The 56133-nt window shown below is 65.2% G+C and carries 52 protein-coding genes; 17 read left to right on the forward strand and 35 right to left on the reverse strand.

The genetic code is table 11. The features are described 5' to 3' along the window. Positions 1-5: 5 nt before the first annotated feature. Positions 6-878 carry a carbon-nitrogen hydrolase family protein gene (locus PSUB009319_RS16640; RefSeq protein WP_124383305.1) on the reverse strand — a complete coding sequence of 291 codons (873 nt, stop codon included), beginning with the start codon at positions 876-878 and terminating at the stop codon, positions 6-8. 5 nt (positions 879-883) lie between these two features. Then, on the reverse strand, positions 884-5194 hold the full coding sequence (locus PSUB009319_RS16645; RefSeq protein ID WP_124383306.1) for a YhdP family protein: 4311 nt from the start codon (positions 5192-5194) through the stop codon (positions 884-886). A gap of 186 nt (positions 5195-5380) precedes the next feature. Here PSUB009319_RS16645 and glnE point away from each other — a divergent pair, with 186 nt between their 5' ends. Together glnE and rrtA are read left to right on the forward strand one after the other, a co-directional pair. Continuing rightward, positions 5381-8248, forward strand: a complete 2868-nt coding sequence (gene glnE, locus PSUB009319_RS16650; protein WP_124383307.1) for a bifunctional [glutamate--ammonia ligase]-adenylyl-L-tyrosine phosphorylase/[glutamate--ammonia-ligase] adenylyltransferase — start codon at positions 5381-5383, stop codon at positions 8246-8248. Further along, positions 8245-8865: a rhombosortase gene (gene rrtA, locus PSUB009319_RS16655; RefSeq protein ID WP_124383308.1), complete on the forward strand. Its 621-nt coding sequence runs from the start codon at positions 8245-8247 to the stop codon at positions 8863-8865. The genes glnE and rrtA overlap by 4 nt, the downstream gene beginning before the upstream one ends. An 81-nt stretch (positions 8866-8946) precedes the next feature. Here the strand turns inward: rrtA and mprA (PSUB009319_RS16660) are convergent, their stop codons facing one another. The 5 genes from mprA (PSUB009319_RS16660) to PSUB009319_RS16680 all read right to left on the reverse strand — a co-directional run bounded on the left by mprA (PSUB009319_RS16660) (position 8947) and on the right by PSUB009319_RS16680 (position 16247). Next, entirely contained in the window at positions 8947-10914 is a 1968-nt protein-coding gene (mprA, locus tag PSUB009319_RS16660) for an MprA protease, GlyGly-CTERM protein-sorting domain-containing form (RefSeq protein ID WP_124383309.1), read from the reverse strand. Positions 10915-11113: 199 nt separating this feature from the next. Further along, entirely contained in the window at positions 11114-12754 is a 1641-nt protein-coding gene (gene mprA / locus PSUB009319_RS16665; protein ID WP_124383310.1) for an MprA protease, GlyGly-CTERM protein-sorting domain-containing form, read from the reverse strand. Between the two features lie 266 nt (positions 12755-13020). Further along, a complete protein-coding gene (locus PSUB009319_RS16670; protein WP_124383390.1) occupies positions 13021-13467 on the reverse strand; it encodes a hypothetical protein in 447 nt (148 codons plus the stop codon). Positions 13468-13584: 117 nt separating this feature from the next. Further along, a complete protein-coding gene (gene recN / locus PSUB009319_RS16675; protein ID WP_124383311.1) occupies positions 13585-15291 on the reverse strand; it encodes a DNA repair protein RecN in 1707 nt (568 codons plus the stop codon). 17 nt (positions 15292-15308) lie between these two features. Then, positions 15309-16247 carry an NAD kinase gene (locus PSUB009319_RS16680; protein WP_124383312.1) on the reverse strand — a complete coding sequence of 313 codons (939 nt, stop codon included), beginning with the start codon at positions 16245-16247 and terminating at the stop codon, positions 15309-15311. Positions 16248-16358: 111 nt separating this feature from the next. Between PSUB009319_RS16680 and hrcA the strand changes: the two genes are divergently transcribed. Beyond that, positions 16359-17417, forward strand: a complete 1059-nt coding sequence (gene hrcA, locus PSUB009319_RS16685) for a heat-inducible transcriptional repressor HrcA (RefSeq protein ID WP_124383313.1) — start codon at positions 16359-16361, stop codon at positions 17415-17417. 9 nt (positions 17418-17426) lie between these two features. Here hrcA and hutC read toward each other — a convergent pair whose 3' ends face one another. Further along, on the reverse strand, positions 17427-18140 hold the full coding sequence (gene hutC / locus PSUB009319_RS16690) for a histidine utilization repressor (RefSeq protein WP_124383314.1): 714 nt from the start codon (positions 18138-18140) through the stop codon (positions 17427-17429). Positions 18141-18306: 166 nt separating this feature from the next. On the opposite strand from hutC, the gene hutU reads away from it, so the two are divergent. The 6 genes from hutU to PSUB009319_RS16720 are packed head-to-tail and all read left to right on the forward strand — an operon-like array spanning position 18307 to position 25375. Next, positions 18307-20025 carry a urocanate hydratase gene (gene hutU / locus PSUB009319_RS16695; RefSeq protein WP_124383315.1) on the forward strand — a complete coding sequence of 573 codons (1719 nt, stop codon included), beginning with the start codon at positions 18307-18309 and terminating at the stop codon, positions 20023-20025. Between the two features lie 26 nt (positions 20026-20051). Continuing rightward, positions 20052-21608, forward strand: coding sequence for a histidine ammonia-lyase (gene hutH / locus PSUB009319_RS16700; RefSeq protein ID WP_124383316.1), 1557 nt, complete (start codon positions 20052-20054; stop codon positions 21606-21608). Positions 21609-21610: 2 nt separating this feature from the next. Beyond that, positions 21611-22588 (forward strand): formimidoylglutamase, encoded by a 978-nt coding sequence (gene hutG / locus PSUB009319_RS16705; RefSeq protein ID WP_124383391.1) that lies wholly within the window; start codon positions 21611-21613, stop codon positions 22586-22588. Beyond that, a complete protein-coding gene (hutI, locus tag PSUB009319_RS16710) occupies positions 22581-23807 on the forward strand; it encodes an imidazolonepropionase (protein WP_124383317.1) in 1227 nt (408 codons plus the stop codon). The genes hutG and hutI overlap by 8 nt, the downstream gene beginning before the upstream one ends. A gap of 57 nt (positions 23808-23864) precedes the next feature. Beyond that, positions 23865-24980: a ferrochelatase gene (gene hemH, locus PSUB009319_RS16715; RefSeq protein ID WP_124383318.1), complete on the forward strand. Its 1116-nt coding sequence runs from the start codon at positions 23865-23867 to the stop codon at positions 24978-24980. Next, on the forward strand, positions 24977-25375 hold the full coding sequence (locus PSUB009319_RS16720) for an RNA-binding S4 domain-containing protein (RefSeq protein ID WP_124383319.1): 399 nt from the start codon (positions 24977-24979) through the stop codon (positions 25373-25375). The genes hemH and PSUB009319_RS16720 overlap by 4 nt, the downstream gene beginning before the upstream one ends. 21 nt (positions 25376-25396) lie before the next feature. On the opposite strand, the gene PSUB009319_RS16725 is transcribed toward PSUB009319_RS16720, so the two are convergent. After that, positions 25397-25591 (reverse strand): hypothetical protein, encoded by a 195-nt coding sequence (locus PSUB009319_RS16725; RefSeq protein WP_124383320.1) that lies wholly within the window; start codon positions 25589-25591, stop codon positions 25397-25399. A gap of 262 nt (positions 25592-25853) precedes the next feature. On the opposite strand from PSUB009319_RS16725, the gene grpE reads away from it, so the two are divergent. From grpE to rnk, 3 genes are all read left to right on the forward strand, one after another. Beyond that, the gene (gene grpE, locus PSUB009319_RS16735; protein ID WP_124383322.1) at positions 25854-26501 is read left to right on the forward strand and encodes a nucleotide exchange factor GrpE; all 648 of its coding nucleotides are present in this window, start codon (positions 25854-25856) and stop codon (positions 26499-26501) included. Positions 26502-26513: 12 nt separating this feature from the next. Beyond that, positions 26514-26939, forward strand: a complete 426-nt coding sequence (locus PSUB009319_RS16740) for a co-chaperone YbbN (protein WP_124383323.1) — start codon at positions 26514-26516, stop codon at positions 26937-26939. A 331-nt stretch (positions 26940-27270) separates the two neighbouring features. After that, on the forward strand, positions 27271-27678 hold the full coding sequence (gene rnk / locus PSUB009319_RS16750) for a nucleoside diphosphate kinase regulator (RefSeq protein ID WP_124383324.1): 408 nt from the start codon (positions 27271-27273) through the stop codon (positions 27676-27678). A 70-nt stretch (positions 27679-27748) separates the two neighbouring features. Here the strand turns inward: rnk and PSUB009319_RS16755 are convergent, their stop codons facing one another. Continuing rightward, complete coding sequence (locus PSUB009319_RS16755) at positions 27749-29044, reverse strand: phospholipase A (protein ID WP_124383325.1); 1296 nt, start codon at positions 29042-29044, stop codon at positions 27749-27751. On the opposite strand from PSUB009319_RS16755, the gene PSUB009319_RS16760 reads away from it, so the two are divergent. From PSUB009319_RS16760 to PSUB009319_RS16775, 4 genes are all read left to right on the forward strand, one after another. Continuing rightward, the gene (locus PSUB009319_RS16760; protein WP_124383326.1) at positions 29043-29285 is read left to right on the forward strand and encodes a hypothetical protein; all 243 of its coding nucleotides are present in this window, start codon (positions 29043-29045) and stop codon (positions 29283-29285) included. The two genes, PSUB009319_RS16755 and PSUB009319_RS16760, sit on opposite strands and share 2 nt — an antisense overlap. A gap of 23 nt (positions 29286-29308) precedes the next feature. Continuing rightward, on the forward strand, positions 29309-31273 hold the full coding sequence (gene dnaK / locus PSUB009319_RS16765; RefSeq protein WP_124383327.1) for a molecular chaperone DnaK: 1965 nt from the start codon (positions 29309-29311) through the stop codon (positions 31271-31273). 134 nt (positions 31274-31407) lie between these two features. Continuing rightward, entirely contained in the window at positions 31408-32559 is a 1152-nt protein-coding gene (dnaJ, locus tag PSUB009319_RS16770; protein ID WP_124383328.1) for a molecular chaperone DnaJ, read from the forward strand. Positions 32560-32725: 166 nt separating this feature from the next. Then, a complete protein-coding gene (locus PSUB009319_RS16775) occupies positions 32726-34624 on the forward strand; it encodes a bifunctional chorismate-binding protein/class IV aminotransferase (protein ID WP_124383329.1) in 1899 nt (632 codons plus the stop codon). Here the strand turns inward: PSUB009319_RS16775 and PSUB009319_RS16780 are convergent. From PSUB009319_RS16780 to PSUB009319_RS16820, 9 genes are all read right to left on the reverse strand, one after another. After that, a complete protein-coding gene (locus PSUB009319_RS16780; protein ID WP_374704208.1) occupies positions 34568-35242 on the reverse strand; it encodes an ATP-binding cassette domain-containing protein in 675 nt (224 codons plus the stop codon). The genes PSUB009319_RS16775 and PSUB009319_RS16780 overlap by 57 nt on opposite strands. Positions 35243-35262: 20 nt before the next feature. Continuing rightward, the gene (locus tag PSUB009319_RS16785; RefSeq protein WP_124383331.1) at positions 35263-35970 is read right to left on the reverse strand and encodes an ABC transporter permease; all 708 of its coding nucleotides are present in this window, start codon (positions 35968-35970) and stop codon (positions 35263-35265) included. Between the two features lie 11 nt (positions 35971-35981). Next, positions 35982-36800 (reverse strand): 3-methyl-2-oxobutanoate hydroxymethyltransferase, encoded by an 819-nt coding sequence (gene panB / locus PSUB009319_RS16790; RefSeq protein WP_124383332.1) that lies wholly within the window; start codon positions 36798-36800, stop codon positions 35982-35984. Between the two features lie 61 nt (positions 36801-36861). Beyond that, on the reverse strand, positions 36862-37506 hold the full coding sequence (locus PSUB009319_RS16795; RefSeq protein WP_124383333.1) for a deoxynucleoside kinase: 645 nt from the start codon (positions 37504-37506) through the stop codon (positions 36862-36864). A 29-nt stretch (positions 37507-37535) separates the two neighbouring features. After that, positions 37536-38051 carry a 2-amino-4-hydroxy-6-hydroxymethyldihydropteridine diphosphokinase gene (gene folK, locus PSUB009319_RS16800; RefSeq protein ID WP_124383334.1) on the reverse strand — a complete coding sequence of 172 codons (516 nt, stop codon included), beginning with the start codon at positions 38049-38051 and terminating at the stop codon, positions 37536-37538. Then, a complete protein-coding gene (gene pcnB, locus PSUB009319_RS16805; protein WP_124383335.1) occupies positions 38048-39619 on the reverse strand; it encodes a polynucleotide adenylyltransferase PcnB in 1572 nt (523 codons plus the stop codon). The genes folK and pcnB overlap by 4 nt, the downstream gene beginning before the upstream one ends. A gap of 12 nt (positions 39620-39631) precedes the next feature. After that, positions 39632-40306 carry an HAD family phosphatase gene (locus PSUB009319_RS16810; RefSeq protein ID WP_124383336.1) on the reverse strand — a complete coding sequence of 225 codons (675 nt, stop codon included), beginning with the start codon at positions 40304-40306 and terminating at the stop codon, positions 39632-39634. Between the two features lie 52 nt (positions 40307-40358). Continuing rightward, complete coding sequence (hda, locus tag PSUB009319_RS16815; protein ID WP_124383337.1) at positions 40359-41060, reverse strand: DnaA regulatory inactivator Hda; 702 nt, start codon at positions 41058-41060, stop codon at positions 40359-40361. A gap of 55 nt (positions 41061-41115) precedes the next feature. Beyond that, on the reverse strand, positions 41116-42186 hold the full coding sequence (locus tag PSUB009319_RS16820; RefSeq protein ID WP_124383338.1) for an AI-2E family transporter: 1071 nt from the start codon (positions 42184-42186) through the stop codon (positions 41116-41118). A 165-nt stretch (positions 42187-42351) separates the two neighbouring features. Here PSUB009319_RS16820 and purM point away from each other — a divergent pair, with 165 nt between their 5' ends. Further along, the gene (gene purM / locus PSUB009319_RS16825; RefSeq protein ID WP_124383339.1) at positions 42352-43401 is read left to right on the forward strand and encodes a phosphoribosylformylglycinamidine cyclo-ligase; all 1050 of its coding nucleotides are present in this window, start codon (positions 42352-42354) and stop codon (positions 43399-43401) included. 80 nt (positions 43402-43481) lie between these two features. On the opposite strand, the gene PSUB009319_RS16830 is transcribed toward purM, so the two are convergent. From PSUB009319_RS16830 to PSUB009319_RS16900, 16 genes are all read right to left on the reverse strand, one after another. Further along, positions 43482-43919 (reverse strand): lipoprotein, encoded by a 438-nt coding sequence (locus tag PSUB009319_RS16830; RefSeq protein WP_124383340.1) that lies wholly within the window; start codon positions 43917-43919, stop codon positions 43482-43484. Positions 43920-43957: 38 nt separating this feature from the next. Next, positions 43958-44221, reverse strand: a complete 264-nt coding sequence (locus tag PSUB009319_RS16835; RefSeq protein ID WP_124383341.1) for an Ada metal-binding domain-containing protein — start codon at positions 44219-44221, stop codon at positions 43958-43960. 25 nt (positions 44222-44246) lie between these two features. After that, positions 44247-45332, reverse strand: a complete 1086-nt coding sequence (gene ada / locus PSUB009319_RS16840; protein WP_124383342.1) for a bifunctional DNA-binding transcriptional regulator/O6-methylguanine-DNA methyltransferase Ada — start codon at positions 45330-45332, stop codon at positions 44247-44249. A 95-nt stretch (positions 45333-45427) separates the two neighbouring features. Continuing rightward, positions 45428-46345, reverse strand: coding sequence for a c-type cytochrome biogenesis protein CcmI (ccmI, locus tag PSUB009319_RS16845; protein ID WP_124383343.1), 918 nt, complete (start codon positions 46343-46345; stop codon positions 45428-45430). After that, positions 46342-46818 carry a cytochrome c-type biogenesis protein gene (locus PSUB009319_RS16850; protein WP_124383344.1) on the reverse strand — a complete coding sequence of 159 codons (477 nt, stop codon included), beginning with the start codon at positions 46816-46818 and terminating at the stop codon, positions 46342-46344. The genes ccmI and PSUB009319_RS16850 overlap by 4 nt, the downstream gene beginning before the upstream one ends. Next, positions 46811-47353, reverse strand: a complete 543-nt coding sequence (locus PSUB009319_RS16855) for a DsbE family thiol:disulfide interchange protein (protein WP_124383345.1) — start codon at positions 47351-47353, stop codon at positions 46811-46813. Before PSUB009319_RS16855 ends, PSUB009319_RS16850 begins: the two co-directional genes overlap by 8 nt. After that, positions 47350-49368 carry a heme lyase CcmF/NrfE family subunit gene (locus PSUB009319_RS16860; RefSeq protein ID WP_124383346.1) on the reverse strand — a complete coding sequence of 673 codons (2019 nt, stop codon included), beginning with the start codon at positions 49366-49368 and terminating at the stop codon, positions 47350-47352. Before PSUB009319_RS16860 ends, PSUB009319_RS16855 begins: the two co-directional genes overlap by 4 nt. Further along, positions 49365-49835, reverse strand: coding sequence for a cytochrome c maturation protein CcmE (gene ccmE / locus PSUB009319_RS16865; RefSeq protein WP_124383347.1), 471 nt, complete (start codon positions 49833-49835; stop codon positions 49365-49367). Before ccmE ends, PSUB009319_RS16860 begins: the two co-directional genes overlap by 4 nt. Next, positions 49832-49978: a hypothetical protein gene (locus tag PSUB009319_RS22950; protein WP_185453494.1), complete on the reverse strand. Its 147-nt coding sequence runs from the start codon at positions 49976-49978 to the stop codon at positions 49832-49834. The genes ccmE and PSUB009319_RS22950 overlap by 4 nt, the downstream gene beginning before the upstream one ends. Beyond that, complete coding sequence (ccmC, locus tag PSUB009319_RS16870; RefSeq protein ID WP_124383348.1) at positions 49975-50763, reverse strand: heme ABC transporter permease CcmC; 789 nt, start codon at positions 50761-50763, stop codon at positions 49975-49977. Before ccmC ends, PSUB009319_RS22950 begins: the two co-directional genes overlap by 4 nt. A gap of 4 nt (positions 50764-50767) precedes the next feature. Continuing rightward, the gene (gene ccmB / locus PSUB009319_RS16875) at positions 50768-51436 is read right to left on the reverse strand and encodes a heme exporter protein CcmB (RefSeq protein WP_124383349.1); all 669 of its coding nucleotides are present in this window, start codon (positions 51434-51436) and stop codon (positions 50768-50770) included. Further along, a complete protein-coding gene (gene ccmA / locus PSUB009319_RS16880) occupies positions 51433-52074 on the reverse strand; it encodes a cytochrome c biogenesis heme-transporting ATPase CcmA (protein ID WP_124383350.1) in 642 nt (213 codons plus the stop codon). The genes ccmB and ccmA overlap by 4 nt, the downstream gene beginning before the upstream one ends. Positions 52075-52125: 51 nt before the next feature. After that, positions 52126-52713 carry a cytochrome c3 family protein gene (locus PSUB009319_RS16885; protein ID WP_124383351.1) on the reverse strand — a complete coding sequence of 196 codons (588 nt, stop codon included), beginning with the start codon at positions 52711-52713 and terminating at the stop codon, positions 52126-52128. Between the two features lie 12 nt (positions 52714-52725). Further along, positions 52726-53229, reverse strand: a complete 504-nt coding sequence (locus tag PSUB009319_RS16890) for a nitrate reductase cytochrome c-type subunit (protein WP_124383352.1) — start codon at positions 53227-53229, stop codon at positions 52726-52728. Between the two features lie 40 nt (positions 53230-53269). Next, positions 53270-55786, reverse strand: a complete 2517-nt coding sequence (napA, locus tag PSUB009319_RS16895) for a periplasmic nitrate reductase subunit alpha (RefSeq protein ID WP_124383353.1) — start codon at positions 55784-55786, stop codon at positions 53270-53272. After that, positions 55758-56099 carry a chaperone NapD gene (locus PSUB009319_RS16900; RefSeq protein ID WP_124383354.1) on the reverse strand — a complete coding sequence of 114 codons (342 nt, stop codon included), beginning with the start codon at positions 56097-56099 and terminating at the stop codon, positions 55758-55760. Before PSUB009319_RS16900 ends, napA begins: the two co-directional genes overlap by 29 nt. Positions 56100-56133 lie beyond the last annotated feature (34 nt).

The raw sequence follows: 56133 nt of genomic DNA on the forward strand, positions 1-56133 counted from the left end.
TTGGCTTACATCACGCGGTGCTTGAGCGCCGGTAGATCCTGGCGCACTTGTGCGATGCGGGCTGGGTCCATGTCTCCGATGGCAACGCCTTCGCCTTCGGGTACAGAGGCGATGATCTCGCCCCACGGATCGACCAGCATGGAATGGCCCCATGTGCGGCGGCCGTTTTCATGGCGCCCGCCCTGCGCGGCGGCGAGCACGTAACATTGGTTTTCGATCGCACGGGCGCGCAGCAGGATTTCCCAGTGCGCGGCGCCCGTCACGTAGGTGAAGGCCGCCGGCATCAGAATCAAGTTCAGGTTGCCTTGCGATGACAGTGCCCGGTACAGCTCCGGAAAGCGCAGGTCGTAGCACACCGACATGCCCACGCGCCCGCACGGCGCATCGAAGGCGACCGGCGTGGCGCCGGGCTCAATGGTGCGGGCTTCGTCGTAGCGCTCTTCGCCGCGTACGAAGTTGAACAGGTGGATCTTGTCGTAGCGGGCGACGCGCAGGCCAGCCGGGTTGAACGCGAGCGATGTATTGCGCACGCGTTGCGCATCTTCACACCACATGGGCAGCGTGCCGCCCACAAGCCACAGCTTATGGCGGCGCGCAGCATCGGCCAGGAAGGACTGGATGGGGCCATCCTCGTCATCCTCGCGGATGGCGACTTTGTCGCTGTCTTTGCGGCCCATCATGCAGAAGTACTCGGGCAGCAACGCGAGTTGCGCACCCTGCGCGGCGGCTTCGGCGAGTAGCGCGTCGGCGCGCGCCAGGTTGGCATCCACGTCGATGGCCGTCACGGTCTGGATGGCGGCGACGCGGAAAGGTGCCTCGAAAGGCGCACCGGCAGTAGACGTGGCAGACGTGAGCGTCGTGGCGGTCGTGGAAGTCATGGGGCCTATTTTGCCGAGGTTTGCGATTGGCTGCCCGAATTGCTGTTGGACGCGACTTTCTCGATCTTAGGATCGGCCCAGCTTCCGGTCACGTGGTATTGCGTGCTGAATGCCTTTGATAGCTGGTCGCCCAGCACCAACTGCGCGGCCAGCGTCCCCAGCCCGATGGCCGGATTGATAAAGGCCGCTGCCAGCGACGCCGACGTGGCATCCACCTTGGGCGTGACCTTCACGCGCAGGTCCTGCGTTTCGTCGAGGATGTTGGCCGAGCCCTGCATCGCCACCTGAAACTGCGGCCCCTTGACGGAGAAATCGTCCGTGCGCGCGACACCGCTGGCGATGGTGCCGGTGGCGGCCACGTTCTCGAACGGCGTGCCGCGGCCCGTGGCGCTGCGCAGATCGGTGGCGAAATGCAGCAGTCCTTGCAGGCTCAGCACGCCGGCCAGTTTGGCCAGGCCCGGATCGACGGGCAGGAACTGGCCCCGCTCCAGGTTCAGCGCCATGCGGCCGTTGAGCGTGGGGTAGTCGATCGACATGGGCGAGCCGCGCCACACCACGCGGCCTTCGAGTTTGCCGCGGGCGCCGTCGATCACCTTGGCGAAGCCCATCTTCTGAAGCAGGTCACCGGTGTCGCGCAGGTCAAGACTGAAGTCGAGCAGCGTGCGGCGCTCCGGATCATCGCCGCCACCGCGCAGGCGGCGCGGGATGCGCCACGTGCCGTGCGCGGTGAGTGTGGCGGCGGGCTGCTCGATCTTGAGCGTTTCGAGCGTCCACACCGGCGCGCCGTCGGTGATCTGGCTGCGCGCCTTGATCTCCAGCTTGCCGAGCGCCTTGCCGCGCAAATCGAACTTGTCGGCGATGAGGTCCAGCGACGGGATTTCCTGCGAGCTGCGCGCCAGCGATTCGGTCAGTGCGGTTTCTTCCTGCGCATCGGGAATGCTCATGCGCGACAGGCGCATCGTCAGTTCGCCGAAGGGCACGGCCGCGCTTTCCGCATGCCAGCGCGTGCTGCCCGCAATTTCGCGCGAGTCGATGGTCGATTGCCAGTTCGGGCCGTCGCGCGTGGCATCGATGCGCACGGCGTTGAAATCGCGGCCCAGGATGCGCAGCGTCTGCGCGCGCGCGCTCAGGTGGCTGGGCAGATACGCGCTGTGGCTGTCGGAGGCGTTGGCAGCATTGGCAGCATTGGCCGCGTGTTCAGTGGCGATCTGGCTGGCGCTTTTGTCTGCCGCCGGCGCAGCAAACACATGGCGCCACGCGTCGATATCCAACTGATCCAGCGTCAGGTTGGCCTGCACGCCTTCCTGCGGTTGTGGAACCGGCTGCCGCACGCCGATGCCGCCGCGCAGCACCTCAATGCCGTTGCCCGTGCTACGTTGTTCGTAGCGCGCGTTGACGATATTGCCGACTTGCAACACCACTTCGTCGACGGCGTTGTTCGACGCCAGCGGCTGCATCTCGAAGCGCACCGGCAGCGGCTGCCCGGCGGCCTTGTTGAGCGGCGCTGGCAGGCGCACCGTCATCGGCGTGAGATCGGATTCCACCTGGATGATCGGCCGGTGCTGCTTGACGCTGATAGTGGCGCTGTATGGCGCGTTGCCGTCCAGCGCGTGGGCGATGGCGGCGACGGGGCTGCCTTCCGGCGTGGTTTCGCGCAGGCCTTGCGCCGATGCGGTGCCCGCCACCTGGATGCGGATGGTGCCATCGGGCGCGGTGCCGCCTGTGGGGCGGATTTCGCCGCCGGCAAAGCGCGCGCGCAGATTGTCAAAGCCGATGCCCTTTTGCGTGAAGGTGAGCGCGCCCGTCACATCGGTGAGCGGCGGCGCTTGCGGAACGAGCGTGACGTCGTTACGCAGGAATGTGACGCTGCCCTGGGCGCGCGTCGAATGCATCTCATGCAATGGCAGGTCGAGCTTGAGCGCGAGCGTGGCGTTGCCTTGGGCGCGTGCGTCCTTGGTGAAGTGGCCGATCCATTGGCCGAGGGGGCTGCTTTCAACGTATTGCAGGAAGTTTTGCGTGGTGCCGTCGCCGCGGCCATCGATGGTCAGCAGCGGATTGTGGTCACCCATGTCGGGCAGGCTGCCGCTTACGTCTTGCAGGTTCACGCCCATCACCTTGGCGCGTGCCACCTTGAAGGCCAGCGAGGCCCGATCGAAAATCACCGTGCCGTCGATGTTGGTGAAGGCCGGCCAACCGCCCGGCTGCGTGGGCGCCTGGCCCGGCGGGTTGTGCGCGGCCTCGGCCGGTGCCGCTTGGTATGTCACGTCTTGGATCGGCACTTCCACGCGGAAGGCGCCCTTGTGCGGCGGACGGAACGGAAAGTCGTGCAGGTCGCCCGCCAGCACGAAGCCGACGTTGCTGGCTGTGCCGGCCTGCAACGCGCTGCTCAGGTAGTCGCGCAAATGCTGCCCGATTGACAGTGGCAGATAGCGCGGCACGCGCGGAACGTTGGCGCGATCCAGCGTGCCCTTCAGATCGATGGTGCCCAGGTGGCTGGTGTTCGGCGCGTGGCGGTAGCTGCCCGTGATGCGCGCCGACAGGTCGTCGTTCGAGAACGCGAGGTTGTCGCTCGTGACGACCAGCTCCTGCTTGCGATATGTCCAGTTGACCGTGCCTTGGAGACGATCCAGCGGCACGCGCGCGTCGGCAAAGGTGCCGGGCAGCAACAGGGCGGTGTCGTTGGACTCAATGCGCAGTGTGCCCTTGTCGTCGGAGAACACGGCGTTGCCGGAGATGTTTTCAACACCGGGCACGGCGGGCTCCGGGTGCTGGCCGGGCGGCACGGCGGGCAGTGCGCCGGGGCCGAACGACACTTGGCGCATCGTGGCGCGGCCGGTGAAGTGAACCGGCGCCGGCGCGGATGTTGCCGTTTGGGGCCGCCAGCGGGACACGTCGCGCTGCCAATTGATGTCGAGATCGTCGATGCGGCCGGCCGGCTGCTTGGCACGCAGCGGCTCCAGCACGCCAGCGGGCAGCGGCAGTGCGGTGGCGATGTTGCGCAGGTCAGCCAGATCCAGCGTCGCAGCCTTGACTTGCAGGCTGCGCAGGGCGTCGCGCGCGTCGAGCGCCCAGCCCACGGTGACATTGCGCAAGCCGCGCGGCGTGCCCGCCGGGTTGGCCGGCATCTGGATGCCGGGGCCAGCCAGTTCTGGCACTGAGGATGGTTGCGCCGGCAGGTTCAGCGGTTGCCAGAGCAGTGTGTCGACGCGCAGGATGTGCTCGCCGCGTGCATTGCGCCGGTGCGTGGCCAAGGCCTGGAGGCTGCGCAGTTGCAGTGGTTCCAGATCCTTGCGGATCTGCAGATCGAGCTGCTGCCCCGTCAGTCGTGCCTGGCTGCGCGTGAACACGCCATCGGCAAACTCCACCGAGCCGTCGGACGTAAGCGTGCCGCTCTTGGCGGCGGCCAGCACGGGCACGTAGCGCTGCACGGCGGCCAACTGCAGCGTGTCGACCTGCCAGGAGGCCTGGCCGTGCCAGTGGCGCCACTCGCCGGGGCGGGCCAGCAAGTCGTGGCGGAAATCGGCGTGCAGCTTGATAAGGCCGCTGAACAGCGAGGGCGATGTGCCGCTGGCCTCCAGCCGGTGGCGGGTCGGGCCGCTGCGCAACCGCAGACGCACGTTGCCCAGTGCCACCTCGGGCAGTTTCTGTTGCTCGTCGAGCCAACGGACGGCGCCTTGCTGGAAGTCGATGTCACCCTGGGAGAGCAACTGGTCGAGGAAATTGCTGTCGCCGCCGGTATCGGGCCCCAGCGGCATGCCGGCGATCAACAGGGCGCCTTGCTCGTTGCGTCGTACCAGCACGTCGGCGTGGCTGGCATGCAGCGCGGCAAAGGTGATCTGCATGCGCAGCAACGAGCGCCAGGACAGCCGCGCCTGCACGTCCTGTACCGCGAAGGTGCGGCGGCCGGCGGTGTCGCGCGCGTCGATGCGCTGGGCGCGGAAGGCCGGATGCCAGCCGTCCCAGTAGGTTTCAAGTGAGCCGATGGCGACCGTGGCGTGCAGTGCGCTGGACGCCTCGCGCTCCATCCATTCGCGCGCCACGCTCACGCGCGGCCACAGGACAAAGCGGACCGCGAGCATGCCGACGACGGCCAGGACAAGCAGCGCCGCCGCCGTTTTCCACAGCGTGCGCCACAGCTTGCGCCAGATCGGGGCGCGGAAAATGGCGCCAATGCCCGCGCCGATCCTGCTGAAGAGCCTCACCAACCACGCCCAGACCGTAGGCCGGCCGGCCCCGCGGGTGGACAGGGTGCTGGTGTGTCCACCATTGGACTTCGGCGACTCTGGGGGCTGGGACGGCTGGGACGGGCGAGGCATGATGCGGATTATCCGATATTCAGGAGGCGGCGCCACATTTGCGGGCTGAGCGTCGCGCCTGTTGAGCGGCAAGCACGGGCAAGCACGCCCGATGCCCGTGAAAGTTGGTCATCACGTATTGCCCTGCGCGTGGCAGCACGCATTTCAGCGAGAATGGATGTTTCCGCCAATGCTCGATGGGTTCGCATGACCGATTCCGCTTTGTCCGCTCAGCCATTTCTGCAAGCGCCGGCCCGCATGCCGGATGCACCTGCCGCTGCGCTGCCCTTCGCGCTCGCGTATTCCCGCTACCTCCAGCGCCAGGCGCAGGCGCGCGAAGGCTGGGCCGAACGCGTGCAGACCGGTGCAGCCCGCCCGATGGACGTCGCATGGCTGTCGGCGCGCTTTACCGAGCTGTTCGATACCAAAGCCGTGGAGCCCGAGGCCGCGCTCAAGCGTGCCTTGCGCCTGCTGCGTAACGAGGTGTTTGGTGCGCTGGTCGAGCGCGACTTGTCGGGCGCGGCGACGCTCGACGAGGTGACAGGCACGATGACCGATTTGGCCGAGTTTGCAGTGCGCGCCGCCATTTCCGTGATCGGCCAGGAACTGAGCGGACTGCATGGCCAACCGATTGGGCAATCGTCCGGCGAAGTGCAGGAACTGGTGGTGGTCGGCATGGGCAAGCTGGGCGGGCGCGAGCTGAACGTCTCGTCCGACATTGATCTGATCTTCCTCTACGACGACGACGGCGACACGCAGGGTCAGGGCGGTGACGTGCGCCGCCCGCTGTCCAATCATGAATATTTCACCAAGCTGGGCCGGCGCCTGATCAACGCGCTGGCCGATGTCACGGAGGACGGCCACGTCTTCCGTGTCGACATGCGCCTGCGCCCGAACGGCGATGCCGGACCGCTTGCCTGCAGCCTGGGCATGCTGGAGGAGTACTTCGTCGTACAGGGCCGCGAATGGGAGCGCTACGCCTGGATCAAGGGCCGCGTCATTAGTGATCCGACCAGCCCGCATGCGGCGCGCGTGATCCAGCAACTGGATCGCGTGACTGGGCCGTTCGTGTTCCGGCGTTATCTCGATTACGGCGTGATCTCCGCCATCCGCGCGCTGCATGCGCAGATCCGCAACGAGGCGGCCAAGCGCAGCAATGGCGCCAATCGGCAGCAGGGCGAGCAACGCGATGGCGAAGGCCACGTGCACGCACGCTCGCCCAACATCAAGCTCGGGCGCGGTGGCATCCGGGAGATCGAATTCGTCGCGCAGGTGTTCCAGCTCATTCGGGGCGGGCAGGATTTTGGGTTGCGCGTGCGGCCCACGCTGGAGGTGCTGCGGGCTGCGTCCGAGCGTGGCCTGATCGACGCCGAAGCCGTCGCGCGCCTGACCGAGGCGTATCGTTTCCTGCGCCAGCTCGAACACCGTCTGCAATACATCGAAGATGCGCAGACGCACAACCTGCCAGGCTCGCCGGAAGACCAGTTGCGCGTGGCGCGCATGATGGGCTTTGACGACTACGCTGCGCTGGTCGCCAAGCTTGAGGCGTATCAGGACGAAGTCGCACAGCACTTCGAGCAGACCTTCTCCGACAAGCAGGATAGCCAGCCGCCGTGCGCGGCTGTCTGGCACGCCGATCTGCTTGATGACGAGCACACCGAGACTGCCCGCGCACAACTCGCCGAGCTCGGTTATGCCGACCCGGGCAGCGTGCTGGAGCGCCTGCGTGCGACGCGCAATTCGCCGCGTTATCGGGCGTTGTCCGAGGTGAGCCGCCAGCGTTTCGATCTGCTGATCAATCGCGCGCTCGATCAGGCGTCACGGCAGTCTGATGCCGATGTCACCATCGCCCGCTTTCTTGATTTCTTCGATGCGATCAGCCGGCGCTCGTCGTACCTGTCGCTGCTGAGCGAATACCCGCAGGCAATGGAGCGGGTGGCCCACACGCTGCATGCCTCCCGCTGGGCGGCGGACTACCTCACGCGCCATCCGCAACTGCTCGATGAACTGCTCGACGTTGAAGCGCTGTCTGCCGATCCTGACTGGCCCGCCTTCAAGGCGCGTGTGCGAGACCGCCTGCAAGCAGCGTCCGACCATGTCGAGATGCAGATGGACATCCTGCGCCAGGAACACCATGCGGAAACCTTCCGCGTGCTGCTCCAGGATCTGCAGGGCATGCTGAGCGTCGAGCACATCAGCGACCGGCTTTCCGACCTGGCTGACGCCATGCTCGACCTGACGCTGGAAACCGTGTGGCAGCAGGTCGCCACGCGCCACCGCGAAGTGCCGCGTTTTGCGGTGGTTGCCTACGGGCGGCTGGGCGGCAAGGAACTCGGTTATGCGTCGGACCTTGACATCATCTTCCTCTACGACGATGACGATGAGCGCGCCCCTGATGTCTACGCGTCGTTCGCACGCAAGCTCATCACGTGGCTGACCAGCCATACCGCCGCCGGCATGCTGTTCGACGTCGATACGCGCTTGCGCCCGAACGGCGCGGCGGGTTTGATGGTCACGCATTTTGAAGCCTTCCGCCGCTATCAGATGCGCGAGGGTGACAACGCTGCGTGGGTGTGGGAGCACCAGGCGCTCACGCGTGCGCGCTTTTGCGCCGGCGATGCGGAAATCGGCGAGCGCTTTGAGGCGCTGCGCACCGCCGTGCTGCGCCAGGCGCGCGACTCCGGCCCGCTGCGCGACGAGATCGTGGCGATGCGCGAGCGTGTGGCCGAAGGCCATGCGAACCCGACCGAACTGTTTGATCTGAAGCATGATCGCGGGGGCATGGTCGATATCGAATTCACCGTGCAGTTTCTGGTGCTGCTGCACAGCGCGGCGCATGCCGAACTCACCCGCAACAAGGGCAACATCGCGCTGCTGCACATGGCTGGCCAACTTGGGTTGATTGACGCGGCGACGGCCGGGCAAGTGGCCGATGCCTACCGGGATTTTCGCGCGCGCCAGCACAAGTTGCGGCTCGATGGGCAATCCGCCGCGCGCGTGCCGGTCGACACCTGCGCGCATGAGGCCGCTCACGTGCGTGCGTTGTGGGCGCAAGTGTTCGGGCCCGCGCAATGAAGTGGCATCGGCACGCGCTGCATACCTGGGGCGCATGCGCCGGTGTGACCGCGCTGTCGGCAGCGTTTTCGTTTGTGCCGTGGTTGTATGCAGTCGGGCTGTATCAACGCGATGCGGTGCGCGCGGGGCAGTGGTGGCGCATCGTCACCGCCATGTGGGTACATCTGGACACATGGCATTGGCTGGCCGATGCGATGGCGGCAGCGGGGCTGATCCTGCTGCTCGCGCGCGTGTTGCGGCCGCAGGCCATCGTCGGGGCGCTGGTGGTGTGCGGGGTACTGGCGCAGATCGCGCTGCTCACTCAGCCGGCGGTGCAGTGGTACGGCGGGCTCTCCGGCGCGCTGCATGGTCTGGCGGCGTGGGGCGGGTTGCGTCTGCTTCGGCCTTCTACGGACGATGCCGAAGATCGTTTCTCGCGCTGGATTGGTGTTGCGCTGTGCGTGGGCGTGCTGGTGAAGGTGTGGCTCGAGCAATCGTGGCTGTCGCCCATCGCCTATGACCCGCGCTGGGGGTTTGGTGTTGTGCGCATCGCGCATGCTTTTGGCGCCGCGAGCGGATTGCTGGTCTGGGTGCTGGGGGAGTGGCGTGCCCAAGGCCGGAGGCAGTCGCAGGGTTGATCGGCTGATCAGGCATATGCCGATGCAGTAAAAAACGGACACGCCGGTGTGTGCCAGCGTGTCCGTTTTTCATTGACGCGGTTACGCTTTGCGGCGGCGGAAGGAGCGTGCGCCACTGGCGAACAGCAGGCCCGCCAGCCACAACGGAAGCTGGCCGCCACCGCCACTGCTGCTGCTATTAGGCGCAGTACCGTTGATCGTGCCCGTACCCGAGCTCGGCGCCGCCGTGGCCGTCACGCTCACGGTATCGGAAGCCGTCGCGCCCGAGCTGTTCGTCAACGTCACGCTGAATGTGTAGACGCCGGCAACCCCCGGCGTGAACGTGGCTGTGCTGACGCCGTTGGCATCCGGCCCGGAGGTCGTCAATGTGACGGGGTTTCCGGCGGTCTGGGCCCAGACGGAGCTGCTGGTCGTCTTGTTGTAGCCGGCGCCGCCCACGGAGGTCAGCGTGACGGCCGTGTTGGCGGTAACGCTCGACGCCGATGCCGCAGCGTGTACGGTCGGCGAGCCCTGAGCCTGCGTGAGGGCGGCCCCGGCATCCAGCGTGCCGGCCCCGCAAACGCCCGCGTGCGTCGCGCAATACGTGCCCGCCACGAATGGACGCGCCGATTGCTTGATGATCGCCGTGATGTTGTCTGGTGTGAGCGCAGGTTGAACCGACAGCATCAGTGCTGCGGTGGCAGCAACATGCGGTGTGGCCATCGACGTGCCGATGTCTCGGGCATAGGTGTCACCCGCGGGCGATGCCGCTGGCGACGTCGTGCCGCTGTTGGACAGCGACACAATTTTGCTGCCGGAGCCAGGAATGACCGTGCCTGAGCCACCGCCTGGCGCGCTGATCGTTGTTTGCGCGCCGACGTTGGCGTAGAACGCGCTGTCGCCTTCCAGCGAGTGGGCCGTCACGGCGATGGTGCCCGTGCAGTTGGCGGGCGCATCCACGGGCCCAGCCTCGTTGCCGGCAGCCGCCACAATCGTCACGCCCAGGGCGCGCGCCGCGGTGATGCGGCTTTGCTCCAACGTTGAACAGCTTCCGGAGCCGCCCAGGCTCATGTTGATGACCTTGACCGGCGACGGGTTGTTCGCGACACCGGGGACGCTGCCGCCAGACAGCCACGTCATCGCGTCCATGATGTCGGACGTCGCGCCCCCGCACTTGCCCAGCGCCCGTGCCATCTGCACGCGCACGCCAGGAGCAATGCCCGCGATGCCGATGCTGTTGTGCTGCGCCCCGATCTGGCCCGCGACGAACGTGCCGTGCCAACTGCTGTTGCTTGCGCTGCTGCCGCAGAACGTCGGATACGACGTTGCGTCGGTGCTGCTGACCCAATCGCCCGGATCGGACGGGTCGGTATTCGTGAGCGTGTTGTTCGCGCCGTTGTTGGCGAATCCGGACGGAATCGTATTGCCCGTTTTCGGATCGGAGCTGCCGGTCAGCGCACTGCTGCTGACGAAGTTGCGGCCGGTACCGAAGTTCAGCCCAACAAAGTCGGCATGGTCCGCTCGGATGCCGGTGTCCACAATGCCGACGCCGATGGTGCTCACCCCGCTGGTGGTGTCCCAGGCGGCCGTTACGTTGGCGCCGCCGGGAGCGCTGGCGCTGGGCGGCATCAGGTTCCATTGCTGGCCGAACAGCGGATCGGTGGCCAGCGCCATCGGCCGCATGATGCGATCCGGCGACACGTATTCGAACTCGCCGCTGGCCTCCATGCGCTGGGCGACGGTCTGGGCGTCGTCGAAGGTCATGACCTTGGGCAGCGTCACCACATGCGCACCGCCCGACATGGGCCGTTTGTACGTCATCGGCAATTGCGCTGCCGCCGACCAGCGTTGCACGGTTGCCACGTCCGCATGCGTGGCCGTGCCGTCAGCCGCAACCGATTGCGCCTTCAGGCCCGAACTTTTCTCTTTCACCACCAACTGCGTCACCCATTGCAGTTGCGTATTGAACGTTGTGGATTTCTCCAGCGCCAGTGCCGGCGCAACGTGATACGACACCAGCCCAAGCGCCACCAGCGCCTGCACTACACCCCCGGCAACCATCGTCTTCATTAGAGCAGTCCTATTTTTTCGCGAGGAATTGCAAAGCTTTGCGATTGCATTGTCCAAAAGGTTTGAGACGGCGTGGCTCAGATTGAACTAAGTAAAAACCCTAGTATCTGGCGATAAACCGGGTGTGCGGGGGCGCCGCAAATGAAACCCGCCGCCACATGGGCGGCGGTGTTTTTCGAGCGCGGGCGTCGGCAGTGTGTCAGTCGCGTTTGCGTCGGCAGGTCAGCCCCAGCGCCAGCAGCAGCGCCGCACCGGCCAGCGGGACGGCACCTCCGCCGCCGCCGCTACTGCCGCCGCTGTTGGTCGAGCCACTTGAGCCACTTGAACCATTGCCGGCACCGGCCGGCGAGGTCATCTGGGCATAGCCGACGGCGCCTGCAGTATCCAGCAGACCTGCCCCACAGATGCCGGTATTGACCGCGCAATACGTTCCGCTGGGGTGCGGTCGCGCGGTTTGCTTCAGGCCCGCCAGAACCTGGGCGTTCGACAATTGCGGCTGCACGCTCAGCATCAGCGCGATGGTGCCGGCCACTTCCGGCGTTGAGAAGCTCGTACCCGCCACCGATTTGACGGTGGGGTTGCCCACTGTTTGCGTGCCGTCGTTGGAATCAGCCTGGATGACTGAAACAGGCGCGGCACAAGTTGCCGGACTTGTGCTCGTGATGACCTTTGAGTTGCCGCACCCGCCGCCCGGTGCAGACAGCGCCACCTGCGGCCCCACGTTTGCGTAACTGGCGTTCTCGCCGCTGTCGACATGCGCGGTGACGGCGATGGCGCCCGTGCAATTGGCCGGCGCGTCGACGCTTTGCGCGGCTTCATTGCCGGCGGCAGCTACCACGATGGTGCCGCGCGCGGCCAACTGGTTCACCGCGTCCTGCTCTGCAGCCGAACATTGGCCCACGCTGCCCAGGCTCACGTTCACTACGCGTGCCGGGTTGGCATTGGCTGGCACCCCCGATACGGCGATGCCACCGGCCCAGAGCATGCCGTCCACCGTGTCGGACAGCAGCGCGCCACATTTGCCCGACACGCGTACCGGCACGACGTTCGTGTTCCAGCCCACGCCAGCGATGTCGAGCAGGTTATTCGTACTGGCCGCCAAGACACTGCTGACCTCGGTGCCGTGCCAACTGCTATTGGCGATATCGGCCGTGGTACAGCCCGAAATGTTCGACACATCCGTGCTCGTCACGCCGTCGCCCAGGTCATGGGCATCCGGGCCGCGGCCCGTGGTGTTGCCCGCGCGCGCAGGATCCGTGATGAAGTTGTAGCCCGGCAGGATCTTGCTCAACAGATCGGGGTGATCGGTGTACCCGGTGTCGACCACCGCCACCACGATGCTGGTCGACCCCTGCGTGATGCTCCACGCCGACGCCGCATTGATGCCGCCCGGCACCAGCGTTGGCGAGGCCAGGTTGTTCTGCGTGGCAAACAACGGATCGTTGGGAACGGTATTGGGTCGCAGAATCCGATCGGGCACCACATAGGCTACGCGCGCGTCCTGCGCAATCTTGTTGACTGTCGCCTGAATGCTTGTGGTGTCGGTCAGACCGGTGTGCACGAGCTGCGCGTTGGTGGCCAGCGTGCGCTTGACCTGCAACGAACTGCCCGCCGCTTGCGCCACTGACAGCAACCGGTTGCTCGCCTCGCTGGCCGAGAGCGTTTTGCGCGTGCCACTGGTATCGTCGCGCCATTTGATGATCAGGTCGCCGGTGTATTGCGGCTGCGCGTTGGTGGCTGCGGCGGCTGCAGCAGGGTAGCCGCTCATCACCCAGGCCAGACACGCAACGCTGGCGCCTGCATGGAGCCAAGACTTCAACCGGAAGAGGGAGGGGGTCATCAGCGCGTGCTCCGTGGTGTCTCGTTGTAATGAGAAAACGCCGTCAAGATGTGATCGTTGACAGACCGTTACACAAAACCAAAGGTAGCACGCGACCCGCCCGCTTGGGGTGGCGGCAAATAGCGATGACGTTTGCGAAGAGAAAAATCCGCCTGTGCGCTGCAGCCTAAGCAGAATACGGGCCTGACGATGGGGGCCGGGGCTGGAATCGGACGCCGGGAGAGGGCGTCCGATCATTCATGGTGTGGAGGGGTGTTGCTGGCCGTTCAGTGCTGGATCTTCACCACACGATCCGGGTCGGCCGAGGCGATGCCTGGCGTGCTGCGCAACGCTGCCACCGCACCATCCAGCGTCGCCGACGCGTCGCCCGAGCTGGCGCGCACTACCCAGAACCCGCCCGACATCGGGCGCACCACGTTAAAGGCCAGACGCGGCGTTGCACGTGCGCCTGCAGCATCGAGCACGCCTTGCACGGTGGCCGACGACGTGGTCGGTGCGCTCAGGCCGATGATGACGTCGCCCAGATTGTGCGCGGCCGACACGGAAGCCGGTGGCTGGGCGTTGGCAGAGGCGGGGTCCATGGCAGGCGGCTTGCCCGGGTCAATGGCTGGCACTGATTTGCACGCGGCCAGCAGGCACAGGCCGAGGGCCATCGCCAGTGCGGGCTTGGCGGGCGACAGCGGGGATCGGGAGCGGGCAGCCGATTGGGGCATGCGGGGCATGCGGGGCCTGCGGGCCATGAAGTTCTCCTTGGATGCGTTGAATGGTACTGGCAGAGCGCGCTGGAACCTTTGTGCCGGCGCGGGCCGCAATGGTTCCGGTATAGGCGATCACTGCGCCACGCGGCGGGATTTCCGCGTCGAGGATTCCGGTGCCGGTTGTGCGCGGCCTGCGGCGAGCATCTCGTCTGCATGGCGGCGCGTGGTGTCAGTGAGCGACGCGCCGCCCAGCATGCGCGCGATCTCGTCCACGCGGCCCGTAGCGTCCAGCACCAGCAAATCGGAGCGCGTGCTGCCGGCCACCGTCTGTTTGGCGACCTGGATGTGGTGATTGGCCAGCGCGGCAACTTGTGGCAGGTGGGTTACGCACAACACCTGGCGGCGCATGCCCAGCTCGCGCAGGCGCCGGCCTACAACGTCCGCCACCGCACCGCCGATGCCAGAGTCCACCTCATCGAAGATCAGCGTGGGGGTCGGGCTCGCCTCGCTGGCAATTACCGAGATGGCCAGGCTGATCCGTGCCAGCTCGCCACCCGACGCGACCTTCGCCAAGGGCCGGGGCGAAACGCCTGCATGCCCAGCGACGAGGAATTCGACTTGCTCAAGGCCGGCGGCACCGCCGTGCTCCAACGCGTGCAGCGCGATGTCGAAACGGCCCCCGGCCATCGACAGGCCCTGCATGGCGCCGGTCACGGCTTCGGCCAGTTCGCGCGCGGCCTTTGCGCGGGCGCGCGACAGCGATTGCGCGACCGTCATATAGGCAGCGTGGGTCTGCGCTTCCTGTGCCTGCAGCGCTTCCAGGTCGGATGCAGCCTGCAACGCAGCCAGTTGCGCCTGGCGTTCGGCCAGTTCAGTGGGCAGCGTTTCCGGCGCGACGCGGTACTTGCGCGCCATGGTGTGCAGTGCCTGCATGCGCGTGTCGACTTCGGCCAGGCGATCCGGGTCAAGCTCCGCGCGATCGGCATAGCGTGCGAGCGTGTGCACCGCTTCCTGGATCTGCACCTCCGCTGGCTCCAGCGCGGCCAGCACATCGGCCAGCGCGGGGTCGATCTCGGCAAGTTCGCGCAGCGTGTGCAGCGTCGCGCCCAGTTGCGTGAGCACGGCGCCTTCTGATTCTGACAAGCCATCAAGCGCCGCACGCGTGCCTTCAATCAGGCTGGCGGCGTGCGACAGGCGGTGGTGCTCGGTCTGCACCTCTTCCCACTCGCCAGGTTGTGGCGCGAGCTTTTGCAATTCGTTGACCTGCCACTCGATCCGCTCGCGTTCGAGCTGGGCTTCGCGCGATTGCTGTTCGGCGGCTTCGCGCAGGCGCACCACGGCGTGCCATTCGCGATAGTGTTCGCCAACCACGCGCACGGCACCCTCCAGGCCGGCGTGGGCGTCGAGCAGGCTGCGCTGCGCATCCGTTTTCAGCAGCAATTGATGCGCGTGCTGGCCATGGATGTCGACCAGTTGCTCGCCCACTTCGCGCAACTGCGCCAGCGTGACGGCTGCGCCGTTGATGAATGCCTTGCTACGGCCGGCGGCATCGACGGTGCGGCGCAGCAGGATCACGCCCTCATCGTCGTGCAGTTCATGCGCTTCGAGCCATGCGGCCACGTGCGGATGCACGTCAAATTCAGCGGTGATGTCAGCGCGTGGCGCGCCTTCGCGCACAACGGCTGCATCGGCGCGCTCGCCCAGTGTGAGTGCGAGTGCATCGATCAGGATGGATTTGCCCGCGCCGGTCTCGCCCGTGAAGACGGTAAAACCGTCGGCCAAGTCGAGGTCCAGCGCGTGAACGATGACGAAATCGCGGATGGTGAGGCTGCGCAGCATGAGAGAGTTGGAGCCGATTAAAGCCGGTTGTCTTCGGTCGGATACTCGTGCCAGTGCAGCTTCTTGCGCAGCGTGGCGTAGTAGTTGTAGCCGATCGGATGCAGCAACTGCACGGTGCGCTCCGAGCGGCGCACCACGATGCGGTCACCCGGCAACAGGGACGTGAGCGACTGCATGTCGAAGTTGACGCTGGCATCGCGCCCGCTGGTGACCTGGATGACGACCTCCGCATCCTGCGGAATGACGATCGGCCGGTTTGACAGCGAATGCGGTGCGATGGGCACCAGCACCAGCCCCGAGAGCGCCGGATGCAGGATCGGCCCGCCGGCGGACAGCGCATATGCTGTCGAGCCCGTGGGCGTGGAGACGATCAGGCCGTCCGAACGCTGGTTGTACATGAAGAAACCGTCGACCGACACGGCCAGTTCCACCATGCCCGAGGTGCCCGAGCGGTTGACCACCACGTCGTTGAAGGCCAGGGCGGAGAAGATGACCTCGTCGTCGCGCACGACCTGGGCCTGCAGCAGCGTGCGGGTTTCAGCTTCGTAGCGGCCTGACAACATGTCGGGCAGCACGGTGTGCACGTCGTCGAACGGGATGTCGGTCATGAAGCCGAGCCGCCCATGGTTGACGCCGATCACGGGCACGCTGGCGCCCGCGAGGTGGCGCCCAATACCGAGCAGCGTGCCGTCGCCGCCGAGCACCACGGCCACGTCGGCGTGGCGCGCCATCTCTTCGGGCGGCAGAGCCGGGTAGTCCTGGACGCCGATATTGAGCGCCGTTTCACGCTCGAACACGATGTCATGCCCGCGTGCCGCAATGCATGACGCCAGTTCCATGAGCGGGGCGGCAATGTTGGCGGCCGAATACCGGCCGACCAGTGCAACGGTCTTGAAAGGCGAGACAGAAGAGGCGGCGGGAGCTTGCGAGGCCACGGCGGACGGGGGGATCGGCATGCGCGCATTACACCATATCGATATGACCGTCGCCACGTCAGCGCATGTTTAGTGAAGAAACGCCCACATCACCCATAGATTGGCGCCGATTTTGCGTAAAATTGAAAAATCATGGACAAGCGCGCCACCATCCTTCTCAAGACTCTGATCGAACGGTATATCGCCGAGGGCCAGCCTGTGGGCTCGCGCACCTTGTCGAAGTATTCGGGGCTCGATCTGTCGCCGGCCACCATCCGCAATGTGATGTCCGACCTGGAGGAGATGGGCTTCATCGCCAGCCCGCACACTTCAGCCGGGCGCGTGCCGACGCCGCGCGGCTACCGTCTCTTCGTCGATACGATGCTCACCGCCAGCCCGCTGGACGTGCTGAGCACGCACGACCGCATGGCGCAGCAGATGGTGGGCGCAATTGCCGAGCAGGTGCGCACGCAACTGGCTTCGCACGGGGCGGAATCATCGCAGCGGGTGATTGCGGCGGCGGCGCAGACGCTGTCCAACCTCTCGCAGTTTGCCGGCATCGTGATGACGCCGCGCCGCACCCATGCGTTCCGGCAGATCGAATTCCTGCGGCTGTCCGAGTCGCGCATCCTGCTGATCGTCGTCACGCCCGAGGGCGATGTGCAGAACCGCATCATCCATACCGACACGCCGTACACGCCATCGCAGTTGGTGGAAGCGGCCAATTACATCAACGCGCACTATGGCGGTCAGACGTTCGATGCCGTGCGCGAAAGCCTGCGCGGCGAGTTGTCTGCGCTGCAGGCCGACATGACCGCACTGATGCAGGCGGCCGTCGAGGCGGGCAGCAGTGCCGTTTCAGAAGAGGAACCGGTGGTCATTTCCGGCGAGCGCAAGCTGCTTGACGTGGAAGATCTCTCTTCGTCCATGGACAAGCTGCGCCGGCTCTTTGCCGTGTTCGAGCAGAAGACCGGCCTGCTGCAATTGCTTGACGTATCGAGCCGTGCCGAAGGCGTGCAGATCTTCATCGGCGGCGAAAGCAGCCTCGTGCCGCACGAAGACATGGCTGTCATCACCGCGCCGTACGAGGTGGACGGCAAGATCGTCGGCACGCTGGGCGTGATCGGGCCGATGCGCATGGCGTATGAGCGCGTGATCCCGATCGTGGACATCACGGCCAAGCTGCTCTCCAGCACGCTCAGCCAGTATTGACCGCCCGCCTCAGAAACTGCCCGTGAACTGATACCGCCCGCCTGGGTGCCACATGGTCGCCACCGAGGCGACCTGGCCTTGGGACAGCGTCTTCCGACGCAGCATCAGGCACGGCTCGCGCACGTCCATGTGCAGCATCTCGGCAATCTCGCGCGGCGGCAGGCGTGCTTCGATGCCGTAATCCACGCCCTGCAATGGGGCGGCGCGCATCAGGTAGGCGTTTGGCGTGGTCTGCGTGAAATCCTGTTCCATGTAGTCGGGCGCCAGCGTTGCGTTCACCCACCGGTCTTCCACCTGGATTGGCAGCTCGTTTTCGAAATGCACAATCAGCGAGTGGAATAGCGCATACCCCGTCGACACCCCAAACGACGCAGCCAGCGCTTCATTGGCGCGTGCGCGTTCGAGCTTGTGCAGCTCGGCGCGGTGCTGGTGGCCGCGCGCGGCAATTTCCTCGGCGATGTTGCGGATTGCCACCAGCGTCGCCTGGTACTTCTGCTGCGCGACGAACGTCCCAAGCCCTTGCACGCGCGTGAGGATCTGCTCGGCGGTCAGTTCGCGCAGCGCGCGGTTGACCGTCATGCGAGACACGCCAAAGGTCTGCGCGAGCGTGGTCTCCCCGGGAATCATCTCGCCCTCTTGCCACTCGCCGCTGCGGATGCGCGCGAGGATGTCTTCCTTGATGCGCTGGAAGGCGGGGGTGCTGGCGGACTGATCTTGTGACATGGAGGCGACTTTGGGTGCGGTTTGGCGGCCGGTGTGATGTGCCGATGTGATGCTCGGACTGCGGCCATCATCAGGGTTTGCTCTTAGCTTGTAAAGTTTTCTTGCCTAAGTTGTATATACAACATAAGATGCGCTTCATGCCAAAGGAGTTCGTAGGAGACCTCACATGAATGCCCCAACCGACGCTGCTCACCTGATCAACGACCCGCGTTACGACGCCTCGCGTGAAATCCGTGCCCCGCGCGGCACCGATCTGCACTGCAAGAGCTGGCTGACCGAAGCCGCCTACCGCATGTTGCAGAACAACCTCGACCCGGACGTGGCCGAGAACCCGAAGCACCTCGTCGTCTACGGCGGCATCGGCCGCGCGGCGCGCGACTGGACGTGCTTCGACAAGATCCTGGAAACGCTGCGCGAGCTGAATGACGATGAATCGTTGCTGGTGCAATCCGGCAAGCCGGTGGGCGTGTTCAAGACGCACCCCGATGCGCCGCGCGTGCTGATTGCCAACTCCAATCTGGTGCCCAAGTGGGCGAACTGGGAGCACTTCAACGAGCTCGACCGCAAGGGCCTGTTCATGTACGGCCAGATGACGGCCGGCAGTTGGATCTACATCGGCAGCCAGGGCATTGTTCAAGGCACGTATGAGACGTTTGCCGAAGCCGGCCGCCAGCATTACGACGGCAAGCTGGCTGGCAAGTGGATCCTGACCGCCGGCCTGGGTGGCATGGGCGGCGCGCAGCCGCTGGCCGCCACGCTGGCCGGCGCCGTTTCGCTGAACATCGAGTGCCAGCAATCGAGCATCGATTTCCGCCTGCGTACGCGCTATCTGGACAAGCAGGCCAAGGACATCGACGACGCATTCAACCTGATTCGCCACCATTGCGAGCGCGGCGAGGCCGTATCGATTGGCCTGCTGGGCAATGCAGCGGAAATCCTGCCGGAGCTGGTCAAGCGCGCCCGCGCCGGTGGCCTGAAGCCGGATCTGGTGACCGACCAGACCTCGGCGCATGATCTGGTCAATGGCTACCTGCCGATTGGCTGGACGGTCGAGCAATGGCGTGCTGCGCAACGCGATCCGTCGCAGCACGCCCGTTTGACCGAGGCGGCCGCCAAGTCGTGTGCCGTTCACGTACAGGCCATGCTCGACTTCCAGGCCATGGATATCCCGACCGTCGATTACGGCAACAACATCCGCCAGGTTGCGTTCGACCAGGGCGTGAAGAACGCCTTCGATTTCCCGGGCTTTGTGCCGGCCTACATCCGCCCGCTGTTCTGCGAGGGCAAGGGCCCGTTCCGCTGGGTGGCGCTGTCGGGCGATCCGGAAGACATCTACAAGACCGACGCCAGGATCAAGGAACTCTTCCCGCACAACACGCACGTGCATCGCTGGCTCGACATGGCGCGAGAGCGCATCGCCTTCCAGGGGCTGCCCGCGCGCATCTGCTGGCTGGGCCTGGGCGAACGTCACCTCGCTGGCCTGGCCTTCAACGAGATGGTCAGGAATGGTGAGCTGAAAGCCCCGATCGTGATTGGCCGCGATCACCTCGACACCGGCTCCGTTGCCAGCCCCAACCGCGAAACCGAAGCCATGCGCGACGGCACCGACGCCGTGTCGGACTGGCCGTTGCTCAACGCGCTGCTCAACACCGCTGGCGGCGCGACGTGGGTGTCGCTGCACCACGGCGGCGGCGTCGGCATGGGCTATTCGCAGCATTCGGGCGTGGTGATCGTGGCTGACGGCACCGAAGCGGCTGCCAAGCGCCTGGGCCGGGTGCTCGTCAACGATTCCGGCTCGGGCGTGATGCGTCATGCCGATGCCGGGTATGAGACCGCCGTCGCCTGCGCCAAGCGCAATGGCCTGAAGCTGCCGATGATCGGCTAAGTTAGAAACATCCTCCTCGCACGTTTATGAACACCATGACCACGCCTTCCATCCTCACGCTGCAACCCGGCGCCATGACCTTCGCCGATCTGCGCCGCGTCTGGCTGGCCCAGACGCCCGTCGCGCTGTCGGGCGACTGCGCCGCCGCCATCGAGGCATCGGCTGCCACCGTGCAGGCCATCGTTGCCAAGGGCGAGCCGGCCTACGGCATCAACACCGGTTTCGGCCTGCTGGCCAAGACGCAAATCCCCACGCACGAGCTGGAGCGCCTGCAACGCAACCTGATCCTGTCGCACGCCGTGGGTACTGGCGAAGACGTGAGCGACAGCGTTGCGCGTCTCATACTGCTGATGAAAGCAGCGAGCCTTGCACGCGGCTACTCGGGCGTGCGCCGTGTCGTGATCGACACACTGCTGGCGCTGCTGAACGCGGGCATCGTGCCGTGCATCCCATCCAAGGGCTCGGTGGGCGCGTCGGGCGACCTGGCGCCGCTGGCACACATGACGCTGGCCCTGCTGGGCGAGGGCGAGGTACGCGTGAATGGCGTGCGCACCCCGGCACGCGAAGCGCTGGCTGCTGCCGGTATTGAGCCGATCGCACTGGCTGCCAAGGAGGGCTTGGCGCTCATCAACGGCACGCAGGTGTCGACCGCGCTGGCGCTCAACGGCCTGTTCCTTGCCGAGCGTCTGCTGCAGGCCGCCACCGTGGCGGGGGCGCTTTCCGTCGATGCCGCCAAGGGCAGCGACGCCCCGTTCGACCCGCGTGTGCACACTGTGCGCGGCCAGGCCGGGCAGATTGCCACCGCCGCTGTGTACCGCAACCTGCTGGCCGGCAGTGCCATCCGCAAGTCGCACCTCGTGGGCGACAAGCGCGTGCAGGACCCATACAGCCTGCGCTGCCAGCCGCAAGTCATGGGCGCATGCTTTGACCTGATCCGCCAGGCTGGCGCCACGCTGCTGACCGAAGCCAACGCCGTGACCGACAACCCCCTGGTCTACGCCGATGCCGGTGAAGTGATTTCGGGCGGAAACTTCCACGCCGAGCCGGTAGCGTTCGCAGCCGACATGCTGGCGATGGCGATTGCCGAAATCGGTGCACTGTCCGAGCGCCGCATCGCACTGCTGATCGATTCCACGCTGTCGGGCCTGCCCCCGTTCCTGGTCGAGCAACCGGGCCTGAACTCGGGCTTCATGATTGCGCACGTCACGGCCGCCGCGCTGGCGTCGGAAAACAAGACGTTCGCCCATCCGGCCAGCGTCGACAGCCTGCCGACCTCCGCCAACCAGGAAGACCACGTCAGCATGGCGACCTTCGCTGGCCGCCGCCTGAACGACATGGCCGACAACACTGCCACCATCGTCGGCATCGAAGCGCTGGCCGCCGCACAGGGCATCGACTTCCACAAGCCGTTAGCGACGTCCGACACGCTGGCGACCGCGCACGGCTGCATCCGCTCGCGCGTGGCGTACTACGGTGAAGATCGCCTGTTCGCCCCCGACATCGAAGCGGCCCGTCGCCTCGTTCTCAGCGGCGATCTGGGCGATTCGTGCCGCGCTCAACTGGCGGCGCTCTCGCTCGCATGATCATGCTGGTCCACGCCGAACCTACCGTCTGGCAAGGCCGCGTCGATGCGGAGGAAGGGCCGCTGGGCCTGCGCTGGCACCAGACCGTGCGCCGCATCGATACATCGATGCCGCTGGCCGATACCGTTGCGCTGGCAGGTTTTGCGTGCGACGCAGGTGTCGCGCGCAACCACGGACGCACAGGCGCACGGGCTGGCCCGAATGCCATCCGGAAGATGCTCGCCAACCTGCCGGCGCGCGCGGGCCGGGTGGTCGTCGATGCGGGCGACGTGACGTGCCACGGTGACGCGCTGGAAGAGGCGCAGGCGGAGCTGTCCGGCGTGCTGCACGATCTGCTCGATCGCGGCGCATTCCCGATCGCGCTGGGCGGTGGGCATGAGATTGCGTGGGCGTCGTTCGGCGGTTTGGCGCGGCATTTGGCGGGCAAGTCGAAGCAGGCGCCACGCATCGGCATCCTCAACCTCGATGCGCATTTTGATCTGCGCGCGGGCGAGCATGGCAGCTCCGGTACGCCATTCCGCCAGATCGCCGAAGACTGCGCACGGCGCGGCTGGCCGTTCCACTACGCCTGCCTGGGCGTGAGCACCTACGCGAATACAGAGGCGCTGTTTGCCCGGGCGCGCCAACTTGGCGTGCGCTGGATGCACGACGACGAAATGGACATCATGCAGCTCGCCCATGTGCTGCAGGTGGTCGAGGTCTTCTTGAGCCAAGTCGACCACGTCTATTTGACGATGTGTCTGGATGTGCTGCCAGCGGGCATCGCCCCCGGCGTGAGCGCACCGTCTGCGCGCGGCGTGTCGATGGACGTGATCGAGCCCATCGTCGATCGCGTGGTCAGCTCGGGCAAGCTTCGGCTGGCGGACGTGGCTGAATTGAACCCATCGCTCGACATTGACAACCACACCGCTCGTGTCGCCGCCCGCCTGGTGGCGCGGGTGGCTGACGGCATTGGTCTGCAAGGAGCGACGCATGACTGACATCCACTGGGATGCGCTCTGGACCAACGTCCACCTCGCTACGCTGGCCGCCGACGCTGATGGCTACGGCGAAATTCGCGACGGCGCCATTGCCGTCAAAGAGGGCCGCATTACTTGGCTTGGCGCCCGTGCGGATTTGCCCGCCAACGCCCGCGCCACGTGCGAGCATGACGGCGGCGGCGCATGGCTCACGCCCGGTCTGATCGACTGCCATACCCACCTCGTCTACGCCGGCAACCGCAGCAATGAATTCGAAGCGCGCCTGAATGGTGTGCCCTACGAAGAGATCGCACGTGCGGGCGGCGGCATCCTCTCCACCGTGCGCGCTACGCGTGCGGCAAGCGAAGACGCGCTCGCCGGCGCCAGCCTGCCGCGCCTGAACGCGTTGCGCGCCGAAGGTGTCACCACCGTCGAAATCAAATCCGGTTACGGCCTGAACCTGGAAACCGAGCGCCGCATGCTGCGCGCCGCACGGCGCTTTGGCCAGACATTGCCGGTGCGCGTGCGTACGACCTTCCTCGGCGCGCACGCGGTGCCGCCTGAATTCGCCGGCCGGGCAGATGACTACATCGACCACCTCTGCGCCGACGTGCTGCCCGCGCTCGCGGCGGAGGGCCTCGTCGATGCGGTCGATGCCTTCTGTGAAACCATTGGTTTTTCCTCCGCGCAGACGGCGCGCATGTTCGACGCCGCGCAGCGTCTTGGTCTGCCGGTCAAGCTGCACGCGGAACAGCTTTCCGACCAGGGCGGGGCAGCACTCGTGGCGCGTTACGGCGGCTTGTCTGCCGATCACCTCGAATGCCTGACGGACGAGGGCGTCGCCGCCATGGCGCAAGCGGGTACCGTGGCTGTGTTGTTGCCTGGCGCGTTTTATTGCCTGCGCGAGACGCGCCTCCCGCCGATGGCCGCCCTGCGCGCGGCTGCTGTGCCGATGGCTGTGTCGACCGATTGCAATCCGGGCACCTCGCCGCTCACCTCGCTGCTGCTGGCAATGAACATGGCGTGCACGCTGTTCCGCTTGACGCCGCTGGAAGCGCTGACCGGCGCCACGCGCCACGCTGCCGCTGCGCTGGGCCTGTCCGGCACCTGCGGCGTGCTCGCACCGGGCTGCGCGGCGGACTTCGCGCTCTGGCGCATTGATCGGCCCGCCGATCTGGCGTATGCGATGGGCTTTAACCCCTGCGTCGGCGTGGTCAAGGATGGCGTGGCGGTGGCGTAGGAGCGCGCGAGAACTCGGCTCGTATAATCGGCCGGGTCAACCGTGAATCCGCGTTCCATGCCCTTTTTGCCCGAACCCCTGTTCCAGCACGGCCAGCCCGATCGCACGGCGATCCTGCTGGTGAATCTCGGCACGCCGGACGGCACCTCGCCGCGCGAGGTTGGCCGCTACCTGCGCCAGTTCCTGTCCGATCCGCGCGTGGTGGAAATTCCGCGCGCCGCGTGGTGGTTCATTCTCAATGTGCTGATCCTGCCGCTACGCTCGCGGGCGTCGGCGCACAAGTACGAGAGCATCTGGCTGCGCGAGGCCAACATGACGGGCTCGCCGCTACTGGTCTACAGCGAGCGCCAGGCGCATGCACTGCAGCAGTTGCTCAACGCGCATGGCCATGATGTGGTGGTCGCCTGCGCCATGCGCTACGGCAATCCGTCGATCCCGTCAGTCATACAGGCGCTGCGCAAGCAAGGCGTGGAACGCATCCTCGTGCTGCCGATGTATCCGCAATATTCCGGCACCACCACCGCCACGGCCTTCGACGAGGTCTTCCGTGTGCTGGGCGAGATGCGCAATCAACCGGAGCTGCGGCTGGTCAAGCATTTCCATGACGACCCGGCCTACATCAACGCGCTGCACCAGCAAGTGGGCGCGTACTGGGCGCAGCACGGCGCGCCGGACTTTGCGCGCGGCGACAAGCTGCTTCTGTCGTTCCACGGCGTGCCGCGCCGCACGCTGGAACTGGGCGATCCCTACCACTGCGAATGCCTGAAGACCGGCCGCCTGCTGGGCGAGGCGCTTGGCCTGCAGCCGGGGCAGTACCTCGTCACGTTCCAGTCACGCTTCGGGCGCGCCGAATGGCTGCAGCCGTACACAGCGCCCACGCTGGAAGAACTCGGCCGCGTCGGCACCAACCGCGTCGACGTCTTCTGCCCGGGTTTTCCGGCCGATTGCCTGGAGACGCTGGAAGAGATCGCGATGGAAGGGCAGTCCACCTTCCGCGTCGCCGGCGGCAAGGAATTCCACTACATCCCCTGCCTGAACGATAACGAGGCGTGGATCGCCGGTATTGCCGACATTGCACTGGCGCATCTGCAGGGCTGGCCGCTCACACTCACGCATCCGCATGTGCTGGAGGCCAGCCGCACGCGTGCGCAAAGCAAGGGTGCCGCCGCATGAAAGTGAGTACGGACGCGACTGACCGCGTACGCATCGATAAATGGCTGTGGGCGGCGCGCTTCTTTAAAACGCGCTCGCAGGCAACCGACGCCGTGGAGCGTGGCCGGGTCCAGATCAACGACCAGCCGGTTCGCCCTGCCAAGGACGTCAAAATTGGTGACCACGTGCGAGTGCACGCGCATGAACAGCAGTGGGAAGTGCGGGTGCTGGCGCTGGCCGAAGTGCGCGGCCCGGCCTCGGTCGCGCAAACGCTCTATGCGGAGACGGAATCGAGCCGCTTAAAACGCGAAGAAAACGCCGACAGACGCCGGCTGTATCGAGAACCCGCCACGCAAATCATCGGCCGCCCCACCAAACGTGACCGGCGGAGCCTTGACAAACTTGGCGGAGAATGAGGCATGCCGCGCGAGTGTGTGCTAACTTGATATGCTCAGGCCGCGCGGCATCTGCTGCATTTGCGCGGGCTTGATGATGTAGTGCTTGAAGAATGCCTTGCCGCTACCGTATTCCGTATAACGCGGCGTGACGGCGCCAGACAGGCAAATGAACGTTGTGGCTGCGGTCAGGGTCAACAGCAGAAGCACGGTCAGAACGGGCAGCTTGTTGTGCATGGTACGAACCCTCAAAGAAGCTCGCGCCCCCCAGTTTTTTCTTGCATCATAGGCGGCCAATTAGGGCGTCGCAATTGCGGTGCCGTTGCAGTCTGATGAAAGTTGTAACCCCATATTTCGTGATGCACGGCGCACAGTTGTCGCGCATCCGGTGCCCTTGAAAAGCGCGCCAAATGCCCCATAACGGGGACAAATCGTTTGTAAAAATCCAGCGGATCGTCTTCGGGCACATGCCGTGCGTCGATCCGCTTTATCCAGCGCTATGAAACACACTTCGGATACCCACTCGAACTCGGACATGCCAATCGACACCCAAGCCACCCAGCCGAACCAATCGGCGACGGATCAGGCGGCGAACGCCTATTCGAGCCAGGCTCAACGTGCCAGCGCCGACGCCCAGGCCGTCGCCGGCGACGAAGCTGCTGTGGCAGAAGCCGTGGCCGGAGCGGACGTCGCTGAACTGCGCCGTCAACTGGAAGCCGCTGAAGAAAAGGCGCGTCAGAACTACGAGAACTGGGCGCGCGCCACAGCCGAAGGCGAAAACATCCGCCGCCGCGGGCAAGACGATGTGGCCAAGGCCCACAAGTTCGCCATTGAAGGCTTTGCCGAATACCTGCTGCCTGTGATGGACAGCCTGCAAGCCGCGCTTGCCGACACGTCGGGCGACGCCACCAAGCTGCGCGAAGGCGTTGAACTCACGCTCAAGCAGCTCTACGCCGCGTTCGAAAAGGGCCGCGTGACCGAACTGAACCCGGTGGGTGAAAAGTTTGACCCGCATCGCCATCAAGCCATCTCGATGGTGCCCGCTGACCAGGAAACCAACACGGTTGTGACCGTGCTCCAGCGCGGTTACACACTGGCTGACCGCGTGCTGCGCCCGGCCCTCGTGACGGTGGCTGCGCCCAAGTAAGCCAACGGCCTCATGATCCAGAACACTGCCACCTCGCGTGATGCCAAAACGGCGATCCCGGTCGACAAGACCGCGTTCGCGGCGTTCGGCATGCGCGAGGTGAATATCGAGACCTTCGACGCGGCCATTGCGGCAGCGGGCGACGCGCTCGTGTGCGTGTTCTTCTGGGGCGTGGATTGCTTCAACTGCGAGATGGCCAAGAAAGCCATGCTCGCGCAGCCGGCTGCCATGCGTGAGCTTGGCCTGCATTGGCTGCATGCCAATGTCTACGCACACCCGGAGTTGGGTCAGCGTTTTGGCTTACATGGTATTCCGGTGTTCATGTTCTTCCATCGTGGCAAGAAACTCGGCCGGGCGACCGGCTGGCATGGCCACGCGCAGTTTGCCGCTGCTGTTGCCAATGCGCGTAACAAGCTGGCCGGCAAGCCGCTCGTCTGACGCAGCGTTCATCATGACGTCGATGCCGATGGCTGCGGCCTTTCTTCTCGCTTCGTCTTCCCGTGCCATGCGCCCTAAGCGCGTGGCGCGCACCTTGCCGCGCGCCGCTCAGGCGATGACCGCGGCCCTTGCCGCCGCCCGGCGGTTGTTCTAGTGCCCTTGCGGCACGTTGCCGCCGGGCTCGCTCCACCTTCACCAGCAGTTCCAGTTCCGTATTTCCGCCGGCCGGCCTGTGCGCCCGCTGGTTTTCTTGCCGCTGCATTGCGTTGGCCCGGAAGGCTATCGGCAGCGGCTTTGCCTAGTGTTGAACATAGACCCGTAGGAGATCGCCATGTCCAAAGCAGCCGCCATCTACTTGACCGAGCTTGACCTCACCCGCCTGGAAAACGCCGCCACCCGCGCCGGTAGCAATTCGCCGCTGGCCGATCTGGTCGACGATTTGATCGCCCGTGCCAATGTGGTGCCCGGCGACAAGATCCCCGCGGATGTGGTGACCATGAACTCGGTGGTGCGCGTGGTGGATGACGCCGGTGCGGAGCAGGAATGGACGCTCGTCTACCCGGACGAGGCCAACGTGACGTCAGCCAAGCTGTCGGTGCTCTCGCCGATGGGCGCGGCGCTGCTGGGCGCGCGCGCGGGCAAGTCGGTCAAATACTCGGCACCCAACGGTGTTGAGCATTCTTTGCGCATCGAGCGCGTTGCGTTCCAGCCCGAGGCCAGCGGCCAGCACACGCTATAAGCCACACGGGGTTTAGAACCGATTCAAGATCCGTGGCGAGCAGCGATGCAGCGGGATCGCGGGCGGGTTTTTAGCGCGAGAGGCTGTATCCGATGCGTAACTGCGAGCCCAGCTTGTGGTTGTAATCGAGCAGGCTCTCGCCGTAGCCGGTGAAGTACTGGATGAACAGATAGCCGGCCGTGCCGGTAAAGATCCGGCTCATCGGGTAGGTGAGTTGTGCGTCGACGCTGCCGTAGGCCTTGCGGGTGCCTTTGCGCAGCGTGGCGGCCAATTCCCAGCCGTTGGGCGCGCCGTACGACACGCGGAAATCCCCAAAGCCGCGGTAATGCGCAATGTCGGTGTTGCCGCTGCGGGTGAGGTACGCGTATAGCTTGGGTTCGAATTTCCAGTGGTAGTCGTTCAGATCCCCGAAGTGGAACGTCGGGCGCACGAATACCGTGTTGATGGCGCGCGAGGCGTCGCCGTCGCGGCCGTTGGATTCGTGCTCGATGCCGCCCGCGAAGGACAGTCGTGTGAGGGCACCACCGTGGATGCCCGTATCGGGCCGGTAATAGAACACGCTTGGCCGGTAGTTCGTATCGCGGAAGGGCGCTGATTCCTTGCCCAGATCCCACAGCGAGAACTGCGTATAACCGAAGTACAGGTTATCGAGCAACGCTGCCGATGCCGGGTTCTCCGGCTGAAAAATCCGAAACTTGAAGCTCAACTGAAACTTGGCGTTCAGGCCTTCGTGCACGCCCACGGCCGCGAACATCGGTTCGTGGAAGGTCAGGCGGGCGGTTTCTTCGGGCGGGCGCGATGCTTCGCCGCTGCCGGCCACTGCCACGGCGGCGGGTGGTGTATCGGCTGCGCTGCCGGCGGGCGCATTCGGGTTGGCGCCCAGCGCGCCACCGGGGCGGGTTGCTTCGGCGGCGGCGTTGCGGGCAGCGCCGGCAGGGGCGCCTTCTGCGGCGATCTGCGGGGCGTCGGCACCGCGTACGAGCGTGACCAGAACGGGCGCCGCATCCAGATCCGGCACATCGATCCGGACCGTACCGCGCAGCATCTCGGGCAGCGTGCCGGTATAGGTGACGGTGCGGACTTGGCCCGGACGCAGATGCAGGGTTTCGGCGCCCGCGTTGTGTCGGCTGAGGATCGCTTCGACGCTGCCCTGCAAATCAGCCGTGGCCGTCACGCGCAGTTTGGCCGGCACGGCATAGCTGCGCTGCGCGGTATCGCCTGAAATGACGAGGGTCAGGGAAAAGGGCTGGTTGGCGTCGACGCGGCGGGCGGGTTGGAGCAGGGCGACGGCGGCATCGGCGGAGGGCACGGCGCATGCGGCTAGCAGAGCGGCGCCCAGAAGGGATCGAAGGGGGTGCAAAGGCATGGACGCAAAAGCCGGTTGGCGTCCGGCGAGTGGCAATGCGACCAAGGGTACCATCACGACCTTTTGTGCCTGGTTTGCGGGCTCTGGGCGTTCAAAACGCGCGTTTTTGCCTGGTAGCGCACGTTTTCGGGTGCTTTCTCAAGAAAAACCGGCCAAAATGCTCAACTTTTCAAAATTCGGCCTTGAAAAGCCGGGCGGCACTCCCACATCCGATCCAAGTTTGTATTCAGTGCAGTCCTGACACCAGATTTGAGGAGCAAGAACATGGGCAAAATCATCGGTATCGACCTTGGTACCACCAACAGCTGCGTTTCCATCATGGAGGGCAACACCCCCAAGGTGATCGAGAACGCAGAAGGCGCACGTACCACCCCGTCGATCATCGCCTACATGGAAGACGGCGAGATCCTCGTCGGTGCCCCGGCCAAGCGCCAGGCTGTGACCAACCCGAAGAACACGCTGTATGCCGTCAAGCGCCTGATTGGCCGCAAATTTGAAGAGAAGGAAGTCCAGAAGGACATCGGCCTGATGCCGTACACCATCAGCAAGGCCGACAACGGTGACGCCTGGGTGGAAGTGCGCGGCCAGAAGCTGGCCCCGCCGCAAATCTCGGCCGAAACGCTGCGCAAGATGAAGAAGACCGCCGAGGACTACCTGGGCGAAGAAGTGACCGAAGCCGTGATCACGGTGCCGGCGTACTTCAACGATTCGCAGCGCCAGGCCACCAAAGACGCTGGCCGTATCGCCGGTCTGGACGTCAAGCGCATCATCAACGAGCCGACTGCGGCTGCGCTGGCCTTTGGCCTTGACAAGAATGAGAAGGGCGACCGCAAGATCGCCGTGTATGACCTGGGTGGCGGTACGTTCGATATCTCGATCATCGAGATTGCCGACGTGGACGGCGAAAAGCAGTTCGAAGTGCTGTCGACCAACGGCGATACGTTCCTGGGCGGTGAAGACTTCGACCAGCGCATCATCGATTACATCATCGGCGAGTTCAAGAAGGACCAGGGCGTTGACCTGTCGAAAGACGTGCTCGCACTGCAGCGCCTGAAGGAAGCCGCTGAAAAGGCCAAGATCGAGCTGTCGAGCACGCAGCAGACCGAAATCAACCTGCCGTACATCACGGCCGACGCCTCGGGCCCGAAGCACTTGAACCTGAAGATCACGCGCGCCAAGCTCGAAGCGCTGGTCGAAGACCTGATCGCCCGCACGATCGATCCGTGCCGTACCGCCATCAAGGATGCTGGCGTGAAGGTGTCGGACATCCACGACGTGATCCTGGTCGGCGGCATGACGCGCATGCCGAAGGTGCAGGAGAAGGTGAAAGAGTTCTTCGGCAAGGAAGCCCGCAAGGACGTGAACCCGGACGAGGCCGTTGCCGTGGGCGCTGCCATCCAGGGTCAGGTGCTGGGCGGTGACCGTACCGACGTGCTGCTGCTGGACGTGACGCCGCTGTCGCTGGGCATCGAAACGCTGGGCGGCGTGATGACCAAGATGATCGGCAAGAACACGACCATCCCGACCAAGTTCTCGCAGACCTTCTCGACCGCCGACGACAACCAGCCGGCCGTGACGATCAAGGTCTACCAGGGCGAGCGCGAGATGGCTTCCGGCAACAAGATGCTGGGCGAATTCAACCTCGAAGGCATTCCGCCGGCACCGCGCGGCACGCCGCAGATTGAAGTGTCGTTCGACATCGACGCCAACGGCATCCTGCACGTCGGCGCGAAGGACAAGGCGACCGGCAAGGAAAACAAGATCACGATCAAGGCAAGCTCCGGTTTGTCGGAAGCCGAGATCGAGCGCATGGTGAAGGACGCCGAGGCCAACGCCGAGGAAGACAAGAAGCTGCGCGAGCTGGTCGACTCCCGCAACCAGGGTGAAGCGCTGGTGCACTCGACCAGGAAGGCACTGGGCGAGTACGGCGACAAGCTGGAAGCTGGCGAGAAGGACAAGATCGAAGCCGCGATCAAGGAACTTGAAGAGGCCCTGAAGGGCACCGACAAGGCCGCGATCGACGCCAAGTCCGAAGCGCTGGCAACCGCCTCGCAGAAGCTGGGCGAGAAGGTCTACGCCGACATGCAAGCCAAGGGTGAAGCCGGTGGTGCTGAACAGGCCGCTGGTGCTCAGGCTGGTGCCCAGGCCGGTGCGCAGGCAGGACACGGTGCTCCGCACGACGATAACGTCGTCGACGCCGAGTTCAAGGAAGTGAACGACAAGAAGTAAGCCGAATCGTCCGCTTGGCGGACGTGAAGGACCGCCGGGCAGTGGTCATTGGGTTGTGCAGAGCGCACCTGATGCCACGCTCGGCTTTTTTGCTATTCGACACGCAGTAAAAACAGGCGACGACTGAAGCCACCATGGCAAAACGTGATTACTACGAAGTGCTCGGGGTGGGTAAGAACGCGAGCGACGACGAGATCAAGAAGGCTTATCGCAAGCTCGCGATGAAGTACCACCCGGACCGCAATCCGGACAGCAAGGAAGCGGAAGAGAAGTTCAAGGAGGCCAAAGAGGCCTACGAGATGCTCTCCGAACCCGAGAAGAAGGCCGCGTATGACCAGTATGGCCATGCGGGTGTCGACCCCAACATGGGCGCCGGCTTCGGCGCGGGCGGCGCAGGTTTTGGCGGCGGCTTTGCCGAAGCCTTTGGCGACATCTTCGGCGACATCTTTGGCCAGGCGCAGGGCCAGCAGGGCGGCCGTCGCGGCGGCGGCCCGCAGATGTACCGCGGCGCTGATCTGCGCTACAGCATGGAGATTACGCTGGAGCAAGCCGCGCACGGCTATGACACACAGATCCGTGTGCCGCACTGGGACGAATGCGACCACTGCCACGGCAAGGGCGCCGAGCCAGGCTCCAGCGTGGAGACCTGCCCGACTTGCCACGGCGCCGGCCAGGTGCGTGTGTCGCAGGGCTTCTTCACGATGCAGCAGACCTGCCCGAAGTGCCACGGCAGCGGCAAGTACATCCCCAAGCCGTGTACCAAGTGCCACGGCCAGGGCAAGTTGAAGAGCCAGAAGACGCTGGAAGTGAAGATTCCGGCCGGCATCGACGAAGGCATGCGCATCCGTTCGTCGGGCAATGGCGAGCCTGGCATCAACGGTGGCCCCCCGGGCGACCTGTATGTGGAAATCCACATCAAGCAGCATCCGATGTTCGAGCGCGACGGCGACGACCTGCATTGCCAGATGCCGATCTCGTTTGCCACGGCGGCTATCGGGGGTGACATCGAGGTGCCGACGCTGGGCGGCCGTGTCACGTTTCCGGTGCCTGAAGGCACGCAGGCCGGCAAGACGTTCCGCCTGCGTGGCAAGGGCATCAAGGGCGTGCGCTCCGGCTATGCGGGTGATCTCTATGTCCACATCAACATCGAGACACCGGTCAAGCTGACCGAGCACCAGAAAGACCTGCTCAAGCAGTTCGACAAGTCTGTGCACGAGGGCGGTTTGCGGCACAGCCCGCAAGAGCAAACGTGGATGGACAAGGTGAAGAACTTCTTCTCTTCGTAAGAAACCGCGTAAAGCTACTGCGCGCTCCGATCTTGATCCCGAGTTTGCCAAATGTGTGCTCGCCGTACCCATGTACGGCTGCGCTTCTCAAATCAACCTCGGGGCGCTCGCTACGCTTTTCAGAGCTTCCGAAAATATCCGATTGTCGATAATCGAGGATATCGTCATGCAGTTGCCGCAAGCCGGCGCGCCGTTCGCGCTGCTGGACGATGCCACCTCAGGCGGTGTGCCGTGCTCGCGCTGGTACACCGGCTATGCAGGCGAGTTTTTCCGGCCGGCCGGTGTGCTGGATGGGCTGGACGACGATCTCCGCGCTGCGTGGCGCGAGGGCTTGCATGCGCTGATCATCGCGCCGTACGAGTTTGGCGAGCCGCTGGTCGGCTTGTCGACTTCCACCGCAGTGTCTTCCGCATTGCCCGGCCACGATGGCCGCTTGCGCGTGCTGCTGTTCCGCTCGCTGCAGGTGCTGTCGCCGGCCGAGGTCGACGCGCTGTTCCGCGCATGGCCCGAGGCGACGGGCGCGGCCGGTTTATTTGACTGTGCCGCCAGCGTGGATCATGCCACCTACACGCACGCCATTGACCGCATCCACGGCTGGATTGCGGCGGGCGATACCTACGAAGTCAACTACACCTACCGCCTGCGCATGACGGCGTTCGGCGCGCCGGCTGCGTTGTATCGCCGCCTGCGTGCGCGCCAGCCGGTGCCGTACGGGGCGTTTATCGGGCTGCCGGAGGGCGGGGCGATTCTGTCGTGCTCGCCGGAGCTGTTTTTCTCGCATCGCGCCGGCCAACTCGTCGCGCGGCCGATGAAGGGCACCGCGCCCGCCACGGGCGATGCCGAAGTTGACGAGACCCGCGCCATTGCGCTGGCCGCCGATGAGAAGAACCGCGCCGAAAATCTGATGATTGTCGACCTGCTGCGCAACGATCTGGGTCGTCTCGCGCGTGCGGGCTCGGTGCGCGTGCCGGCGCTGTTTGAGGTGACGCCGTTCGGCAGCGTGCTGCAGATGACGTCGACTGTGGAAGCGGAGATCCCACCCGCCACCGGTCTCGCCGATTGTCTGCGCGCGTTGTTTCCGTGTGGCTCCATCACCGGTGCGCCCAAGCGTCGGACGATGGAGATCATCAATGCGCTGGAGCCCCTGCAATCTGGCAGGCGCGGCCTGTATACCGGTGCCATCGGCTGGGTCGATGCGCCTGCTGATGAGCGCGCGATGGGCGATGCGTGTTTCTCCGTGGCGATCCGCACGCTGGTTCTCGGTGCGCCCGGCACCGATGGCCTGCGCACGGGCGAACTCGGCATTGGCTCGGGTATCGTGCATGACAGCATCGCCGACGAGGAATACGCGGAGTGCCAACTGAAGGCGCGGTTCGTGACTGCGCTCGATCCGGGGTTGTCGTTGTTCGAGACGATGCGCGCAACGCGTGATGGTGTGGCGCTGCTGGATTGGCATTTGGCGCGATTGGAGCGCTCTGCGGCTGCGTTCGGTTTTCCGTTCGATCGCATTGCGCTGACGGGTGATGTGTCGCGTGCGTGTGCATCGTTGGAAGGGGAGGGTGCCTATCGCATGCGCCTGTTGCTCATGCCGGACGGCGCCGCCAACGTATCGGCAGCGCCCTTGCCGCCGCTGCAGGCAACGTGGGAAGCGCCGGTGCGTCTGCTTGTCGCCCCGCAAGCGCGCGAGGTCACGCACAGCCTGCCCACGCACAAGACCACGCTGCGTGCTGGCTACGACGCGGCCTGGCAGGCGGCCGAGCGCGAAGGCGCATTCGATGCGGTCTTCTTCAATGCGGATGACACGCTGGCAGAGGGCGGGCGCAGTACGGTATTGATCAAACTGGATGGCGCGTGGTGGACGCCACCGTTGTCTGCGGGTGTTCTGCCGGGCGTGATGCGCGCTGTGTTGTTGAGCGACGCCACGCCGTGGCTCAACGGGCCGCTGCGCGAACGATCACTCACCCGTGCCGACGTCGCCCGCGCCGAGGCCGTTGCCGTGTGCAACGCGCTACGCGGCGTGATGCCCGCGCATTTCGAGCCGGCCCTGACCGCCGACGTGTTCTAGCTTCCAGCGCGCCACGCCGGGCAGGTTGATGAGCTCGCGGTCGTGGCAGACCATCAGCAGCGTGCGGCCCTCTGCTGCCAGTTCCCCTACCAGCGCGATGACTTGCTCGCGTGCGGCGCCGTCCAGATTTGAAGTTGGCTCGTCGAGCAGCAGCACATCGGTGCGCAGCGCGCGGGCACGTGCCAATGCAAGGCGTTGCGTTTCGCCACCGGACAGGCGTTCGGGCGATACATCCACCACCTGCTGCAGGCCCGCCCAGCGGAGCGCATCGTCGACACGCGCAGCCAAGTCCGCATGTGCCACGCGGTGCGGGCCCGTCGTCAGCCCGTAGGCCAGATTCGCGCGTACCGACGTGCGGAACAGATACGGATGCTGATGCACGTAGGTCAGTCGTGCACGCAGTTCGGCCGGATAGGGCGACAGCGGTTGCCGCCCTCGGCCCAGGTCGACGGTCGCACCGTTGGCGGGCGCCAACCCTGCCAGCATGCGCAACAGCGTGGTCTTGCCGACGCCGTTGGCCCCCGTGATGACAATCGCATGCCCTGCCGACAACGCCAGGCGCGGAATCTCGAACAGTAGGCGCGCGCCATGCTGGCAGCGCAGGCCCTCAAACACCATCGTCGGCTGCGACGGCACGCTCACGCTGTTTCCCCGCGATAGTTGCCGGCCCCCTGCAGCCACGCGAGCACGAGATTGACGAGCAACGCCAACACGATCAGCACGATGCCCAGCGCAATGCCTTGCGCGAACTCGCCCTTGCTCGTCTGCAATGCAATCGCCGTGGTCATGGTGCGCGTGAGGCCTTCGATGTTGCCGCCGACCATCAACGCAGAGCCCACTTCAGCAATGACCCGGCCGAAGCCCGCCACTACCGCGGCCATCAAACCGAATCGCAGTTCACGGAAAACCGTCAGCAGCAGCCGAATGCGTCCGGCCCCGAGCACACGCGCGGTTTCAGCGAGGCGCGGATCGGCACGCTCAAGCGTTGTCAGCGCAAACGCGACGATGACCGGCAGACCGAGCACCGCCTGCCCGAGGATCATCCCGCCCTGCGTGAACAGCAGCCCCAGACCGCCCAGCGCCCCTTGGCGCGAGAGCAGCAGATACAGCAGCAGCCCGATCAGCACCGTCGGAAACGACAATGACGCCTGCGCCAGCACCACCAGCGCCCGGCGCCCGGCAAAACGGTGCATGGCGATGAGGTAAGCGATGAGCAGACCCAGCGGCGTTGCCAGCAGCAACCCCGCCAACGCAACCTTCAACGACACCCAGACGATCAGCCACAACGCCGCATCCCCGCTAACAAGCAGGGCGAAGGCGTCGACGGTGGCCGACCAGATTTCCATGAGGATGCCGCTTAGGCGAAGGTGTGTTCCGGGCCGGGGAACGTGCCGTCCTTGACGGCAGCCACGTACGCAGCGACGGCAGCATCGATGGTGGTCTGCCCGTCCATGAAGTTGCGCACGAATTTGGGCCGATGGCCAGGGAACACGCCCAGCATGTCGTGCATGACGAGCACCTGGCCCGAGCACTCCAGCCCCGCGCCGATGCCGATGGTCGGGACGCTCAGCAGGCGCGTCACTTCGCCAGCCAGCGTGGCAGGCACCGCTTCCATAAGCACCATCTGCGCGCCGGCATCCTGCACGGCCAGCGCGTCGGCCTTGAGCTGCGCCGCCGCTTCGTCGCCACGGCCCTGCACCTTGAAGCCGCCGAAGGCATGCACCGACTGCGGCGTCAGGCCGATGTGCGCACACACCGGAATGCTGCGTTCGATCAGGAACTTGATTGTCGGCGCCAGCCACACACCGCCTTCGAGCTTGACCATCTGCGCGCCGGCCTGCATTACACGCACCGCGCTGTGGAAAGCCTGTTCGGGCGTGCCGTAGGTACCGAAGGGCAGGTCCGCCATCAGCAACGCTTTGTCGATGCCGCGCGATACGCATTCGGTGTGATAGGCGATGTGTTCCAGCGTGACGGGCAGCGTAGTCTTCTGCCCCTGCATCACGTTACCGAGCGAATCGCCGACGAGCAGCACGTCGGCGCCGTTGCGGTCCATCAGGGCGGCGAAGCTGGCGTCGTAGGCGGTGAGCATGGCAATGCGCTCGCCGGCGGCACGCATGGCCTGCAGCGAAGTCACCGTGACGGCCTTGCGGTTCGATTCCTGGAGATAGCTCATGGACTGGACTGGAGTTGGGCGCCGCAATGGCTCGGCCCACGCCACCCATGTGGCGGACCCGCTATCGCGTTGCCAGCTTGATGAATTCCTTGGGGCCGCGCATCGCGTCGATGCGGGCGAGCAAGGTGCGGAAATCGTCGTCGTCGCCTGCGGGGTCGAAGGCAGCGGTATCGACGATCAGCGTCGGTGCGGCATCGTAATACAGAAACAGCTCGCCGTATGCGGCACAGATGCGTTCGAGGTATTCGGCGTCGATGCCGGTTTCGTAAGGAACGGCGCGGCGCGTGATGCGCGGCAGAAGATCTTCCGCGCGTGCCTGCAGGCAGATCACGAGATCGATGCGCTGTTGCGGCAAGGCCAGTGCGCTGGCCATCGCGTCGTACAGCGCGAGTTCATCGGCGGGCAGCGTGAGTTGGGCGAACAGGCGGTCGCGCGGCAAGAAGCTGTCAGCGACGATGCGTTCACCGGCGAGTGTCGCCTTGTGCCACGTCTTCAGGCGCTCGGCACGCTGCAGCAGGAAGCGCAGTTGCACCGGCAGCGCATAGCGCGCGGGGTCTTCGTAGAAGCGGGCGATGAAGGTGTTTTCTGTGGGCGTCTCGAACAGCGTGGCCGCGCGCAGATGGTCGGCCAGGCGCTGTGCCAGCGCGGTCTTGCCCACGCCGATGGGCCCTTCAACAACGATGCGGCGCAGATGATCCAGTGCCATCGGCTAATGGTTGTGCGTCATGCAGGTGATCAGGCGGCGGGTTGCTTGGCGCGCATGCACTGGCACATCGTGGTCTTCTCGATGCGCTGGTCGGCCACGCCGGACAGCAGTTCAGCCACGGCGCCAATGCCCGGAATCACGAGATCGGGCGCCAGTTCATGCAGCGGCAGCAGCGTAAAGGCACGCTGGCCGACGCGCGGATGCGGCACAGTCAGCTCGGGTGAGGTAAGGACGTGATCGCCGTAGAGCAGCAGGTCCAGGTCCAGCGTGCGCGGCGCGTTGTGGAATGGGCGCTCGCGGCCGAACTGGTCTTCGATGTGGTGACAGATGCGGAGCACTTGGTCGGCAGTGAAGTGCGACTCGATGCGCACCACGGCATTGATGTAGTCGTCGCCGCTTGAGTCGACCGGCGCGCTGCGATACAGGCTCGATTTGCCGGTGACGGTGATGCCAACCTGTTGTGCGAGGCAGACCACGGCGTCTTTAACTGCCTGGCGCGCGTCGCCCAGGTTGGCGCCGATGCCGATGTACGCCACTGTCTTCACGTTTCCTCCGAGCCTTCCGGACCAACGTGGCCAACTGTATCCGATTTTGCTGGACCGCGTCGGCGGCGGCGGCGCTTGGCCGGGCCGCTGGTGCCGGTGTTTCCGGCGGGGCTCGGCGCATGCTTGGCTTGCGCCATCAGTGCCTCGCGGGCTTCGCTGTCACCGCTCTGGAAGTTGGTCCACCAGTCAGCGAGTTCCTGCGGCAGTTCGCCCGAGGCGCAGCGCAGAACGAGAAAGTCGTAACCGGCGCGAAAGCGCGGCGACTCCAGCAGGCGATACGGCATGCGGCCCGAGCGCTTTTCAAAGCGCGGCTGCATGCTCCAGATTTCTTTCATGTCGGCCGTGAAGCGGCGCTGGATGGCGAGTTGCTCGGTCTGGCGGTCGAGCACTTCGTCCATGGCGGTGTGCAGCGCGGGGATCAGCGGTTCACCGGCCGCACGACGGCGGTTCCAGTGTTCGAGCACGTGGTGCCACAGCAGCGAGGCGAACAGGAAACCCGGCGAAACCGGTTTGCCGGCCTTGACGCGATCGTCGGTATTGTCGAGCGCGAGCTGCACGAAGCGCTGGCCCATCGGCTGCTCCAGCGCGACGTCCAGCAGCGGCAGCAGGCCGCGATGCAGGCCGGCCTTGCGCAGTTCCTGCAGCGATGCCCAGGCATGGCCCGACATCAGCAGCTTCAACATTTCGTCGAACAGGCGGGCGGCCGGCACGTTGTGGATCAGCGGGCCCAGTTCAGCGATCGGCGCGCGCGTGGCGGGGTCGATATCGAAACCGGTTTTGGCCGCGAAGCGCACCACGCGCAGCATGCGCACCGGGTCTTCGCGGTAGCGTGTGAGCGGGTCGCCGATCATGCGCAGCGTGCGGCCGCGCATGTCTTCCATGCCGTGATGGTAGTCATGTACCGTCTCGTTGGACGGGTCGTAATACATCGCATTGACGGTGAAGTCGCGGCGCGTGGCATCTTCGGCCTGGGTGCCCCAGACGTTGTCGCGCAACACGCGGCCGCTGGCGTCCACAGCGTGCGTGTGGTGGTCCAGCTCGGTGCGCTTGACGCGCTTGCCGGCGGGCACCTGCTCCGCGTCCACCGCATCGACCAGTGCGCGGAAGGTCGAGACTTCGATGATTTCCTGATCGCGTCCGCCGTAGAACGTCACGTGCACGATCTGGAAGCGGCGGCCGATGATGCGCGAGCGGCGGAACAGCGCCTGCACCTGTTCGGGCGTGGCGTTGGTCGCCACATCAAAATCTTTTGGCTTGATGCCCAGCAGCAGGTCGCGCACGGCGCCGCCGACGATGAAGGCGCTATAACCGGCTTCCTGCAGCGTGGACGTGACCTTGACCGCGTTGCGCGAGAGCAGCTTCGGATCGATGCCGTGCTCGTGCTCGCTCCATACGCGCGCCTGGCGCCGGGCGTAGCTCAGGCCGCCTGCGGCCTGGGTGCGCGCCTTGGCCGTTTTGGGCGGCCTGGGTGCGCGGGGCTTCTTGGCGGCGGGCGTTCCCGGTTCGGCAGGAGCGGTGGGCTCTGCGGAGGTCTTGCCCAGCAGGCGATTGATGAGTTTCTTGATCACGCCGCGCTCTGCTTAGAAAAGATCCATGATGCGCCAGTTGCGCGCGGCTGCGAGGTTGCGCAGCGTGTCGTCGGGGTTGGTGGCCACCGGGTCGGTCACTTCTTCCAGCAGCGGCACGTCGTTGGCCGAATCGCTGTAGAAGGTGCTGCGCTCGAAGTCGCTCCAGCCGCGGCCCATGTTGGCCAGCCACTCGTGCACGCGCGCGACCTTGCCTTCGCGGAAACTCGGCGTGCCGGCCACGTCGCCGGTAAAGGCGCTCTCGGGCGCGCCGTCGGCGGTGGCCGGTTCAGTGGCGATCAGATGATCGATGCCAAACGCCTGGGCAATCGGGCGGGTGACGAAGCTGTTGGTGGCGGTGACCACGCAGCACAGGTCGCCCGCTTCCAGATGTTTGTAGACCAGCGCTTGTGCCTGCGGTGTGATCTTGGGGCGGATCACGTCGTGCATGAACTCAGCGTGCCACTGGGCGAGCGTGTCGCGCGAGTGGGCGGCAAGCGGTGCCAGGGCAAAGCGCAGGAATGCGTGGATATCCAGCGTACCGGCCTTGTAGTCGGCATAGAACTGATCGTTCTTGCGCTGGTATTCGGACGCGTCCACCACGCCGCGGCGGATGAGGAAGCGTCCCCACTCGTGGTCGCTGTCGGTGGGGATGAGGGTGTGATCGAGGTCGAAGAGGGCCAGATTCATGGGCGGCGATTTTACCCGAAGGTGACGTCACCAGCCGCGACGGCCATCGCATTCACTTCATTAACGCGAGCATGTCGCGCACGAGCGGCAGGGTGACGGCGCGCTTGCGGGCGAGCGAATAGGTGTCGAGGGCGTCCAGCAGGGCCATCAGGCTCGGCATGTCGCGATAAGAGTGCGTCACAAGCCACTGGGGAACGTCGGCCGAAAGCTGCATGCCGCGTTCACGGGCGGCCTGGCGCAGGGCTCCAACCTTGTCGGCGTCGGATAACGGGCGTAACCAGTAGACCAAGCCCCAGCCCAGGCGCGTGCGCAGGTCCTCGCGCAGCGGCATCGACATGGGGGCAACTGCCCCGGCGATGGCGATGGCGGCATGTGGGTGCGCGCGCACTTCATTGACGAGGTTGAACACAGCAATCTGTGCCCATTCGTCCAGTCGCTCCGCGTCGTCGATGGTCCAGACGGTGATGGTCGGGTCGAATTCGAAGGCTTCGGGCGGGGCGTCGGGTTCCAGCGTGCGGACTTCGTAGCCACCGGCTTCGGTCTGGGCGCAGATGGCCTGCAGCAGATGGCTGCGGCCGCTGCCCTCTTCACCCCAGAGGTAGACGAGGCGGTCGGTTGCGGTGCCGTCCACCACCTGCGGAATCAGGGCGCGCAGGCGCAGCACCGCCTCTTCGTTGCCGGTGGCGACGAAGTTGTCGAAGGTCGGGGCGGGCGTCGCACCGAGTTCGAGCGGGAGCTGTTCGGGTGTGGCCATGAAACGTGAGGCGGCGGATGAGTCGCAGTTGGCTCGCGGTTAGTTCGCAGTTGGCTTATTCGCGGTACAGCTTGCTGCCCAGATAGAGCTGGCGAATCTGCCGCAAACCGACCAGCAGCACCGCGCTGATCGGTAGGGCCAGCAGGATACCGAAAAATCCGAACAATTGGCCAAAAGCCAGCAAGGCGAGGATGACCGCCAGCGGATGCAAGCCGATGCGTTCGCCCACCAGGCGCGGCGTCAGATAGAAGCTTTCCAGGAACTGGCCAATGCCATAGACCACCGCCACCGCCAGCAGGCCGTACAGGTTGCCGAACTGCAGCAGCGCTGACAGGATCGCCAGCGTCAGGCCCACGCCAAAGCCGATGTAAGGAATGAACACGGCCAGCCCCGTGAAGATGCCCACCGGCAGCGCCACGTCAAAACCTGCCAGCGCCAGGCCCGCCGAGTAATACACCGCCAGCACCAGCATCACGATGACCTGGCCGCGCAGGTATTGGGAGAGCAAGCCGTCGGTCTCGGCCGCCAGCTCGCGCGTCTTGGGCAACCAGCGACGCGGCACAGCGGTCTCGATGCGGCGCATGAGCATGTTCCAGTCCATCAGCAGGTAGAACATGACGATCGGCACCAGGAAGAAGATGCCCAGCACCTGCGCGGCCGCCGAGCCCGACACGCGCAAGTAGGTCAGCGCCCGAGCCATCACATCGTCCGGACTGGCGGCGAGCTGCTCGGTCAACAGCTTGCGCAGGCCGGGGAAATCCAGGCTGACATGCAGGCCCATATCGGCCAGCTTGGGCGAGAGGAACGCGTTGAGCTTGGCCAGCATGGCCGGCAATTGCTCGCGGATGGCCGGAATCTCCCGCTGCAGCACGGCCAGGATCAGCAGCATCAACGCCACACCCACCACCGTCAGCACCAGGATCATCAAAAACACCCCCAGCACGCGCGGCACGCGGCGGCGCTGCAGCCATTCGACACCTGGGTGCAGGATGTACGACAGGATGAACGCGAAGACGAAGGGCGTGAGCGTGGGCGCCAGCGCCTTGAGCAGCGCCAGAAAGACAAGCGCCACGGCGATCCAGGCGAGCGTGCGCTTGGTTTCCTGCGACAGCACGGGGGCGTTCATGAGGGGGCGATGGTTCCGATTGCGGGTGGATGAGTCGGAAAAGCAGCCATCGGGCAGGCCGCATCCGGTAAAATTGCGATTTTACTGGACCGGCGGGTCCATTTTTGATGACTTCCCGCTGCCGTCTGGTCTTCCTTACCGGTTTTTTTCTATTCAGACGTCAGTATGAGCGCTTCCGAAACCCCATCCGCAGGCCTGTCTTACCGTGACGCGGGCGTCGACATCGAGGCGGGTGACGCCCTGGTCGACCGCATCAAGCCATTTGCCAAGCGCACCATGCGCGAAGGCGTGCTGGGCGGCATCGGCGGCTTCGGCGCGCTGTTCGAGTTGTCCAAGAAGTATCAGGAGCCGGTGCTGGTGTCCGGCACCGACGGCGTGGGCACCAAGCTCAAGCTCGCGTTTGCACTGAACCGCCACGACACGGTCGGCCAGGATCTGGTCGCCATGAGCGTGAACGACATCCTGGTGCAGGGCGCCGAGCCGCTGTTCTTCCTCGACTACTTTGCCTGCGGCAAGCTGGATGTGGACACCGCCGCCACCGTCGTCAAGGGCATCGCCCAGGGCTGCGAGTTGGCCGGTTGCGCGCTGATCGGCGGCGAAACGGCCGAAATGCCGAGCATGTACCCCGACGGCGAATACGACCTGGCCGGCTTTGCCGTTGGCGCGGTTGAAAAGCGCAAGATCATCGACGGCACGACCATTGCCGAGGGCGACGTGGTGCTGGGCCTGGCTTCGTCGGGCGCGCATTCGAACGGCTACTCGCTGGTGCGCAAGATCATCGAGGTGTCGCGTCCGGACCTGAACGCCGACTTCCACGGCCAGCGCCTGCAGGACGCCATCATGGCGCCGACGCGCATCTACGTGAAGCCGCTGCTGTCGCTGATCGAAAAGCTGCCGGTCAAGGGCATGGCGCACATCACCGGCGGCGGTTTGACCGAAAACGTGCCGCGTGTGCTGCAAGACAACCTGACCGCTGTGCTGCACAAGGATGCATGGACGTTGCCGCCGCTGTTCCAGTGGCTGCAAAAGGCCGGTAACGTGGCCGATGACGAAATGCACCGTGTGTTCAACTGTGGCATCGGCATGGTGGTGATCGTCTCGGCGGCCGATGCGCAGGCGGCCATCGCGCACCTGGAAAACGCTGGCGAGGCGGTCTACCAGATCGGCGAGATCCGCGCCCGCCAAGGCGGCGAAGCACAGACGATCGTGGTCTGACGATCTGACACGAAGTTCGCACCCAACAAAAAACCGCCGATGTGTTCGGCGGTTTTTTTATGCGCGTCGTTGTGCGGGGCTTACTTCAGCGGCACGTATTCGCCGCTTGCCGGGTCATCCTTCTGTAGCGCGCCGGTGCTCTTGTCGATCAGCAACGTGACCACGTGCGGCGCCGTGTTCGGATCGCCTCCACACGCCGGGGTGTGGTTTTCCAGCACCTCGACGTTGTAGTGCATGTCGTCTTCCTGGCTGGCCATGAACGACAGGCAATCGGTCGACAGGCTGGTCAGCTTGTATTTCTCAATGGCGGCGCGGGCGATGTCCACCGCCTCGGCTTGCTCGGCCTCGCTGAGGGCAGAAGCGCTGGCGGCGGGAGCCGCAGGTGTGCTCGCGGGCGCCGGGTTGGGCGCGGAAGCAGGGGCAGATGGCGGCGCGGCGGGCTTCTGTGTGTCGCCGGAACGGCCGCAGCCCGCCAGCGCAACGGTGGCGAGCACGGCAAGAAACAGGGGTTTGATCATGGCGCGCAGGGCGTGTGTTCGAAGTCAAGACCGCGACTTTACCCGGAATGCGTCGATCTTTTCCACGCCGCATACGCCTGTGGCATGCACACCGCGCAGGGCCGGTAGCCGGCGGCTTGCGCGTCCGCCGCGTTCAGAAAGAACACGCGGTGGCGCACATAACCGCCGCGCGCGATGGCCTGGCGTGCGGCGGGGCAGTCGAGCCGACCGTAGATGCGCGCACGCCGATGCCCGCCCAGTGTGCCGGGCACGGCGCTTTCATAGGGCCCGCCGCTGGCGCCGATGCGTGTCCACGTTTTCACGTGGCCTCATGCCCTTCATGGCCCTTCATGCGGCGGATTGCGCCTCGCGCTCCAGCAGCGCCAGTTTGCGCTCCACGCCCCAGCGATAGCCCGAGGCGCTGCCATCGCGACGGATCACGCGATGGCACGGGATCGCCACCGCAATGTGGTTGGCCGCGCAGGCCTGCGCCACCGCCCGCACCGCCTTGGGCGCGCCGATGCGTGCGGCAATCTCGGCGTAGCTGGTGGTGCTGCCGGGCGGCACTTCGCGCAGGGCTTGCCACACGCGCTCCTGGAACGCGGTGCCGCGCACATCCAGGGGCAAATCCAACCCGATAGACGGCGCTTCGATCAGCCCCACCACCTTGGCAACGAGCGCTTCAAAGCCCGCATCGCCACCGATGAGTTCCGCCTTGCGGAAGGTGTCCTGCAGATCGCGCACGAGCGCGTCGGGGTCGTTGCCCATCAGGATTGCGCAGATGCCGCGGTCGCTTTGCGCCACCAGGATCGAGCCGAGTGAGCATTCGCCCACCGCAAAGCGGATCGTGGACTGCGCGCCGCCCGCACGATAGCGGCTGGCCGTCATGCCGAGCACGTTGTCCGAGGCTTCGTAGAAGCGGCTGCTAGCGTTGAAGCCGGCGTCGTAGATGGCCTCGGTGACGGTGCTGCCGCGCCCTAACTGCGTGCGCAGTTTGCGGGCGCGGTGCGCATCGGCGTAAGCCTTGGGCGTCAGCCCCGTGACGCTCTTGAACAGGCGGTGGAAGTGATACGGACTCAGGCCGGCGTCTTGCGCGAGCGCGTCAAGCGTGGGCGGAGTGTCGGCAGCCTCGATACGGCGGCACGCTTGTGCGACGAGCGCGGTTTGCTGCGCGCGCACTGTGGTCTGGTCGGGGCCGGCGCGGCGGCTCGGGCGGTAGCCGGCGGCCTCGGCATCGGCGGGTGTGTCGAAGAATTCGACGTTTTCGGGGCGCGGCAGGCGCGATGGGCTGCTCGGCTGGCAATACACGCCGGTGGTCTTCACGGCATAGACGAATTGCCCGTCGGCGCGGGCATCGCGCGCAAGCACGCGAGCCCAGCGCGGGTCGTGTATGACGGAGGTGGTGTCCGATACGGTGCGGGTGGCGGTTTGCATGGCGTCATCCAGTGGACTGCGATGACTGTACTGTAGGTGCGGGGCTCGGCCGGGGCACTCCGGGTCTTGCGGTCAAATTCGGGGCACTGCTTGCGTCACTTGCCGGCGGATGTTTCGGGCTGATCGGCGCGTGCAGCAGCTAGGTTGGCGGCGATCCGCTTGGCGCTTGCGGATTCGGGCGGCAGCAGCCGGTAAAGGTGCTCCCACTGGGCGATTGCGTCTTTCGCGTCACCACGCTCGACTGCGGCGGAGGCGGCCAGGGCGAGCGCCTTGGGCTCGTCCGGATCGGCCTTGAGCGCGAGGCGGATTTGCTCGGTGGGCGGACCGGCGAGGACGCCGTCCTGCGCGGTGGCGAGCGCGTCGGCGTAATCGGCGCGCAAGCTGGCGACGTCGGGGGCCAGTGCCACCGCCTTCGCGTAAGCGGCGATGGCATCGGCTGGACGCTCCATTGTGCTGTAGGACCGCGCGAGCAGTGCCCAGCCGGGTGCATCGTCTGGCGTGTCGTGCAGCCGCTGTGCGAGGCTGTTGACCATCGATTCGATCTGCGCCTTGTCCCCAACCCGTCCACCCGTGTGATCGCCGCGGGCGGCGGTCATCATGTCGCCTGGCATCCAGAGCGAGGTGGGCTTGCCCAGGTGTTGGTAGAGCAGCACGGCGGCGGTGGGCAACGCAGCCAGCAGCAGTGCGGCAAGCACGACAGGGCGGCGGTCGGGTCGGGCCTGTGCGATGGCGGCGGTGCCGGTGTCAGCCGTATCGTCCAGCAGCCGCTGGCCGAGCTCCGCGCGTGCGCGCGCGTGATCGGCGGCATCAATCGCGCCAGTGTGGAGGTCGGCATCCAATTCGCGCAGTTGGTCTTGGTACCACCGGACCATCTGGTTGCGCGCGGTTGGGCGTTGGAGCGCCGTATCGCCAATATGGCTGCGCGGATGTCGCAGCAGCGGCGTCAGCAGGACTGCCATGGTGATGGCTGTCAGGGCGGCTGCCAGCAGCCAGAACAGGGTTATCACGGTCATGGGCGCGTGTCTTCTGGTGATGATGCAAGCAGGGCGGCGAGGCGCGCTTGCGCGTCAGAGTCCAACGGCTCTATCTCAGCGGTGGCGGACGTTGCTCGCTTGCGGGACGACGCGATGCCAAACACCACCGCCACCAGCAGCAGCGCGGGGCCAAACCACAGCAGATACGTCAGCGGCTTGACGGGCGGCCGGTAAAGGACGAAATCGCCATAGCGCTGAACGAGGTAGTCCTTGACGGCGTCGTCGGTGGCGCCGTCACGCAATTGTTCGCGAATCTGGCGGCGCAGGTCGACAGCCAAGTCGGCGTTTGAGTCGGCCAGGGTCTGGTTCTGGCAGACGAGGCAGCGCAGTTGCTCCGACAGCGTGTGGACCCGCGTGTCGAGATCGACGTCGGCCGCTGCGGCAAAGGCGTGCATCTGCAACGCGAACGCGGTGACGCCAGCGGCAACGAGGGCAGCCAGTTGCTTACGCATGACCACCTTCCTGTTCCAGTTGCTGCAGAAGCGGCTCGATCTTGCGTTCCATGGAGTCGGCCGTGACGGGGCCGACCTGCCGATAGCGCACCACGCCGGCGCGGTCGATGATGAAGGTTTCCGGCACCCCGTAGACGCCGTAGTCAATGCCGACCTTGCCGTCTGCGTCGATGAGCGAGGCGGCATACGGGTCGCCCATCTGCTTGAGCCACGCGCGTGCGGCGTCGGCGTCGTCCTTGTAATTCAATCCGTAGATGGGCACCCGCGATTGCTTGGCAAATGCGTTCAGCACGGCGTGTTCGGCACGGCAGGCGGTACACCACGACGCCCAGACGTTGAGCATCCAGACCTTGCCGCGCAGGTCTTGCGGCGTGAGCGTGCCGACAGCCGGTTCCAGCGCCGCCAGCTTGAACGCAGGTGCAGGCTTGCCGACCAGCGGCGAGGGCAACTCACGCGGATCACGTGACAGCCCTGCAGCCAGCGCAATCACCAGGACGAAGAACGCCGCCAGTGGCAGCATGTAACGCAGCTTCACCTTGGCTCCTCGGTTGCCGGCAGCGCCAGCGTTGGGTTTGCCAGGGCTGCGTCAGGCGTGCTGCGCGGTGTAGCGGCACGGCGGCGCAGCCGGTAGCGGCGATCGCACACGGCCAGCAGGCCGCCGATCACCATCAGCACACAGCCGCCCCAGATCCAACTGACGAAGGGCTTGATGTAGATGCGCATGGCCCAGCTGTCTTGCCCGATGGATTCGCCCAGCGCGACATAGAGATCCCGCGAGATGCCGCTGTCGATGGCGACTTCGGTCGTCGGCGTTTCCTGACTGTGGTACAGGCGCCGCTCGGGCAGCAGTGTGGCCACGGGTTTGCCGTTGCGGCTGACCTCGACGTGGCCGCGCAAGACGTCGTAATTGGGGCCTTGCGCCGGCGCAACACTGGTGAGACGGAACGTGTAGCCGCCCACCTCCGCCGTGCCGCCCACGCGCACCGGCAGTTCGCGCAGCGTCTCCTGGCTCAGCACCAGCGTGACCCCGGCGATGAACACGCCGACCCCCGCATGCGCCACCAGCATGCCGAAGTAGCTGGGCGGCAACTGACGCAGTGTCGTCAATCGATTGCCGGGCTGGCGCAGCTTTTCCGCCAGGCTGGCCAGCGCGCTTGCGAGGCACCATGTGGCCAGCATCAGCCCAAGACCTGCAAGCGCAGACGCCCGATACACCAGTGCCAACCCGAGCCCGATGACAACACTGGCCACCGCCGCCCAGCGCAGCCGCACCGCCATCGACGGCAGTGCACCGTGACGCCAGCGCGCCAGTGGTGCCGCACCCATCAACAGCACCGCAGGCGACATCAGCGGTACAAAGACTTGTTCAAAGTACGCCGGGCCCACAGAGATCTTGCCCAGCCGCAACACGTCCAGCACCAGCGGATACAGCGTGCCGAGCAACACCGTGGCTGCCGCCACCGCCAGCAACACGTTGTTGGCGAGCAGGAACGATTCACGCGCGAACAGCGAGAACGCCGCGCCTTCTGATGCACTGCTGGATAACCGCTTTGCGCGCCACGCAAACAGGCCCAGCGCGCCGCCAGTGACCACCCCCAGCAGCGCGAGGATGAAGAGACCGCGCTTCGGGTCTACCGCAAACGCATGCACAGAAGTCAGCACGCCCGAGCGGACGAGGAAGGTGCCCAGCAGGCTCAGCGAGAACGTGAAAATGGCCAGCAGCGCCGTCCACGCGCGGAACACGCCGCGCTTTTCCGTTACGGCCAGCGAGTGGATCAGCGCGGTGCCAGCGAGCCAAGGCATGAACGACGCGTTTTCGACCGGGTCCCAGAACCACCATCCGCCCCAACCCAGTTCGTAATACGCCCATGCGCTGCCAAGCATGATGCCGGTGGTCAGGCACGCCCAGGCGGCGGTCGTCCATGGCCGTGACCAGCGGGCCCAGGTGGCATCGAGCCGACCGGAGAGCAGGGCAGCCATCGCAAACGAAAACGCCACCGCAAAACCCACGTAACCCATGTAGAGCATGGGCGGATGCGACACCATGCCGGGGTCTTGCAGCAGCGGATTGAGATCGCGCCCTTCCATGGCCGGCGGCAACAATCGCAGGAACGGATTCGACGCCAACAGCAAGAACAGCAGCAGCCCCGTGCTGATCATGCCCATCACACCCAGAACGCGCGCCACGACGGGCGGCGGCAGTTGCCGGCTGAACACCGACACCGCGAGCGACCACAGCGCCAGCATCGTCGTCCACAACAGCATCGAGCCCTCGTGCCCGCCCCACACAGCCGCCACGCGATAGGGCAGCGGCAGCGCACTGTTCGAGTTGGCGGCCACGTACAGCACGCTGAAGTCGTTGCTGACGAAGGCCCACGTCAGCGCGCCATACGCCAGCAGCACCAGCGCGCACTGCATGCGGGCGGCCGGCCGTGCGACGGCCATCCAACGTTCGTTGTTGCGGGCCGCACCAACCAGCGGCAACACAGATTGCACGCTGGCCGTCAGCAGCGCCAGAATCAGTGCGAAGTGGCCGAGCTCGGCAATCATTGCGACGCGCTCCGGGCAGATCCCTTCGCCATCTGCTCATTGACTTGCGCCGCGCGGCGCACGGCATCGGCGGCTTCGGGCGGCATATAGTTCTCATCGTGCTTGGCGAGCACTTCGTTGGCGACGAAGACACCGTCTTCGCCGAGCCGGCCGCGTGCCACCACGCCCTTGCCCTCGCGGAAGAGGTCCGGCAGCAGGCCGTGGTAGACGACCGGCACACCACGCGCCGTGTCGGTAACGATAAAGCGGATGGTCATGCCATCACGCTCGCGCTGGATGGAGCCGCGCTCGACCAGCCCGCCCAGGCGGAAGACCTGGGCCACGGGCGCTTCCTTGGCGGCGATCTGGCTGGGGCTGAAGAAAAACACCAGGTTGGAGCGGAACGCATTGAGTGTGAGCGCGGTGGCCGCGCCTGCGCACACCAGCGCGGCGATCAGGATGCCCAGGCGGCGTTGTCTGCGCGTCATAGGGCGTTACTGTCGGCGTGATTCACGCGGTTGGCCGCGCGCCAGCGGCGCGCCAGCAGCAGCACTTCGGCTGCGATGCAGATGGCCGCCATGGCAAATGCGCCCGCAATGTAATCGACGTGATTGACGGTGAACTGGCTCATGCTGGTGTGCTCAGGTTGTGGTCTGCGTCGGCGTGTTCGCGCATGATGCAGCGCACGCGGATCAACGCGACGCAGATGCTGTACATCCAGCACGCGAGCGTCATCAGCAGCATTCCGAGCAGCATCGTCATTGCCATTGACGGTGCCGCCGTCAGGCTGATGGATGCGCCTTGGTGAAGCGTGTTCCACCACTGCACCGAAAAATAGATCACGGGAATGTTGACCACGCCCACCACGGCCAACACGGCACAGGCGCGTTCGGCGCGGCGCGGGTCTTCAATGGCGCTTTCCAGCGCAATGAAGCCGAGGTACAGAAACAGCAGCAGCAACTCGGATGTCAGTCGCGCATCCCACACCCACCACGTGCCCCACGTCGGCTTGCCCCACAGCGCGCCCGTCCACAGCGCAATGGCGGTGAACAGCGCGCCGGTGGGCGCCAGCGCAGAAGCCATCATTGACGACAGGCGCGTGCGGAGCACGAGCGCCAACGTGCAGTAGCCCGCCATCACCAGGTAGATGAACATCGACATCCATGCGGCCGGCACGTGCAGGAAGATGATCCGGTAGACCTCGCCCTGTTGCGCGTCGGTGGGCGCCAACACAAAGCCGACATAAAGACCCGCGATGAGAAACAGGAGCGCCGCCGCACCAAACCACGGCACCAGTTTGCGCGCGAGCGGATCAAATCGCACCGGTGATGCATACGCCAGCCAGTTCCAGCGTCGAACGGCGGGTTCTCGCGCAGCGGCCATGGGGTTGGTGTGGAGTCCGGAGCGATTTGTCATCGGGTCATTCCACGGCAATGCGCAGCCCGGCAGCGGCGGCCAGCGGGCAAACGAACAATGACAACGCCAGGCACGCGCCCAGCAGCGAGAAGTGCGGCATGACATTGAGCCCCGCATCGGCAGCCGAACCTGCGCCCGCGCCAAACACAAGCACCGGCACACACAGCGGCAGGACGAGGATGCACAACAGCGCCGCCCCGTTGCGCACACCCAGCGTGAGCGCTGCACCCACCGCGCCGATCAGCGCAATGGCCGGCGTGCCGATCAGCAACGTGGCCGTCAGCAGCAGCGTTGTATGCAGCGGCAGGCTGTACTGCTGCGCGAGGATGGGCGTCAGAAGCAACAGCGGCAGCCCGCTTGCGAGCCAATGCGCAGCAATCTTGGTCAGCACAATCAACGCAAGCGGATGCGGCGATAGCAGCAGTTGGTCGAGGGTGCCATCCGCGTGTTCCTGCGCAAACAGCCGCGACAGAGACAGCATTGACGCAAGCAGCGCCGCGACCCAGAGGATGCCCGGCGCGAGCATGCGCAACTGCTGCGGGTCGGGCCCGATCGCCAGCGGGAACAAGCTCGCCGCAATCACGTAGAACACTACGCCGCTGACCAGGTTGCCCCGTCGCCGCCATGAGAGCGCCAGATCGTGCCGCAAGACGGCTATCAGCATCGGCTTCATGCTGTGCCCCCCTTAAGCCGCAGTACGCGGTCGGCGCCTTCGGGGCGTGCCAGCACTTGGTGCGTGGTCATGATCGCCATGCCGCCGGCGCGCAAATGTGCATCCAGTTGTGCGGTGAAGAGGCCGGCTGCGTGGTCATCGAGCGAGGCAATCGGCTCGTCCAGTAGCCACAGCTCGCGCCGCGCAATGAGCAGCCGGGCCAGCGCCACGCGCCGCCGCTGCCCTTGCGACAGCTTGCGCACGGGCGTGGCGGCGAGCTTGCCGAGTTCAAGCGCTTCCAGTGCGGGGCGGATGCCAGCGGGCTCGGAGTCGGAGTCGGCGTCGCGCTGGCCGGCCAGTTGCATGGCCAAACGCAGGCTCTCTGCAACGGTGAGGTCGGGATCGATGCCGTTGGTGTGTCCTACGTAGCAGAGGGCGCCAAGAAAGGTCGGGTCGCCGCTGCGTACCCGCGCGCCATGCCAAGTGAGCGAGCCGCTGGCCGGTGCCAGCAAGCCGCAGAGCACGCGCAGCAGCGTGGTCTTTCCGCTGCCGTTGGCACCCGTCACCTGTACCAGCTCGCCCGCCGATACCGAGAGATCCAGCTCGCGGAAGATCCGGCGGCCGGCGCGCGAAAACGTCAATTGGCTGGCAACAAGCACGGCAAGGACCTGCGTAAAACGGAGTACGGCGCCGACAGCACGTTCACGTGCTTACTCGGTCTTCATCTTCGACATATCGGGCAGATGGTGCGCAATGCCCTTGTGGCAGTCGATACAGGTCTTCTCTTTGCTGCCCAAATACTGGGCGTGCATGGCAGACGCGCGTGGGCTCTGCCGCGTGAAGTCCATCGATTCGTAGTTGTGGCAGTTGCGGCATTCCAATGAATCGTTGGCCTTCAGGCGATCCCATTCGTGCTGGGCCAGTTCGAGCCGGTGGGCCTCGAATTTCTCACGCGTGTCGATGGTGCCAAAAATCTTGCCCCAGACTTCCTTCGAGGCCTGCATCTTGCGCGCGATCTTGTTCGTCCAGGCGTGCGGAACGTGGCAGTTGGAGCAGATTGCGCGGACACCGCTGCGGTTGGTGTAGTGGATCGTGCTTTGCAGTTCTTGATACACGTTGTCGCGCATTTCGTGGCAACCCGTGCAGAACGCTTCGGTGTTGGTTACTTCCATCGCGGTGTTAAACGCGCCCCAGAACACCACGCCCGCAACAAAGCCGCCCAACGTCAGAAAGCCCAGGCTGAAATACGCGCTGGGCCGGTTGATCGTTTTCCAGTAACGCTTGATCAGGTCGAACATGGCTGCACCGCCTCAGTTCTTGTCAACGCTCTTGCCATCAGGCTTGCGTTTGAGCAGTTGATCGACATCGACGAACGTATTGGTGATGAGTGGCTTGGCGTCGGCCTGCGGCACGTGGCATTGGGTGCAGAAGAAGCGGCGCGGCGAAACGTCGGCCAGTTGGTGGCCATCGCGGTCAACGTAGTGCGTCGGGCTGATCGCGATCGCACGCATTTCCTCGGCCTTCGTGCGCGCGTGGCAGGACAGACAACCGTTGTGATCCTTGTTGATCTGATACATGTAGGTGCCATCGATCTTGTGCGGAATCGTCGGTGGCTGTCCGGTGTAGTTGCGCTCGCGCCGAACGTCCTTGTTCTCGGTCGGATACAGGATCGGTGGCGTCGATTCGGCGGCGATCGGCGTCGGGCCGCGCATGGCGTCGACTACGCCTTGGGCCTGCGCGGGCAAGTTGGCAAGGGTCGCCAGCAGTAGCGCGCAGATGGCGGCTGGCAGTCCCAAGAATCGGCTGAGCTTCATGACGTTTTCCTGTTGCGCGTGTGTCGTCTGCCTGCGCTCATCAGACCTTTACGATCTTGACGGCGCATTTCTTGAAATCCGTCTGCAGCGAGATCGGGCAGGTGGCGTCCAATGTGACCTTGTTGATGAGCTGGCTGGCATCGAACCAGGGCACGAACACCAGTCCCTTCGGCGGCTGGTTGCGGCCGCGCGTTTCAATGCGGGTGCGCATCTTCCCGCGTCGTGAGATCACCTCGACCTCAACACCGCGCCGCAGCCCCAGGTTCTTCGCGTCTTCCGGGTGCATGAAGCAAACCGCATTTGGAAATGCGCGATACAGCTCGGGCACACGGCGCGTCATTGAGCCTGAGTGCCAGTGTTCCAGCACGCGGCCGGTCGACAACCAGAACGGGTATTCCTTGTCCGGCACTTCCGGCGGCGCCTCATAGGGCAGGGCGAAGATCACCGCCTTGCCGTCAGGGTTGCCGTAGAACTGATATCCGGTTCCAGCCTTGACGTATGGGTCGCTGCCTTCTTTGTAGCGCCAGCGCGTTTCCTTGCCATTGACCACGGGCCAGCGCAGCCCGCGCGCCTTGTGATAGTCGTCAAACGGTGCGAGGTCGTGGCCGTGGCCGCGCCCGAAGCTTGCGTATTCTTCGAACAGGCCCTTCTGGATGTAGAAGCCGAACGCTTTGGCTTCTGCATTGTGGTATTCCGGGTCGACGTCATTGAGTGGGAACTTGTCGACGTTGCCGTTGCGGTAGAGCACGTCGTAGAGCGTCTTGCCGCGCAGCTCCGGCTTCTTGGCGATGAGTTCTTCCGGCCAGACTTCTTCTACCTTGAAGCGCTTGGAAAATTCCACCAGTTGCCACAGGTCGGAGCGCGCCTCGCCCGGCGCATCAACAAGCTGATGCCAGAACTGCGTGCGGCGCTCGGCGTTGCCGTAGGCGCCTTCCTTCTCGACCCACATTGCGCTGGGCAGAATCAGGTCGGCGGCCAGCGCCGTGACGGTCGGGTACGCGTCTGAGACGACGATGAAGTTCTCCGGATTGCGATAGCCCGGGTAGCCTTCCTCGTTGATGTTGGCCCCGGCCTGCATGTTGTTGTTGACCTGCACCCAGTAGGCATTGAGCTTGCCGTCCTTGAGCATGCGGTTTTGCAGCACGGCGTGATAGCCCGGCTTCTCCGGGACCGTGCCGGCGGGCAGCTTCCAGATGTGCTCGGCTTCTTCACGGTGCTTCGGGTTGGTCACCACCATGTCGGCCGGTAAGCGGTGCGAGAACGTGCCCACTTCACGTGCGGTGCCGCAAGCCGAAGGCTGGCCCGTCAGCGAGAACGGGCTGTTGCCCGGCGTAGCGATCTTCCCGGTCAGCAGGTGCAGGTTGTAGACCATGTTGTTTGCCCAGGTGCCACGGGTGTGCTGGTTGAAACCCATGGTCCAGAGCGACACGACCTTGATCTTCGGATCGGCGTACAGCTCGGCCAGCTTTTGAAGCTGCTGCTTGAACTCCTTCTCTTTGCTCTTGTCCGGGTTCGCCAGCTTGGTGGTGTAGTCCAGATCGTACGTTGAGACGAATTTCGCGAACTCGTCGAACGAGATCGGCTTGGAGTCGCCCACCTTGTCGGCGTTCTTGGCGGCCTTCTGCAGCGGATTGTCCGGACGCAGACCGTAGCCGATATCGGTCACTCCCTTCTTGAAGACCGTGTGCTTGTTGACGAAGTCTGTGTTGACCTTCTTGTTGGTGATGATGTAGTTCGCGATGTAGTTGAGCATCGCGAGATCGGCCTGCGGCGTGAAGACGATCGGAATGTCGGCCAGATCGAACGAACGGTGCGTGAACGTCGACAGCACCGCCACCTTCGTCTTGGGCGCAGAGAGGCGCCGGTCAGTCACTCGGGACCACAGGATGGGGTGCATCTCCGCCATGTTCGAGCCCCACAGCACGAATGCGTCGGTGGCTTCGAAGTCGTCATAGCAACCCATCGGCTCGTCCATGCCGAAGGTGCGCATGAACCCCGCCACAGCAGAGGCCATGCAATGGCGCGCGTTGGGGTCGAGGTTGTTGGAGCGAAAGCCGGCCTTCATCAGCTTGACGGCGGCGTAGCCCTCAAAAACGGTCCACTGACCCGAGCCGAACATGCCCACGGCGGTCGGGCCCTTTTCCTTGATGACGCGCTTGAACTGCACCGCCATCTCGTCGAACGCGCGGTCCCAGCTTACGGGCGTGAAATCGCCGTTCTTGTCGTACTTGCCGTTCTTCATGCGCAGCAGCGGCTGGGTCAGCCGGTCTTTGCCGTACATGATCTTCGAGAGGAAGTAGCCCTTGACGCAGTTCAGGCCGCGATTGACCTCGGCTTTCGGATCGCCCTGCGTGGCTACCACACGGTTATCCTTGACGGCCACCTCAACGCCGCAGCCCGTGCCGCAAAACCGGCAAGGCGCTTTCGACCACTTGAGCTGCGTCAGCTCTTTATCGGTGACGAGATTGGCGGCGCTGGCGGGAAGCGTGACCCCCGCCACCGAAGCCGTGGCGGCGGCGGCGGTCTGCTTAATGAACGCGCGGCGAGAGACTTTCATCGTCCATTTCCTCATTCATGGCGTCTGCCATTTCGTTGTGCTGGTAGATCAGGGCGGTGTTGAGCACGCCATCGATCTGCTGAATGAATGTCAGGTGAGCTGCGATGGCGCGCGAACTGGGCGCCTCGAGCGTGACTACGAGCTTGCCGTTGTCGCTGGTTGCGTGAATTTCGCTGCCCGCGATGGCTTCGACGGCCTCGCTTACGGAGGCGATGTGGGTGGGCCGCGCTTGGACCATGACCCCGGCGATATGCCACTCGTCATCAAGCGGCGCCGGCCGAACGGGGATATCTATTTTTTTTGTGTTTCGCATGACCGCGCTTTAGCGATAAACGCCTAATTAATCA

The sequence above is a fragment of the Ralstonia sp. SET104 genome (assembly GCF_003851545.1).
Classification (GTDB): domain Bacteria; phylum Pseudomonadota; class Gammaproteobacteria; order Burkholderiales; family Burkholderiaceae; genus Ralstonia.

What these genes read in the sequence shown, in the direction of transcription:
- PSUB009319_RS16640 (WP_124383305.1), bottom strand. Translation starts at nt 878, where the DNA reads ATGACTTCCACGACCGCCACGACGCTCACGTCTGCCACGTCTACTGCC.
- PSUB009319_RS16645 (WP_124383306.1), bottom strand. Translation starts at nt 5,194, where the DNA reads ATGCCTCGCCCGTCCCAGCCGTCCCAGCCCCCAGAGTCGCCGAAGTCC.
- glnE (WP_124383307.1), top strand. Translation starts at nt 5,381, where the DNA reads ATGACCGATTCCGCTTTGTCCGCTCAGCCATTTCTGCAAGCGCCGGCC.
- rrtA (WP_124383308.1), top strand. Translation starts at nt 8,245, where the DNA reads ATGAAGTGGCATCGGCACGCGCTGCATACCTGGGGCGCATGCGCCGGT.
- mprA (WP_124383309.1), bottom strand. Translation starts at nt 10,914, where the DNA reads ATGAAGACGATGGTTGCCGGGGGTGTAGTGCAGGCGCTGGTGGCGCTT.
- mprA (WP_124383310.1), bottom strand. Translation starts at nt 12,754, where the DNA reads ATGACCCCCTCCCTCTTCCGGTTGAAGTCTTGGCTCCATGCAGGCGCC.
- PSUB009319_RS16670 (WP_124383390.1), bottom strand. Translation starts at nt 13,467, where the DNA reads ATGCCCCAATCGGCTGCCCGCTCCCGATCCCCGCTGTCGCCCGCCAAG.
- recN (WP_124383311.1), bottom strand. Translation starts at nt 15,291, where the DNA reads ATGCTGCGCAGCCTCACCATCCGCGATTTCGTCATCGTTCACGCGCTG.
- PSUB009319_RS16680 (WP_124383312.1), bottom strand. Translation starts at nt 16,247, where the DNA reads ATGCCGATCCCCCCGTCCGCCGTGGCCTCGCAAGCTCCCGCCGCCTCT.
- hrcA (WP_124383313.1), top strand. Translation starts at nt 16,359, where the DNA reads ATGGACAAGCGCGCCACCATCCTTCTCAAGACTCTGATCGAACGGTAT.
- hutC (WP_124383314.1), bottom strand. Translation starts at nt 18,140, where the DNA reads ATGTCACAAGATCAGTCCGCCAGCACCCCCGCCTTCCAGCGCATCAAG.
- hutU (WP_124383315.1), top strand. Translation starts at nt 18,307, where the DNA reads ATGAATGCCCCAACCGACGCTGCTCACCTGATCAACGACCCGCGTTAC.
- hutH (WP_124383316.1), top strand. Translation starts at nt 20,052, where the DNA reads ATGAACACCATGACCACGCCTTCCATCCTCACGCTGCAACCCGGCGCC.
- hutG (WP_124383391.1), top strand. Translation starts at nt 21,611, where the DNA reads ATGCTGGTCCACGCCGAACCTACCGTCTGGCAAGGCCGCGTCGATGCG.
- hutI (WP_124383317.1), top strand. Translation starts at nt 22,581, where the DNA reads ATGACTGACATCCACTGGGATGCGCTCTGGACCAACGTCCACCTCGCT.
- hemH (WP_124383318.1), top strand. Translation starts at nt 23,865, where the DNA reads ATGCCCTTTTTGCCCGAACCCCTGTTCCAGCACGGCCAGCCCGATCGC.
- PSUB009319_RS16720 (WP_124383319.1), top strand. Translation starts at nt 24,977, where the DNA reads ATGAAAGTGAGTACGGACGCGACTGACCGCGTACGCATCGATAAATGG.
- PSUB009319_RS16725 (WP_124383320.1), bottom strand. Translation starts at nt 25,591, where the DNA reads ATGCACAACAAGCTGCCCGTTCTGACCGTGCTTCTGCTGTTGACCCTG.
- grpE (WP_124383322.1), top strand. Translation starts at nt 25,854, where the DNA reads ATGAAACACACTTCGGATACCCACTCGAACTCGGACATGCCAATCGAC.
- PSUB009319_RS16740 (WP_124383323.1), top strand. Translation starts at nt 26,514, where the DNA reads ATGATCCAGAACACTGCCACCTCGCGTGATGCCAAAACGGCGATCCCG.
- rnk (WP_124383324.1), top strand. Translation starts at nt 27,271, where the DNA reads ATGTCCAAAGCAGCCGCCATCTACTTGACCGAGCTTGACCTCACCCGC.
- PSUB009319_RS16760 (WP_124383326.1), top strand. Translation starts at nt 29,043, where the DNA reads ATGGACGCAAAAGCCGGTTGGCGTCCGGCGAGTGGCAATGCGACCAAG.
- PSUB009319_RS16755 (WP_124383325.1), bottom strand. Translation starts at nt 29,044, where the DNA reads ATGCCTTTGCACCCCCTTCGATCCCTTCTGGGCGCCGCTCTGCTAGCC.
- dnaK (WP_124383327.1), top strand. Translation starts at nt 29,309, where the DNA reads ATGGGCAAAATCATCGGTATCGACCTTGGTACCACCAACAGCTGCGTT.
- dnaJ (WP_124383328.1), top strand. Translation starts at nt 31,408, where the DNA reads ATGGCAAAACGTGATTACTACGAAGTGCTCGGGGTGGGTAAGAACGCG.
- PSUB009319_RS16775 (WP_124383329.1), top strand. Translation starts at nt 32,726, where the DNA reads ATGCAGTTGCCGCAAGCCGGCGCGCCGTTCGCGCTGCTGGACGATGCC.
- PSUB009319_RS16780 (WP_374704208.1), bottom strand. Translation starts at nt 35,242, where the DNA reads ATGGTGTTTGAGGGCCTGCGCTGCCAGCATGGCGCGCGCCTACTGTTC.
- PSUB009319_RS16785 (WP_124383331.1), bottom strand. Translation starts at nt 35,970, where the DNA reads ATGGAAATCTGGTCGGCCACCGTCGACGCCTTCGCCCTGCTTGTTAGC.
- panB (WP_124383332.1), bottom strand. Translation starts at nt 36,800, where the DNA reads ATGAGCTATCTCCAGGAATCGAACCGCAAGGCCGTCACGGTGACTTCG.
- PSUB009319_RS16795 (WP_124383333.1), bottom strand. Translation starts at nt 37,506, where the DNA reads ATGGCACTGGATCATCTGCGCCGCATCGTTGTTGAAGGGCCCATCGGC.
- PSUB009319_RS16810 (WP_124383336.1), bottom strand. Translation starts at nt 40,306, where the DNA reads ATGAATCTGGCCCTCTTCGACCTCGATCACACCCTCATCCCCACCGAC.
- hda (WP_124383337.1), bottom strand. Translation starts at nt 41,060, where the DNA reads ATGGCCACACCCGAACAGCTCCCGCTCGAACTCGGTGCGACGCCCGCC.
- PSUB009319_RS16820 (WP_124383338.1), bottom strand. Translation starts at nt 42,186, where the DNA reads ATGAACGCCCCCGTGCTGTCGCAGGAAACCAAGCGCACGCTCGCCTGG.
- purM (WP_124383339.1), top strand. Translation starts at nt 42,352, where the DNA reads ATGAGCGCTTCCGAAACCCCATCCGCAGGCCTGTCTTACCGTGACGCG.
- PSUB009319_RS16830 (WP_124383340.1), bottom strand. Translation starts at nt 43,919, where the DNA reads ATGATCAAACCCCTGTTTCTTGCCGTGCTCGCCACCGTTGCGCTGGCG.
- ada (WP_124383342.1), bottom strand. Translation starts at nt 45,332, where the DNA reads ATGCAAACCGCCACCCGCACCGTATCGGACACCACCTCCGTCATACAC.
- ccmI (WP_124383343.1), bottom strand. Translation starts at nt 46,345, where the DNA reads ATGACCGTGATAACCCTGTTCTGGCTGCTGGCAGCCGCCCTGACAGCC.
- PSUB009319_RS16850 (WP_124383344.1), bottom strand. Translation starts at nt 46,818, where the DNA reads ATGCGTAAGCAACTGGCTGCCCTCGTTGCCGCTGGCGTCACCGCGTTC.
- PSUB009319_RS16860 (WP_124383346.1), bottom strand. Translation starts at nt 49,368, where the DNA reads ATGATTGCCGAGCTCGGCCACTTCGCACTGATTCTGGCGCTGCTGACG.
- ccmE (WP_124383347.1), bottom strand. Translation starts at nt 49,835, where the DNA reads ATGACGCGCAGACAACGCCGCCTGGGCATCCTGATCGCCGCGCTGGTG.
- PSUB009319_RS22950 (WP_185453494.1), bottom strand. Translation starts at nt 49,978, where the DNA reads ATGAGCCAGTTCACCGTCAATCACGTCGATTACATTGCGGGCGCATTT.
- ccmC (WP_124383348.1), bottom strand. Translation starts at nt 50,763, where the DNA reads ATGACAAATCGCTCCGGACTCCACACCAACCCCATGGCCGCTGCGCGA.
- ccmB (WP_124383349.1), bottom strand. Translation starts at nt 51,436, where the DNA reads ATGAAGCCGATGCTGATAGCCGTCTTGCGGCACGATCTGGCGCTCTCA.
- PSUB009319_RS16885 (WP_124383351.1), bottom strand. Translation starts at nt 52,713, where the DNA reads ATGTTCGACCTGATCAAGCGTTACTGGAAAACGATCAACCGGCCCAGC.
- PSUB009319_RS16890 (WP_124383352.1), bottom strand. Translation starts at nt 53,229, where the DNA reads ATGAAGCTCAGCCGATTCTTGGGACTGCCAGCCGCCATCTGCGCGCTA.
- napA (WP_124383353.1), bottom strand. Translation starts at nt 55,786, where the DNA reads ATGAAAGTCTCTCGCCGCGCGTTCATTAAGCAGACCGCCGCCGCCGCC.
- PSUB009319_RS16900 (WP_124383354.1), bottom strand. Translation starts at nt 56,099, where the DNA reads ATGCGAAACACAAAAAAAATAGATATCCCCGTTCGGCCGGCGCCGCTT.